The following is a 57671-nucleotide window of genomic DNA, read 5'->3' on the forward strand; positions in this document are numbered from 1 at the left end:
GGATCGAGCATCTTCTTGGTTTCGGCCACCATCTTCCATTCTTCCTTGGTGTAGCCGTCTTCCATGAAGACATCGATATGCGGGATCACGTTGAACGCGATGCGCTTGGTGAACTTCTGAGCGGTGACAGGATCAGCAACAAATACTGCACGCGACTGCTGGAACAATTCGTCCATGCCTTCCTTGCCAGCACCCGAAACGGACTGGTAGGTCGAAACAACAACGCGCTTGATCTTGGCTGCATCGTGCAGAGGCTTCAGAGCCACGACGAGCTGCGCAGTCGAGCAGTTCGGGTTAGCAATGATGTTCTTCTTGCGGAAACCTTCAATCGCATCAGGGTTCACTTCAGGAACAATGAGCGGCACATTGGCGTCATAGCGCCATGCGGACGAGTTATCGATAACAACGCAGCCCTGCGCACCGATCTTTGGCGACCATTCCTTGGAAATGTTGCCGCCAGCGGACATGAGGCAGATGTCGGTATCTGAGAAATCATACTGGTCGAGCGGCTTAACCTTCAGCGTCTTGTCGCCATAGGATACTTCCGTGCCTTGGCTGCGACGCGAAGCAAGCGCTACGACTTCATCAGCCGGAAAGCCACGTTCTTCGAGGATATTGAGCATTTCGCGCCCGACATTACCGGTGGCGCCGACGACTGCAATCTTGAAACCCATTTACCTTCTCCTGTCCTCTCCGCTTCCATAAAAACCCGCGACCAGCGGGCCTTATCCCTGGGCCGGACCCGGGGAGAGAGGGCGAGCAGGCCAAGGGGTCAGACCGTTTTGGTGGTCGTTTTAATGCAAGTGGCCGTGGTAGTTTTGGAAACGGACGCCATAGGGCTGTCAATGGCGATGAGGCCATTCAGTCCACACAGGCTATGTGATGCGCGAGAAGCGTTCACGGGATTGTCTCCTTTTCCGATTGCGCTTTTAAGCCCTTTGAAAAAAGAGTCAATGTGTTTGCAGCGATGAGCGCAACAAAACTGCTCAAATATGCAGGAACGATCCCGCTTATTACGCAGAGACCACGAAATGACAAAGGCCCGCGCAGCGAATGCTGCGCGGGCCTTTCAAAAATGATGCTCTAATTAGTAAAGCAGACGCGTGCGAACCGTACCCGGAATTTCGCGCATTGCCTGAAGCACATCTTCGGCATGTTCTTCCATCGCATCGCCTTCGATAACCACATAGCCGACTTCACCATCGGTCTGCAGAAACTGACTGACGATGTTGATATTGTGCGATGAGAAGATGTTGACGAGGCTGTTGAGGATGCCCGGACGGTTCTCATGCACATGCATGAAGCGCGTGCCGCTTGGACGTGCAGGCAGCTGAACCTGCGGGAAGTTAACCGCACCCAGCGTAGAACCGACATCGGAATACTCAACCAGCTTGCGGCTGACTTCCATACCGATGCGCTCCTGCGCTTCTTCGGTGGAACCGCCGATATGCGGGGTCAGGATAACGTTTTCCAGTCCCTGCAATGGCGAAACAAACGGGTCCTTGTTCGAAGCCGGTTCAACCGGGAAGACGTCAATTGCCGCACCGGCAAGATGACCTTCTTTGAGCACTGTTGCCAATGCTTCCAGATCGACCACTGTTCCGCGCGCGTTATTGATGAGGAAGGCACCCTTCTTCATCTTGCGCAGCTTGGCTTCGGTGATCATCTTGGCCGTCGACTTGTTCGATGGCACATGGAGGCTAATTACGTCCGAAATTTCGAGCAATTCATCGAGCGTGTCCGTCGGGATCACGTTGCCATATTGCAGCTTGTCGGTCATGTCGAAATAGCGGACCGTCATGCCGAGGCTTTCAGCAAGATTACCGACCTGCGAACCGATATTGCCGTAGCCAACGATACCCAGCGTCTTGCCTCGGACTTCGCGGCTGCCGGTCGCGCTCTTGTCCCAGCCGCCGACATGGGCTGCATTGGAACGCGGGAAAATACGACGCATCAGCATGATGATTTCGCCAATCACCAGTTCAGCAACCGAGCGGGTGTTGGAGAAAGGTGCGTTGAATACCGGAATACCACGCTTGCGGGCGGCTTTCAGATCAACCTGATTGGTACCGACCGAGAAACAACCGACTGCGATCAGACGCTGCGCCGCTTCAAACACTTCGTCGGTGAGCTGCGTGCGCGAACGAATGCCAACGATATGCGCGGATGAAATCGCCTCGATCAGCTCAGCCTTGTCGAGTGCCTTGGGCAGATGAACGACGTTGGTGTAGCCGGACGATTTGAAATAATCGACAGCAGACTGGTTAATGCCTTCGAGAAGAAGAACGTTAATACGCTCGCGCGCGAATGAAAGACGTGCAGTCATGTTTGGGGCTTTCAGGCTCTGGGCTCGATGTTCGCTCAGCGACATAAATCAATCTGCAAATGTCGTCACTGCGATATTTTGGGGCATGCGGATGAATTGAACTCTGGGAATTTGTCGGCATTTATCGCGAGAGCGACTTAACACCCAATGCGTGAGAAAAAAACCAAATTCGACGAAAAATGGCTGTTAGAGGTCGTATTTGGATAATCATTCCTATTTCATCGTCACAGCATGCCCGGTCACGCCTAAAATAAAGGCATTCCAACGCCAAACGGACAGGAATAGCGCGCACATTACCATCTGTTCGGGTTGCCTGATCTAGTCTTCGCTGCGAGTCGTGCCATCGCGGTCACGTTCATAGTGTCTTTTGAGTGGAAATGGCGGCAACCAGGATTCACGCCGGATAGTCCAGAGCTCATAGGTTGGCTTGAACTGATCCGGGGCATCGAGAGACCCCAGATTGATTTCAACCTCATCTTCCGATTTTGAAAAGACCGAGGAACCACAACGCGGACAAAAATATCGTCCCGCATAATCCTTTGTTTCACCGTCAATTGTTACCGCGCTTTCTGGAAAAATCGCCGATGCGTGAAACAAAGCGCCGTGATGCTTACGGCAATCAAGACAATGGCAAATTCCTACGCGGTAGGGTGAACCGGAAGCAACAAACCGCACATTGCCGCAAAGGCAGCCCCCTTCAAAACGCTTCATGTCTGATCTCCTCAAGAAAAGAGCTGCCATATTTTCAGTTCTGACAATATTGCGACCACGCTCGTCTTCGGCGCACAGCCTGTCAACTTTCACGGGGCAACAAGCCGGGCGGTTCTCATACTAAAAGATAATAAACGGATTAAACGATTCAGTTCATCATGCTTGCGTGGAAAAAGTGCGTGGAAGTTGGAGGAGAACGTCCGCGCACATCAGCAAAAATGCTGTTGGGAGGAATTAATGTCAGTTCAATCGAGCGCCAAGGCGGGCGCACCTAAAATGACGCGTGAAGAAAAGAAGGTGATCTTCGCTTCTTCGCTCGGCACTGTATTTGAATGGTACGATTTTTATCTCTACGGAACACTTGCTGCCTTTATCGGCGCTGCGTTCTTCAATGAATATCCTGAAACAACCCGTAATATTTTCGTGCTGCTCGCTTTCGCAGCAGGCTTTCTCGTACGCCCGTTTGGCGCACTTGTCTTCGGACGTATCGGCGATCTCGTTGGTCGTAAATATACGTTCCTCGTTACCATCGTCATCATGGGCGCATCGACGTTTCTCGTCGGCATTCTGCCCGGATCGGCAACGCTCGGTATTGTTGCACCTGCGATCCTGATCATTCTGCGCATGTTGCAGGGTCTGGCGCTTGGCGGCGAATATGGTGGCGCTGCAACCTATGTTGCCGAACACGCCCCGAACGGTCGTCGCGGCTTCTACACGTCCTGGATTCAGACAACCGCAACGTTGGGCCTGTTCCTTTCGCTGATGGTTATCCTGAGCATTCAGAACGTGATGACGACTGAGTCCTTTGCTGCCTGGGGCTGGCGTATTCCGTTCCTGGTTTCGATCATTCTTCTGGGTATCTCGGTCTGGATTCGTATGCAGATGAGTGAATCCCCAGCCTTCAAGAAAATGAAGGAAGAAGGAAAAACATCCAAGGCACCGCTTTCTGAAGCATTCGGTCAGTGGAAAAATGCAAAGATCGCCCTCATCGCGCTGTTCGGCCTTACCATGGGTCAGGCTGTCGTCTGGTATTGCGGTCAGTTCTACGCTCTGTTCTTCTTGCAGAACGTGCTGAAGGTTGAAAACCAGACCGCAAACATCATGGTGGCTGCAGCCCTTCTGCTCGGTACCAGCTTCTTCGTTATCTTTGGCTGGCTGTCCGATAAAATTGGCCGTAAGCCAATCATCATGGCAGGCCTGCTGCTTGCGGCAGTAACCTACTTCCCGCTGTTCAAAGCTCTCACGCAGGCTGCAAACCCAGCGCTGGCACAGGCCGAGCAGACAATCCGTGCAACCGTTACGGCAGCTCCTGGCGACTGTAACTTCCAGTTCAACGCAACAGGCACTTCAAAATTCACCAGCTCCTGCGATATCGCAACGAGCTTCCTGTCGCGCAGTGCTGTGCCTTATGATGTTGTAATCGGCCCTGCCGGACAGCCTGCAACGGTCAAGATCGGTGAATCCACTGTAACTTCGTTTGATGCGAATGCAGCTGGTGCAGAAGCAACTGCAAAGCAGGCTGCTTTGACCCATGACATCAACCTCGCCCTGCAAAAGGCTGGTTGGCCGCTCGTACGCAGCCCTGCCAAAGTTGCAGATTCCAAGCTCGATGCCTTCATCGCAGCCAATCCGGAACTGGAACTGAATGCGGAAGCTGTACGTGCCGGTGAAAAGGCAACAATGTCGAGCGCTGATCTGGTCAAGAACAAGATCATCACGCAGGCGGAAGCCGATGCTGCGGCCCAGCCCGAACAGGCTGTCTACACCATCCCGAATGCAGGCGCGTTCAAGATGGTCGCCGATCCTTCGCAGATCAACTGGGTTATGACGATCGCCATTCTCACCATTCTCGTGATTTACGTCACGATGGTTTATGGCCCAATCGCCGCTATCCTGGTTGAAATGTTCCCGACCCGCATTCGTTACACCGGTATGTCGCTGCCATATCACATTGGTAACGGCTGGTTCGGTGGCCTGCTGCCAGCAACTGTCTTCGCGATGAGTGCTGCTAAGGGCGATATTTACTACGGGCTTTGGTATCCGATCGTGCTTGCAACAATCACGCTCGTTATCGGCCTCCTGTTCGTCAAGGAAACCAAGAATGTCGATCTCAATAAGATTGACTAATTGAGCTCAAATAAAATGAAAACGCCGCCTCATCGGGCGGCGTTTTTTATTGGGTCCACTCAACGATATTGTGCCTCGATCTCGATAAGCTTCTGCTTTCGCCAAAGGCCTCCGCCATAGCCGGTCAGTGAGCCATCCGCACCAATCACCCGATGACACGGAATAATGATGGCAATCTGATTGGCACCGTTGGCTCTGGCGACAGCACGAACCGCAAGCGGCTTTTCTACTGCCCTTGCAATCTCGCTATAGCTTCGTGTCTGGCCTGCTCCGATATTCTGCAATTCTCGCCAGACGTCGCGTGTAAATGCGCTCCCATGCAGCACCAGCGGAATATTGAAATTGGCGGATCGACCCGCAAAAAATGCATCAAGCTCCCGTTCCAGCACATCATGCGACGGATATCGTCCGATACCGATTGCACCATGACAGGCCTTGTGCAGCTTTTTCAGCTCTTGCGGCAACGCCTTGCGATCAGCAAATTCCAGCAAATGCAGGGATGACTGATCACACACGGCAATCATTGTACCGAGCGGCGTCTTAATCCAATCTGCGCGGAGCAAGCCATCCTTTTGCAACTGCGCCGGGGGCAGACCTAAAATTCGGGCAAAAGCATTGCGGAACGCATCGGGTGATTCAAAACCTGCATCGACTTGCGCATCGATGACACGCTCTCCTTGCGCAAGCGTCTGGAAACCCTGTCGCAACCGTTCCTGCCGAGCCATTTCAAGGAAGGTAATGCCGAAATGCCGCCTGAAACTACGCCGCACGGTCGATGGATCAAAGCCCATGCCAGCGACATCACCCTCGCTCCAGCGCCGTTGCGGCTGTGCTTCCAACGCCTTCAACAGACGATCGACAGAAACATCCGCTTCCGCTGCGGGCTGCAACGGGTGGCATCTTTTGCAAGCGCGGAAACCGTCGGCAATGCATTCAGGTATTGAAGCAAAAAACCGGCAATTCTCTTTCAACGGCTTTCGTGCAGGACAGGTCAGCCGGCAGAAAATGCCCGTCGAAAGCACGCCAACATAGGCTTTGCCTTCATACGCAGTGTCGCGGGCAAGCAAGGCGTCATACAAGGTGTTCATATCGGGAAGTGTGTTCAACATGACCACTATTCTTAGCGTCCTGGCGATAAATTGCAGCCGGAAATCGGGCGTTTATTTTCCAGCTATCCACTTTCTGCAGAGCGGCGAAACAACTTTACTATAACAAAACAATTCTATTCATTCTTAGTCAAACACACGCTATTTATTCTGAATATCATAGCATTTCCAGCAAAAGTGCGAAGCATTTTTGCGTCGGATATTGCGTAAGAACAAACATTTACAGCGGTTCCAACGATTCATTCTGAACTGGGCCCGCTGTAAGACAGCCGTGTATCCGTAACAAACCGAACAAGCAGGTGAAGAATTGCCTTCAGGAGTCGACACAGCAATCAGTGCTGCTGATGCTTTCTCTCATATGAGAATTATCAATGGCATGGGTATCAGTCTGTGCATATCACGGCTGCTCATCTTTGCTTCGCGCTTCGTCCAACATCCGAACAAGCATAAAATATCTTATATGCATATCGGATGGGTTGTTGTTGTTTTCCTCTGGATCATTCAGTTCTGGTGGGACTATCTTTTTGAAAGCAGCACAAAGACATACAATGTCTATACCTATGTCTCAGACCTTCTTTATGTTTTTGGCCTGTTTTTCATGTGCGTTACTTTAACGCCGGACGACATTAAGGAATATGGCGATTACGAACGCTATTTTATGTCGCGAAAAACATGGCTTCTGTCACTATTGATATTGCTTAATCTGATGGAACTTATGCGCAGTGCTGGCCCCAGCATTTCAATCAATAATGAAGAATCTCCGCTCGGCGATTTCATTTTCTTTGCGATCGAAACTGCCGTGATATTGTTTGCAATGCGGATCAAAAGGAAGGGATTTCAATATTTCTTCATCGCTCTGCTGATAGCTGCGGTGTTCGCAAACTTCACAATACAGCTAGACTGAAAATATTAAAAAAGCCGCTGCGCGATCTCTGCACAGCGGCCAATTCTAAAAGGTATTATCAGCTATTAAGCCGAAAGCGCCTTAAACTTTGCAAGAATTGCATCGCCCATTTCGGTGGTGCCAACCTTGTTGGTGCCTTCCGACCAGATGTCGGCAGTGCGCAGACCATCATCGAGAACACCGGCAATCGCAGCTTCCAGACGATCAGCTTCATCGATCAGGTTGAACGAGTAGCGCAGGCACATGGCAAGCGAAGCGATCATGGCAATCGGATTGGCAACGCCCTGGCCAGCAATGTCTGGTGCCGAACCATGTACTGGCTCGTAAAGCGCCTTGCGCTTGCCGGTAACACCATCAGCAGCACCGAGCGAAGCCGACGGCAACATGCCGAGCGAACCGGTCAGCATAGCAGCAACGTCGGAAAGCATATCGCCAAACAGGTTATCGGTGACGATCACGTCGAACTGCTTCGGCCAGCGAACGAGCTGCATACCGCCAGCATCAGCCAGCATATGCTCAAGTTCAACATCCGAATGCTTTTCCTTGTGACGAGCGGTAACGACCTGATTCCACAGGACGCCCGACTTCATCACATTGCGCTTTTCCATCGACGTAACTTTGTTGCCGCGGGTGCGCGCAAGTTCAAAAGCCACATCGGCAATGCGTTCGATTTCGTAGGTGTCGTAAATCTGCGTATCGATACCGCGCTTCTGGCCATTGCCCAGGTCGATGATTTCCTTAGGCTCGCCGAAGTAAACACCACCGGTAAGCTCGCGCAGGATCAGAATGTCGAGGCCTTCGATCACTTCCGGCTTCAGCGACGATGAATGTGCGAGGGCCGGATAGCAGATTGCCGGACGCAAGTTCGCATAAAGTGCGAGATCCTTGCGCAGACGCAAGAGACCTGCTTCGGGACGTACTTCATAAGGAACGCTATCCCACTTAGGACCGCCAACCGCACCGAAAAGCACGGCATCAGCAGCAAGCGCCTTTTCCATATCCGCATCGGAAATCGCCTGACCGTGCGCATCATATGCCGATCCGCCAACCAGGCCTTCGTCGGTTTCAAAACCGAGGTTCAGACCCGAATTGAGGAAAGCGATAATTTTGCGGACCTCAGCCATTGCTTCGGGACCGATGCCATCGCCGGGCAGGAGAAGGAGTTTTCTGGATGCCATAATGCCAAGCCTCTGTTTTTTCTCACACAATAACGGCAGGGAAATCAATTTCCGATATCGCGCTTTCAAGTTCCGCGAGGGTTATAGAACCCCCTCGCGCGGCAAGCAACAAGCAGCGATGCGAAATTTATGAAAAAGAACAGAGGAGATGCAGAAATTATATAACGGCTTTATCGGGCAGATCCGTTCAAGCTACAAATCTGCCCGAGGCTGGATATACTCTATTCCAGAGGACGCGCTTCCGATGGCAGCATGATCGGAATACCGCCACGAACCGGATAGGCAAGTCTCGCCTTTTGCGAGATCAACTCATTATTTTCCGCATCATATTGAAGCGGTCCCTTGGTTAGCGGACAAACAAGCAGCTCAAGCAGTTTCACGTCGAGGTTGCCTGTATTTTCATCTATTGCCATTATTGTTTCCCCAGCAGTCATTGCAGACGCGAACCATAATCGTCTTTGGCCTTCGCCAGAACCATTTCGGTAATCGCGATGAGGGTCGCGGCCCGTGTTTTTAAATCTGCAGCTTCCAGAAGCGCCTGCTTTTCAGCAGGACCGAAGGGCGACATCATCGAAAGCGCATTGACTAGTGTGTCGTTGGCAGCCCGCGAAATACTATCCCAGTCCGCTTCCAGATTATGCACTTCAAGATAGTCCTTGAAAGCACGCAACAACGCTTCTCGATCAATCTCACCGATATCGCGCGCCGCTTCAAGATCGGTCAGGAACGGTGCAATTTTGCATTGGCGATAAGGCCTGCGGCAGTTCACTTCCTCCAAAACCCGGAACCGGCAGATTCCCTGCAATGTAATAAGCACACGGCCGTCGCCAGTCTCAGAATAGGTGGTGATCCGTCCAAGACATCCAACTTGGCTCAATTGCGGTCGAGCAGTCTCGTCGAACGTCTCGCCCTCGTCGTCGTCATCTGCATCTTCGATGCGAGGCTGGATCATTGCGATAATCCGCTTACCAGCGAGCGCGTCTTCGACCATTTCGAGATAGCGTGGCTCAAAAATGTTCAGTGGCAGCTGGCCACCGGGCAAAAGAAGGGCTCCCTTGAGCGGAAATACCGGAACAAGCTCCGGAATATCCGAAGCTGACCGATATCGGGCATTGCCCACTTGCATGACTTTCTCCTTCTGAGCATTTCCAGTAAAAGTGCGAAGCAGCTTTCCATGTGAAAATGCATAAAAATAAAGAGATAAAGTGGCTTCAATGGTTCCGTATTATGAAGCAGCTTAAGAAAACAGGAGCGATGAAAGCTTGCGGCGCGCGCCCAGTGTCGCCGGATCTGCGTTGCCCCATGCCTCAAAGAACTGAAGAAGCTGCTTGCGCGCACCATCATCGTTCCAGCTGCGATCAGCCTTCATGACGGCCAGCAACTCATCAGCCGCTTCAACACGTCGTCCCTGCGCATTGCGCACCTGCGCAAGATCGTAACGCGCCTGAAAATCGTTCGGATCAGCCTGAACACGACGCTCCAGCTCTACCGGATCACCGATCAGCTTCACCTGATCAGCAAGTGCAAGCCGCGCTTCAAGCGCACGAACCGGCGCTGCATCCTGCTTGTCAGCAGGCAGGCTTGCCAGAATTTCACGCGCCTTCTCAGCATCACCTGATTCAAGCAGGCAAGTCGCCAGACCGACAACAGCATCGACATTATCAGGCGCAACCTGCAGGATTGACGAGAAAATCTGCGCCGACTGCACAAAGTCACCAGCTTCAACCAGTTCCTTGGCCGCGGTCACTGCTTCGGCAATTGCCGCTTCCTGATCGCTTGGACCACCTATTTTCGCGATGAATTCCTTTACCTTGGATTCAGGCAGCGCACCCATAAAGCCATCGGCAGGCTGGCCGTTCACAAAGGCAATAACAGCCGGGATGGACTGGATGCCGAGCTGGCCCGCGATCGACGGATGGTCATCGATATTCATCTTAACGAGCTTGACTGCACCGCCTGCTTCACGAACTGCATTTTCGATAATTGGCGTGAGCTGTTTGCAAGGGCCGCACCATGGCGCCCAGAAATCAACGAGCACGGGCTGATTTCGCGATTCTGCAATAACGTCCGCCTGAAAGGCTGCAGTCGTTGTGTCCTTGATAAGATCATTGCCGCCCAGAGACGCGCCACCGGCAGTTGGAGCCGATGTGCCAAAAGACACATTGCCGGTCATTTGCGCACCTGAGTTCGAATAGGGATTGTTCTGGCTCGTCATCGGATATTCCTTATGTCTTCCAGCTTGCATATAGGGCAGCGGCAGGCCGGTTTCGATATCTCAGTTTGTATCTGCAGCAACCAATTTCAAGCCGCCATCGCACGGCAAGCGTCACTTGCCAGTCTATACCTATGAAGACGCCTTCGCATCCTCTGAAACTGCAAGGATACGCACTTCATGTCCTGTCGCAGCAAGAAAGCGCATCAGGTCGTCCCGTTTGATCGATGTCGTGGCTTCGTTCGTCAGAGGATGCCCATTAATGATGTCGTTTTCCATCAGACTTGCGTCGAGGACGATCTGAACATTTTGCCCTGTATCGTTTACCGCGCCAAAGACCGTAACGCCGCCAGGCACCACGCCGAGGTATTCCATCAGCTTCTCTGGCTTGCCAAAGGAAACGCGGCTGGAAGCACCAATGATCTGATGGATCGACTTGAGATCAACGACCGCGTCTTCATCCACTGTCACCAGAAAGAAATTGTCTTTCTTGTCCTTCAGAAACAGATTCTTGGTGTGACCTCCGGCGATTTCGCCACGCAGGCTTTGTGAATCGGCAACTGTGAACAATGGTGGATGCTCCACCGTCTTCACCTCGATATCGAGGTTTTTCAAATATTCATGCAGCTCGGCCGATGTCATGGGCATAAGATTCTGTTCCCTGAATGCGCGGTCTTTTCAAAAGACCATTATAGAAGCGTTGTTATACACTTAATCACGCGGGCCAAAGACGCAATAGCCGTATTTTGCCATCGCAGAGCGATTGCTTCCGAACAGGCCCGAAGCACCGTGATGAATCGTAAAAGCAAAAATATATGCATTCGAATGCAGCTGATTCACACTGATCTGGCGAGGCTGAGCCTAAGTTGCAAAGGCAAAGCATCTTATTCACAACGGGGCGAGGAATAATTTTTACTATTAATATCAAGAGCTTATGTTATTTCAGCTTTTTCTTTTCAGGAAAGAACATTTTCCCTGTTGCAATATCAAAAGCGTTGGGCCATATAGCGCCTGCCTGACGGAAACGACTGGCGCGAGCGGGTGTAGCTCAGGGGTAGAGCACAACCTTGCCAAGGTTGGGGTCGAGGGTTCGAATCCCTTCGCCCGCTCCAGTTTTCCGTTAAGTATAGGCAACAAAGTCCCGGTTGCGTCCGGGATTTTTGCTTTTTGTACTCCAAAAACCGTTTCACACTTTTCGGAATGCGCTCTAAAGCGTACGACGATTGCTTGCCAGCAGCCACAAGAGATAGACGCCACCGAGCAGACCTGTCGTCAAACCTATTGGCATTTTTACATTGAGCGGAAAATGCTGGCTGATGAGATCAGCCCCTATCAGCAATGTCGCGCCCATAAGCGCGCTTGCAACAAGCGGCACACCGGCTGCACGCGTCAGCCGCCGCACCAGTTGCGGGGCAGCAAGCGCGATAAAGGCTATCGGCCCAGCCGCAGCCGTTGCAATTGATGTCAGGCCAACAGCGGCTAAAACCATGATTAGCCGCGTCAATCCAGTTGCGACACCCAGCTGGCGTGCAGCATCGTCCCCCATTTCGATCAGATCAATCCGCTGGGCATGATAAATCGCAACCGGCAGGATCGCCGCGAAGCCGATGACGGCAGGCAACGCATGAGACCAGGTTCGGGTGTTCAGTGAGCCGGCAAGCCAGAGCTGTGCCGATGCCGCCTGATCAAGATCACCTGCGACAAGCATCACCGTATTTAAACCGGACAGAACCGCCCCCACACCAATGCCAACCAGGATAAGCCGATAACCACCCGTCGTTCGGCCTTTCATTGCGAGCAGAAACACAATCAGCGCTGTGCCGATACCGGATAAAACAGCAGCCAATGCAGTTTCAAATGGCCCGGAATTGAAGAGGATTATCTGGACGATAGCGCCCGTTGCCGCGCCCGTCGTAAACCCTATGATATCGGGCGATCCAAGCGCATTGCGTGAGATGGATTGAAAGATCGATCCCGCCATACCCAGTGAAGCACCAACGAAAAGTGCGGTTATCAAGCGAGGAAGGCGCACGCGAAAAATTATTCGGTCGGTCGTTGGATTAAGACCATGGCCCGTGACGCTTTTGAGAATATCATTGGGGGTAAAACCCATGCTGCCTGTACCCAGATGCATGACGCCCATAGCGCAGGCGAGCACAATCAGCAGAATACAAACAAGCAATGTTCTCATTCGCCATTGAATGGAAAATGAACCGAAACGCAGGACAGATCGACGTTGAGCACTCATAGTTTTGACAGCCGGAATCTGCGAACAACGAAAATGAAGAATGGTCCACCGAGCAGCATCGAAACGATGCCCGCCGCAACCTCTGAAGGTGCTGCGATCACGCGCCCGATAATATCTGCGCCGAGCAATAGAATGGCTGCGAACAGCGCTGAATACGGTAAAATCCAGCGGTAGTTTGGCCCAACCACAATCCGGGCGAGATGTGGAGCCACCAATCCCACAAATCCTATCGGCCCGGCACCCGCTGTTGCAGCGCCAGCAAGAAGCATGACAGACAGGCAGGAAAGGAACCAGGTGCGATAGACATCCACGCCCAGTGCAGCACCCAGTTCTTTGCCAAGCGCAAGCGCGTTCAATCGTCCGGCAATCGAAAATGCTGCAATCAATCCGGCAGCGATCGAAACAGCAAGTACCGCAATGACATCATATCCCCTGCCTTCGACGGAGCCCGCCGACCAGTGACGAAATTGATCCAAAACAGATGTTGGCGCATTGATGATGAGAATGCCCGTAACAGAAGCCAGAACGACGGATATTCCCGCACCTGCCAGCACCAGACGAACGGGATTCGTCCCAGCGCGCCTTTCCTGTCCCAGAAAGAAAACCGCGACCCCGGCAAGGCCCGCACCAGCAAAGGCAAACCAGACATATTGTGAAACACTTGTCAGGTTAAACGCCACGATCCCAAGGATGACCGCAACCGCAGCCCCTGCATTGATGCCCAGCAATCCCGGCTCAGCCAGTGGATTGCGGGTCACAGCCTGCATCACGGCACCTGCGACGCCCAGCGCCAACCCGACCATAATGGCAATAATGGTACGCGGAACCCGCAATTCGCGGATGATCAGATGCTCATTACTTTGAAGATCTGGCATCCAGAGCGCCTGCACGGTATCGGCAAGCGAGATCGAACGCGAACCGAGCACCAGGCTTGCGAAGACGGCAAGCAACAGCACCACAAGCCCCGCAATCAGCCCCCAAAAGCGGCGTTGCCTCTCCGATATGCGAGAGAACCCACAAATTCTCTTTTGTTGAAAAAAGCCGGCAATCATTTACGGAAATGCGGGACGACCATATCGATCATCTGAATGCCCGAATAATAGTCGATGCGAAAGGATGTCGGCCCAAGCGAATAGACCTGGTTGCCTTTCACCGCATCCAGATTGGCAAGCACCGGGTCACTCAGAAATGAGTGTACATCGCCATCCAGGCCGCGCAGGAGAAACACACTCTTGCCGGTTACAGCAGCGGAAAGGTTCTCGTGCGAGATGAAATCAAAATCCGAACTGCGTGTGACTTGCTTTGTGAGAGCATCCGGCAAACCAGCGACCTTAAACCCAAGCGCTTCCAGCAATTGTGCCTGTGCACTTGTTTGTTTGCCGATCGAGTAGCTGTTTCCGATATTATAACCGACAATCGTTACCGGATCGACAGGCGCTGTGATCTCCGCTGCAGCCTTCTCAGCATAATCATCAAAGCGTGCAACGCTTGCGACAACCTCATCCTCAAGACCTGTGGCCTTGCCGAGTTGCTTCGCAATATCTTGCCAGCTCTGATTGGAATAATTGACCACCATGGTCGGGATGCCTTGCGCGACAAGCTCTGCATATTGGGGCAGAACGCTGTCCGCACCTGTCGCTGAAACGACAACCAGATCAGGCTCGGCTGCGATAATTGCCTCAATATCGAATTCCAGATTCGAGTAGAGAACCTCTACGCCACGCTCATCCGCCACCTTGGCCCATTGCGAAAAGAAGCCCTTTTCATCGGTCAACGGGCTTGGCGTGGTTGCCGCACTGGCAACCAGCGGCGCATTGATGGCCAACAGAATACCCGTCAGGCTCGGCGCAGTCGAAACAATCCGCAAAGGTTTGGATTTCAGCATCAGCGTGCCCGAATGATGTTCGATGGTTCGGGGCCATGCTGCATCTTCCGCAAGCGCCGATTTGAAGGGCAAAACCAGCAACGCAAGCATTACCAGAAACTTGAGAACATTCTTACTAAGTGCCATAGCTGATACTTCGTTGCCGCGTTATGCAATGGGATGAGAAGGCGCATCATAAAACATGATCGCGTCACTCCATATTGCAGAACGCATTCTACAATGCAATACGAGGCAATGCAGAGTGACACGCATACCCTGCCGACGACCCATCGAGGAGCCGCAATGACGCACCGCCTTCATGCTGAAGCCGTGACCCTGAAATACGACGAGAGAACGGTTGCAACCGATCTGTCGGTATCTATTCCGGATGCGTCATTCACCGTGATTGTCGGCCCGAATGCCTGTGGAAAATCTACCCTGCTCAGAGCATTGTCGCGATTGCTCAAGCCAAGTCAGGGGAAGATCATTCTCGACGGCGGCGATATTGCGAGTTTGCCTGCAAAAGAGACCGCCCGACGGCTGGGGTTGCTGCCGCAAAGCTCGACTGCACCGGAAGGTATCACTGTTGCAGACCTAGTGGCGCGCGGCCGTTACCCGCATCAGTCATTTTTGAGGCAATGGTCAGAAGCTGATGAACTGGCTGTGGCGCAAGCCATGGAAGCCACCCGCATCACCGAATTGGCGGGAAGGCTTGTCGATGAACTCTCCGGTGGCCAGCGCCAGCGCGTATGGATTGCGCTCGTTCTGGCACAGGAAACACCAATCCTGCTTCTGGATGAGCCAACAACCTATCTCGACATCGCACACCAGATTGAGCTGCTTGATCTGCTTGCGCAGCTTAATAGACAAGGGCGAACAGTCGTCGCCGTACTCCATGAACTGAACCACGCCTGTCGTTATGCGACCCACCTGATTGCCATGCGGGAAGGTGCGATTATAGCGCAGGGCAAGCCTTCTGAAATCGTCACCGAACAACTGGTTAAAGACGCATTCGGGCTGTCTTCGATCATCATTCCGGACCCGGTTTCGGGGACGCCGCTGATCGTTCCGAAAAGCAGCACCGCCCATATAGAGCCAGCGGAATAGCACATACTCCACTCTGAAAACCGGACCCGGTTTTCGGGATGCGCTCTAGCTGTTCGGCATTTCCAGTTTGGTATCGACGATAAGGCCACCTGTCGATTCATTGACGATGCAAGCTTCATGGAAAAGCGCACGGCGCTCCTCATCCGTGCGCAACTGGCCGAGATCAGCAACCGTAGTCATCACACAGACAATCTCTCCCTGGGCATCGAGCACAGGCGAAGCCTGACCCGTTACATTCGACAAAAGATGGCTGGTCATCTCGGACCAGCGGTCTTCACGCACCTTTTCAAGCAAGGCTTTGGACGGCGGAGTTCCGCGAAAATGCGCGGGCTGCACCTTGCGCACTGCATCGACCGTGGCCTTTGGAAGATAGGACTGAAAAATATGGCCGCAGGCTGTATTGTCGATCGGCAAGGTATCTCCAAGCGCCAGCGGGTTCACGGAAAAATAGGCGCTGCGATACCAGCGAACCAGCGTTGGCCCTCGGTCAGTCCAGATCGCCACCCCCCCACTCATCGCATGACTTTGCGATAGAGCTTTCATGTGTTGTGCAGCAATTTCCACCGCATCGACCCGCCGAAGCGCGCCGATGCCAATGCTCAGTGCCGTTGGACCAAGATCATAAAAGCCACTGACCGGATCCTGCTTGGCAAGCCCCTCTTTTACAAGGCTTTGCAAATAGCGATGCGCTGTCGAGCCGCCGGTTCCAGCTCGTTTTGCGACCTCCCCCAAAGGCAGCTCATTCTCGGCGTTGGCAAGAATTTTCAGAAATCGGGCAGCAATTGAAACAGACTGAATCGTCCCGGAACGTTTGTCGCTAACGACTTCCGTCTCCTCACTCACGGATTGATCCTGATCTTCCAATTGTCATGCCTCCCATAGATTCACCCCTTTCTTTAGCCCGATGGGTAAGTAAAGTCATGCCTTTCCAGATAGCTAAGCCGACAAAGTCCTCGTCGCACGATACCGCGCAGGCCATCCCACCCCAGAACATGTTGCGATTTGGCAACATACTCAACAAGCTTGCATTCATACTGTATTGCGGTATGCATTCCTTATTGCGGAATCTCTTTAGTCAGCATAACAGAACATGACTTACACACTCATGTTTTGAGGCGACTTATGATTACCCGCTCCTCCCGCAGCTTTTTCTACGGCGTCAGCGCATTGACGCTGGCAGCGATTTCAAGCTCATCGGCCTTCGCGCAAGATGCGGACGCATCAGGAAGCTCCAAAGGACTGGTGCTCGACACACTCGTCATCACCGGCGAAAAAGTTGCGCGTGATATCAAGAACACCGCCTCATCCGTGACCGTGATTACGGCAAAGGAAATCGACAAGGAAAAAACTGGCGACACTTCCGTATCGGAAGCGGTTCGCGGAACACCCAATGTTGTTTATACCGACACTGTTGGCGCACCGGTCATTCGTGGTCAGGACACGCAGGGACCAAACAATGGTGCGACGGCCTTCTTCTCGGGCACCGTCCCCCGCGCAACGATCAATCTTGATGGTCATTACTTGAACTATAACGAGTTCATCTTTGGCTCCACCTCGATCTGGGATCTCGACAGCATCGAGGTTTTCCGCGGGCCGCAGACCACATCGCAGGGCGCGAATGCGATTGCCGGTGCAATCGTGGTCAATACCAAAGACCCGACTTTTGAGCAGGAAGGCGCATATCAGGTCGAGATCGGCAGCTATAAATCCAAGCGCACTTCTATCATGCTGAATAGCCCGCTCTACAAGGATGAGCTCGCTGGCCGTCTGGCAATTGATTATTCGGGTCGTGACACCTTCATCGATTATGTCAATCCGGGTTTTTACTCTTCCGGCACCGATCAGGATTTCCAGTCGCTGAACATTCGTTCGAAGCTGCTCTGGCAGCCTGCGGAAATCCCCGGCCTTGAGGCAAAGCTCACCTACTCTTTCAACAAGAGCAATCGCCCAACCTATGAAGCGGCCACGCCGTTTTACTATGATCTCGATTACAGTGGCGCCACCTTGCCGTCGTGGGATCAGCGTACCAATACCGGCATCCTGGATGTCAGCTACGAATTTGATAACGGCTTCAAACTCCACAACCAGACACAATTCTCAGATTCATCGGTCGAGCGCAGAGTAGGTATCGCGCATAATGGTGATGCCAATATTGACCAAACCAATATTTCGAATGAAACACGCCTCACTTTTGGAGATCAGGAGGATGTCCTAAGCGGTGTCGCCGGTGTTTATTTCGCCCATACGAAGACCGACGAGCTACTCGATATGGTGAACGCGGTCAATAAGGTCGCCGTCAACAACTATATCTCGACGTTTGACGATAAGAAAACGAATGTTGGCCTGTTTGGTGAGCTAAGCTGGCGTATGAATGAACAATGGACCTTGACTGGAGGCGCACGCTTCCAGCACGACAAAATTCAACGCGATGGCGTCTCGGTCTATGCGCTCGACGCGATTAATTTCGATGAATCCTTCTCGGCTTTCTTGCCTAAAGTATCGCTGGCCTATGCTATCACCCCTGACCTTACAGTCGGTGGTCTTATCAGTCGCGGTTATAATCCCGGCGGTGTTTCGCTTTATATGAACACAGCCAACCCTGCGACGAGCAAATGGAACAAGTTCGATGAGGAAACTCTGTGGAACTATGAATTGTTCACCCGCGCGGAGTTCCTGGACAACAAGCTCGTTATAAACGGCAACGTATTCTACATGGACTTCAAGAATGCCCAGTATAATATTCCGGTTGTCATTTCTCCCGGCATCACACAGTCATATACGATCAACGCGGAAAAGGCACATGCCTATGGGCTTGAACTCGGCGCCGATTATCAGATCCTCGATAATCTGACCCTCAAGGCAGGGGCTGGCATCATGCGCACGAAAATCGATGAGATTTCGAGCAACCCTGATTATGCAGATAACGAGTTCGCCAAATCGCCGGGCTATATGCTGAACTTCGGCGCAAGTTGGAATGTAACCGAAAAACTCAATGTTTCCGGTGATGTGCGCTACATAGACAGCTACTATTCCGATGTCGCGAACACCCCGTCCTATTGGATTGATGCTTACACAATCGCCAACGCACGCGTGAGTTACGACTTTAACGAAAAATTCCAGCTCTACGGATTTGTGAAGAATATCTTCAACGAACGTGTACCAACATCCAAGCAAGCAACGCGCGGTCTAAGCGGAGCAACGACACAGGCCAGCATGACAATGCCACGCACTTTCGGCATCGGCATCAAGGGCAGCTTCTGACCACTTGCATCAATCAATCAATCAAACCGCGAGCTTTCGGCTCGCGGTTTTCTGCTGAAAAACTGACCGGATTTTGTCATGACACCTCGCAAAACGCTCCACATCGGCATGTCGCTCGCTCCCACCTGGCTTAGCAATGATGGCTGGCGCCACGACAATAGCGATATTGAAGGTGTCTTCGGCTCAGACTTTTATGTCGACATCGCGCGGCGCGCGGAGGCTGCAAAACTCGACTTCGTGTTTCGTCCCGACAATCTGTTTCTCAACAGCCAGATCATGGAAACCTCGCCCGGGTTTGCCAGTCTGGATGCCACTTTACTGATGGCAACGCTTGCGCGCGAAACGTCAAAAATCGGTCTGCTTACCACGATTTCAACCACTTTCATGCCGCCCTATGCGGTCGCACGGCAGGTTCTGTCATTGCATCACTTAAGCAACGGGCGTGCGGGATGGAACATCGTTACCGCCCTTGATGGCAATGTGAATTTTGGTCTCGATGAAATGCCGACATCTGACGAACGCTATGCACGGGCAGCAGAGTTTACCGATGTCGTGCAAGCGCTCTGGCAAAGCTTCCCCGGCTCTGCTCTCAAGCGTGACCGGGCCAGCGGTAACTATGCCGACCCAGCACGTATCCAACCAATCAATCATGAGGGCGCTTCGTTTAAAGTCAAAGGCCCGCTCAATATTCCTTCACTGGAGAATGTTCCGATCCCGCTCGTTCAGGCGGGTGCTTCACCAGCCGGGCGCAATTTTGCAGCGTCAGTCGCCGATGCGATTTTCTCGGCAACGCCCGACATCGATGCGGCGATTAATCTGCGCAATGATCTGCGTTCTCTGGCACAATCTCACGGTCGGAATGCCGACGATGTGCGTCTGCTTCCGGGCCTCAGCCTCTATCTCGCACCAACGCGCAAAGAGGCGGAAGAGCTTTTTTCCTATACTCACGCGCGCGGCGACCGCACGCGCAAGATTGCCTATATTCGGGATATGACCGGCCTTGATCTTACCGACTGGCCCGAAGATCGCCTGATCCGCCCCTCGGACCTGCCTCCGCCACCAGAAAAAGTACGCAGTAAAACCCATGCAGGATTGCTGCAGCGCCTTTTGCAGAAAGAGACGCTCAGCCTTGAAGACCTGCTACGCAGGCCGGAAGTGATCAGTGCTGCCCATTGGCAGATCATCGGCACGGTCGACGACGCTGCCAACGCAATCCAACAATGGTCTGATGCCAGTGCTATCGATGGTTTCATCACCGCACCCGGCGGTTCAACGTCATCCATGCATCTCGCACTTGACGAGCTGATGCCAAGGTTGAGTGAAGTGGGCCTTCTGCGCATCGACTATTCCGGCGACACATTTGCCCATCACTTAAGCGAATAGGCCTTGCCGCTCACGCGAAGCTGAAATCAAGACCAATATCAAGGTTGGGCGCGCTATGCGTCGTCCAGCCTATTGAGATCAGATCGACACCGCTTGCTGCAACGGCTGCAACGGTTTCAGGCGTAATCCCACCTGAAGCCTCGGCAATCGCCCGGCCATCGATAATGCCAACTGCCTCGCGCAATTGCGCGGGTGACATATTGTCGAGCAATACCGCATCAACACCGATCGCCATCGCTTCAAGCAACTGCTCCAGTGTGTCGACTTCCACTTCAATCTTGACCATATGGCCTGCATTGGCCTTGGCGCGGGAGATTGCTTCGCTCACACCACCCGCAACTGCAATATGATTATCCTTGATGAGCACGGCATCATAAAGCGCAAAGCGGTGGTTCATGCCACCGCCTGCCCGCACGGCATACTTTTGGAAAGCACGCAGCCCCGGCATGGTCTTGCGCGTGCAGACGATTGCAGCTTTCGTCCCCGCAACAGCCTTGATCAGATTGGCTGTTGCTGTGGATACGCCTGAAAGGTGCCCCAGAAAATTGAGCGCCGTGCGTTCGGCCGCAAGGATACTGCGTGACGAACCCGATACGCGAGCGATTTCCGTACCGGGCTGATGCGAAATACCATCGCTGCTCAACCGATCAAAGACAATCGCGGGATCAACCAGCCGGAATGCAGTTTCCGCTACGTCCAAGCCAGAGATCACGCCCGGCTGCCGCAGGCTGAAAACCATTGTAGAGCGATGATCAGCAGGTACAACTGCATTGCTAGTGATATCGCCTGCCAATCCCAGATCTTCTAGAAGGGTCGCACGTACTAGCGGTTCGACAAGCAAGGGGGAAAGGCGCGGGAGGTCCATCATGCGATCCTCGACAAAGGTTGATCTATGGCAATTTCGCGTGCGAGTGCAAAAGCCTGTTCAAAGGTGTAGAAGCTGCGCTGAGCCTGCTCATTTTTGCTGCGATAATCCGTGCGTGCGTGGCTACCGCGAGACTCCTGCCGCTCGAATGCAGCAACACTCATGACAAGTGCCGCAGCTGCCGCATCATTGGTTTTCACAAGCGGAAGCAGCGCAGCAATTGCAGCCCGCAGTTCGTGTTCATTGCGCAGCAGACCAAGTGAGCGTGAGACAATTGGGCGAATGGCGGAGGCATCGCTTGATAGCGGTGCATTGGTGGCTGCAAGCAATGGTACTGACACCTTCGGCTCGTGTGCGATGGCACGGCCTGCCCGCAAACCCATGACAGCCGCTTCAAGAAGCGAATTGCTTGCCAGACGGTTTGCCCCATGAAGTCCGGTACAGGCGGCTTCACCCACAGCCCACAATCCCTGCAGGCTGGTGCGACCATCACAATCAGTCGCCACCCCGCCCATATGATAATGGGTGGTAGGCATCACCGGGATCAGATCGCTGGATGGATCGATACCATACCGCTTCAGAAGTGCTTCAATAGCCGGAAACCGCGTTGCAAAACGCTTGCCGAGACAAACCCGTGCATCAAGGAAAACGTTCCGACCATGTGCAACCTGCTCTCCAATCGCACGCGCAACAACATCGCGTGGAGCAAGCTCCTGTCCATGGACATGCTGCATGAAACGCTCACCGCGATCATCGACAAGGATTGCCCCCTCGCCGCGTACAGCCTCGCTGATCAGCGGCAATCGCTGCGCTGAAACGGCCAGAGCGGTCGGGTGAAACTGCACAAATTCCATATCTGCTAGAACGGCACCCGCACGACCGGCCAGCGCCACTCCCTGACCAAGATTTCCAGGCGGCGTGGTCGTCGCCACATACAAGCCGCCCGTTCCACCTGTGGCCAGGACGATAGCACAGCCTGCGACTGGCCCGACGCCTTCGAGCTCCACCCCGCAAACCCGTTTTTCATGCGTGATAAGACGCAGCGCTTTTGTATTCTCTCGCACCGTGATCGATGGCGTGGCGAGAACTCTGGCGATAAGTGCGCGCATGATACCTGCACCTGTCGCATCCCCGTCAACATGGGCTATGCGATGCCGGGCATGGGCGGCCTCAAGCCCCAGAGAATAGGTGCCATCCGGTTTGCGATCAAAGCGCACCCCATATTCTTCAAGCGTTGCAATCGCTTGAGGAGCGGCCTCGATAATATGCGCTGTTACCGTCGGATCGCAAAGACCGTCACCTGCCGCCAGCGTATCCGCAATATGCAAAGCTGCGCTATCATCGATACCAAGAGCTGCGGCAATACCACCTTGTGCCAACGGGCTGGAGCCCGCCAGGCCAAGGGTTCCGGCAGTCACCAGCAAGACGGGATGGGAGGCAACTGAAAGTGCACTCATCAAGCCTGCAAGGCCGCTGCCTATAACGATGACAGGGGCCGTCGTCATACCGCAAGCATCCGCTCGACAGCACGGCGTGCAGGTTCAGCAATCGCCGGGTCAACGGTGACTTCATGCCTGTTGTTTTCCAACGCATCACGAATATTGCCAAGCGTGATCCGCTTCATATGAGGACAGAGATTGCAGGGCCGGATGAATTCAACATCGGGATGATCGACAGCCACATTGTCACTCATTGAGCATTCGGTCAGAAGCACCACGCGTTGCGGCTTCTTTTCACCGACGAAGTCCGACATCACAGCCGTCGAACCGGCAAAATCGGCCGCCTCCACCACTTCAGGCGGACATTCTGGGTGTGCCAACACCATGACGCCGGGATGGCTTTCGCGCAGTTCGCGAATGTCGTCCGGCGTGAAGCGTTCATGCACTTCACAATGACCATGCCAGGCTAAAATTTCGACATCGGTTTCCCGCGCAATGTTCTGTGCAAGATATTCATCAGGGATCATCAGCACGCGCGGCACGCCAAGCGACTCGACGACCTTTTTCGCATTCCCCGACGTGCAGCAAATATCGGACGCAGCCTTCACAGCAGCCGATGTGTTGACATAGGTGATGATCGGCACGCCCGGATGCGCCTCACGCAAAAGCGCTACATCCTGCGGCGTAATCGAATCCGCAAGTGAGCAGCCAGCGCTCATATCAGGGATCAGGACAGTCTTTTTGGGATTGAGCAGCTTGGCGGTCTCCGCCATGAAATGCACGCCCGCCAGCACAATCACATCGGCTTCGACATCAATCGCCTTACGCGCAAGTGCGAGACTGTCGCCGACAATATCCGCCACGCAATGGAAGATTTCGGGTGTCTGATAATTATGCGCGAGAATAACTGCATTGCGTTGGCGCTTGAGTTCAAGAATGGCCGCAACATCGTCTTCAAAGCGCATCCACTCAACCCGAGGCAGGACAGACGCCACGCGATCATAAAGCTTTGAAACAGAAACAAACTCATTCATGGCAGCCTCCCGAGCAGCGCATACAGCGGTTCCATTTAAGAATGAATCGTTGGAACCTCTGTAACTGTTTGTTTTTACGCATTATCCGATGCAAAACCGCTTCGCACTTTTGCTGGAAATGCTACCAATTCCGCTGTAGCGGACAAATCCTTTATACTCATTATGAGTATTTCTTAGGTGTGAAGTTATACTCGATTCGAGTATATTGTCAATCGCGAGAGAGAGGGAGCTTTATTCCTGCAACATGGCGCTCGGAAAGTGCGCGTTCTTCGACAATCGAATAGCGGAAACGGAAGAGCTTGGCCGGGCGACCACCGGTTTCGCTATCGCTTTCGCCAGTCTCTTCAACAAGGTCCTGCTGTTCGATCAGGCGGCGGAAATTCTGCTTATGCAGCCGCAATCCGGCCAGAGCTTCGACGGTGCGTTGAAGCTGCAAAAGTGTGAAACTGTCGGGCATCAGTTCGAATACGACAGGGCGATATTTGATCTTCGCACGCAACCGCGCGATGGCGGTTGCAAGAATCCGCCTGTGATCGGCAAACATATGCCTGCCGTTCTCCTCATCGCCTTTTCCGGCTTCACTGACGAGGCCCGCCTCATAGAGAAGCTCATAGCGCTGAAGCACCAGATCTTCGTTCCAGCGCTCACCATTCAGCCCGAAAGAAAAACCTATGCGCCGCAGGCGCTGTGCTGTCAGTTCCGCAGAAACGGCCTGATGCGCCCAGACACGAAGACCATTGCTCAGGTGCCCGACAATCTCAGGCACACCCTGCCTATGATCTTCCCATGGCAGATAGTCATACCAGCCACGCCAACTGGCCTGACCGGACGCCGCATCGCCTTCACGCACCAACCCGAGATAGCTGATTGAAATTGTCCGCTCGCCGAGCTTGTGACGGTCACGATCGGCAAAAGTATAGAGCTGCTCAAGATAGCCAACAGGATGAGCGGTTTCGGCCTGCACCCAGGCGCGCAGGCCCGATTGCAGCGAACGATGCTCGGTCTCAAATGGCCCGGATGGCAAAGCCTGCCCTTGGCGCACTGTCATAACGCGTGGCTGCTCACCCGTAACGGCAGTTAAAACGGCAATCAGCTCAGTATGGGCAATGTCGTCTGTCAACGCGGCAGCTTCTTTCTTCACTCAACACCCGAAGGCATGCAGAACCGTATGAAATGGTTGTGCGTTGGATAATACATAAAATCAATTCAAAAGCTTGCCGCACACAAAGGCTATCCGCCATAAAAAACGCCGCCCGGTGGGGCGGCGTTTCAATCGGACTAATCGTCCCGATTATGGGGTTACGTCGAAGCCGAACCACTTTTCAGAAAGCTTCTTGATCGTACCGTCAGCCTTGGCTGCTTCAATGGCTTCATTGAACATCTTCTGCAGTTCAGGCTCATTCTTGCGGATACCAACTGCAACGCCGCGACCTAGAATGCCACCCTTGAAGTAAGGACCGGTCATGACGATGTCTTCATTGCCCGGCTTCTTGGCTGCATCGGAGAGGTAAGCCAGCGAGGCAACAACCAAATCGACGCGGCCCGACTTGAGGTCGAGGTCATGCTGATCAGTGGTCTTGTATTCACGGATATCGGTTGAATCCTTGAAGTACTTGTCGAGCAGCGAGAGGCCAAGCGAAGCGGTCTGAACGCCGACGGTGCGACCCTTGATTTCAGCAGCGATCTCGTCAATTGCCTTCTGGTTCGCTTCTTCATCCTTGGCGAGATAAAGCGTTTCGCCAGTGTGTGGCAGCTTGGCAAACGGGCTGTCCTTCAGCGTTGCGAAGGTCTGCGGTGTCAGGCCGTAGGAAACGGTGAAGTCGATGGTTTCTTCGCGCTTTGGCGTAGCGGTCAGGCCAGCCATGATGGCGTCGAACTTGCCAGCATTGAGTGCTGGAATGATGCCATCAAAAGGCTGCGCAACCATCGTGCATTCAACCTTCATGCGTGCGCAGAGATCCTTGTAGAGATCAACTTCGTAACCATCCAGCGTGCCATCTGGCTTGGTGAAGTTATACGGACGGAAAGCGCCTTCCGTAGCGATCGTGATCTTGTCCCACTTTTTCCCTTCTGCATGTGCAGAAGCGGTTGTGAGAACCAGTGCCGAAACGAACAGGGCTTTGAACAATCCTGTGGTCTTCATTTGACTTAACCTTACGCAGTTATTTGCTGACGTGCCTTTTGGCATAAATCAGCGTTGTTTGAAATAATCAGGCTGCATTTTCGTGGCTGATAAACTTGCGGAAACGCTCAGATTTGGAATTTCCGAACACCTCTTCAGGCGCACCATCTTCTTCGACCAGGCCCTGGTGAACGAAGACCACGCGATTGGATACATCGCGGGCAAAACCCATTTCGTGCGTGACAACCAGCATGGTGCGGCCTTCTTCAGCCAGACCGCGCATAACGCGCAGCACTTCGCCAACCAGTTCTGGATCGAGCGCTGATGTCGGCTCGTCGAACAGCATGACCTTTGGCTTCATGGCGAGCGCACGCGCAATAGCTGCACGCTGCTGCTGGCCACCAGACAAATGTGCCGGATAGAAGTCGCGCTTGTCGGCGATGCCGACCTTGGCGAGCAGTGCTTCTGCCTCTTCCACACATTCAGCGCGAGAACGGCCCTGAACATAGATCGGCGCTTCAATGATGTTCTCGAGAATGGTCTTGTGAGACCAGAGATTGAAGCTCTGGAAAACCATGCCAAGCTCGGAGCGGATGCGCGAGACCTGCTTCTTGTCCGCCGGATAGGCTTCGCCCTTCGAGTTCTTCGCCATGCGAATGGTCTCACCGGAAACAGTCACCGTACCCGAGGTGGGGATTTCCAGCAGATTGATGCAGCGCAGGAAGGTTGACTTGCCGGAACCGGAAGAGCCGAGGATCGAAATCACTTCGCCTTCGCGCGCTTCCATCGAGATGCCCTTGAGCACTTCATTGGCGCCAAAGCTCTTGCGCAGGTTTTCAACTTTCAACGCCACCGGGGCCGTTTGTGACACAACTTTACTCACGATGTTTTTCCTTCGGTGGTGATCTTGACGACGGGCTGGCGCAGATAAGGCGTAAGCTTGTATTCAGCAAACATGAGCACGCGTGTCAGAACGAAGTTGATGGCAAGATAGATAGCGCCCGCAATGACGAACACTTCAATTGCGCGATAGGATTCAGCGATCAGCTTGGCGGCGATGCCTGTCACTTCCATCAAAGTGATGATGGAGGCCAGCGACGTCGCCTTGACCATAGAGATCATTTCATTGCCATAGCCGGGCAGTGCCTGGCGGATTGCCAGCGGCATGACAACACGGCGGAAGCAGGTGAAGCGTGACATGCCGCAAGCCTTTGCAGCTTCAATCTGCCCACTTGGCACCGACAGAAGGCCGCCACGGATGATTTCACTGGCATAGGCTGCGTTGTTCAAAGTCAGAGCAATGATCGCGCACCAGTACGGTTCACGCAGGATTGGCCACAGAAACGAGTAGCGGATGACCGGAAACTGGCTCAGGCCGTAATAGATAATGAAGATTTGCACCAGAAGCGGCGTGCCGCGAAATACGAAAACGTAAAGCCGGGCAATCCAATCAAGAACAGCGACACCTGACAGGCGCATCATGGCAAAAAGCAGGGCCAGAATCGCGCCAAAGACAATCGAGCTTGCAGCAAGCTGAAGGGTCAGCGGCACGCCGCTCATCATCTGAAAGAAGGCTTCAGAGTAGAATTGAAGGTTCATTTTGCCCTCCGGACGCCACGCGAGAAGTGGCGTTCAGCTGCTTGCAGTATGGTGCCGGAAACCGACGAGATCAGCAGGTACAGCGCACCGGCAATGAGGAAGAAGTTGAACGGCAGGCCAGTCGAGCCAGCGCCGATCTGTGCCTGACGCAGAATGTCGACAACGCCCACAACAGAGATCAGAGCGGATTCTTTAAGTGCTACCTGCCAGACATTGCCAAGGCCCGGCAACGCATGGCGCAGTGCCAGCGGCGCAATGATGCGACGGAACTTGAGCGTCTGTCCCATGCCGCAGGCGGAGGCTGCTTCGAGCTCACCCTTGGATACCGCACGGAATGCACCGCGGAGAACTTCCGTGTGATGCGCTCCGCAGGAAATGCCTATTGCGAGCACGCCAGCGAGGAATGCCGGAAAGCCGATAAAGCCCTCTGCACCAAAGAAGCGACCGATCGCCGTTACCGCAGCGCTGCCGCCGAAATAGAACAGATAGATCACCAGAAGGTCGGGAATGCCGCGAATGATGGTCGTGTAACCATCGGCAATTCCGCGCAGCGCAAGACCGCCGGAAATTTTTGCCCAGGCAGCAAACACGCCAATGATTGCGCCAAGAAGAAAGCCGAGCACAGCGAGCGAAACGCTCACCAATGCAGCCATTACCAGCACATAGCCCCAGCCGTCAGGCCCGAAGCTCAGAATATCGAGAAACGCCTTCATGATGCATCAGGCCATGTGGGGGATTGCGAAATCAACGTCATATTGCTTTCCGGGTATTTCTTTAGAGCGCCATACGCCCAACTGGACGTACAAAGGTCGATCTAGACTATTGAATCTAAGCATCGTGCTTCAGGCTTACCGCTTCACTTATCAGACGCAGGCAAAGCTGGTTGAACACTATCCGGGATCGGATTCACAAAAACCGCCCCATTGAGCTTCTTCTCATGATCTTCTTTGGCTTTAACAATCTGCTCCGGGTTGCGGAACAGCTCTATAGCCGTACTTCCCATAATCTTCGCCGCATGGGCCATGCCTTTATGCGCTGCAGGCAACTTACCCTGCGCAACCATCTGCCATGAATGAAGCGGCGTGCCGATTGCGCAAGTTGCACCGCGCATCTGCACAGTTGGAACAACCCAGCTTACGCTGCCAACATCCGTGGAGCCAACAAGCGAGTTATCGCCCTTATAAGGCTCATAGATGCCTTCGCAAAGCGCAATTTCAGCGTTTGGTTGAACACCGAAGCGGCGGAACGCATCGGAGATATCTTCTTTGGTCAGTGTTGCCTGAAAACGCTTTGCGGTTTCGCGATCCTGTTCATCAAAAACCGGCGGGCCAAGGCGATCAAGCTCACGCTGCATCAGCTGTTCCAGCGCCGGATTGCCAATAAGATTGGCATCACCGCTGACGATGTCGCTCTTCACCGTTGTTTCGGTCATCAAAGCCGCACCATCGGCGATCTTTTTGACGCGTTCCAGCAGAACCTGCATTTGCGGCAAATCGAGCGCTCGTATCAGGTAGCGCACGCTTGCTTTTGCCTGCACAACATTAGGGGCAAAACCACCTGTATCAGTGACTGCATAGTGAATACGTGCTGATGACTGCATATGCTCGCGCATATAATTCACGCCGACATTCATCAGCTCAACGGCATCAAGCGCGCTGCGTCCGAGATGCGGAGCGGATGCTGCATGGGCTGCACGGCCGGTGAAGTTGAAATTGATTTCGTTGCAAGCCAGTGAAACCGGATCGTTTACGCCCGCAAAAGGCGCCGGGTGCCAGCAGAACGCAATATCGACATCGTCGAACAAGCCTTCACGCACCATAAAGCCCTTGGCTGATCCGCCCTCTTCGGCAGGGCAGCCATAATAGCGTACACGTCCTTTGATGCCGTTTGCCTCGAGATATTCCTTCACTGCGGCTGCAGCCAGAAGTGAACCGGAACCAAGCAGGTTATGGCCACAGCCATGTCCGTTGCCGCCCGCTTCAATCGGCTGCTCTTCCGCTATACCGGCGAGCTGGCTCAAGCCTGGAAGTGCATCGAACTCGCCCAGAATGGCGATGACCGGACCTTCTTCACCCGCCTCGCCCATCACAGCGGTTGGCAGGCCTGCAATACCACGCTGCACGCGGAAGCCTTCGGCCTCCAGCTGAGCCGCATGAGCGTCACTCGACTTGTATTCTTCGTAATTAGTTTCCGGGTTATCCCAAACCGTATCGCTCAGTTCGAAATAGGCGGCGCTCTTTGCGTCGACAATATCCCAGATGTCGTGATGGTTCTTCAACTTGAGGTCCACGCTCTCGGCTCAATTTTCAACATTTCAGTCGGAAGAAGCAGGTCTAGGACAATCGAGAAGACCAAAATTTCGGCTTCTGTTTTATCGGCTTTTATGGCTGAAACAGTTCGATCTGACTGCTGCCACAGAAGAGAACGCTCCTCCCGAGCGGTACCTAGAGGTACTCTAAACTTGTGGCAACAGATATAAGTGAAATTGCTCAAAAGACATATCAGAAGTGACATTATGGCCAGCAAGAGTTTCCGGTTTGATAAGCCATTATGCGGATAGGTGGCGACACGCTCCGGAAGACGAAGGCTACTCACGCGGCAGCGGAGGCTGCATCGGTTAAGGCCGATGCAGCCTCGGACTGCGTTATAAGCTTTTAAGCTCATCTTCATCCATGTCTCTTGCACGGAGCGTCAAACATTGAATTGAAAGCCATCGACTGTGAAAGCCTGCCCCGTAATAAAGCAGGGCTCCGATGTCGCAAGGAAAGTTACCAAGCGCGCCACATCGTCGGCACAACCTAGCCGTCCCAATGCAATTCCCTTGATAACTTCATCTGCGCGTTCGGTGACATTTGTGTCGATCTCCGTACGAATGACGCCAGGACAGATGGCGTTGACCGCAATGTTTGGCCCCAGTTCCTTGGCAAGCGAACGAGTCATGCCAAGGATACCGGCTTTTGCTGCCGCATAAGCGAACTTGCTAACCGCTGCCGTCACACCGCCCGAATAGGCGTTGAGCGACGACATTGAAACAATCCGGCCGCCGCCCTGCTTCGGCATATGTGGTGCAGTATGCTGAATATAATTGAAGCAGCTTTTCAGATTGATCGCGATTGCACGGTCGAACTCGTCTTCTGTAATATCAAGAATGCCGACAGGAGCGGAACGCCCGGCATTGTTGAGCAGGAAGTCGACGCGCCCGAAGGTTTCAATTGTCTGGGCGACAATCTCACCTGCCCGCTTATGGCTAGAGACATCAGCAACACATTGAAGGGCACGCACGCCCAGAGCTTCGATCTCGGCTGCCGTATCAGCGAGCTCCGCCTCGAGCAGATCGACCAGCGTCACATGATAACCAGCTCGCGCCAGATCAAGAGCACATGCCTTGCCGATGCCTCGCGCGCCGCCCGTGACGATGGCAACTTTGTTTTCAGTCTTCATTTCAAAACGTGCTCCTTTTGTGTTGCCTTGTGATCGTATGTCTGCCACATTATTCCACAACAGGAATTTGGTTCACATATATGAACATTGAAAACAACGGCGAAGTTAAATCGGCAGTCAGGGTTCTTGAAATTCTCGAATTCCTTGCTCGCGCTCACAAACCGGTAACATTGAAGGCGATTGTTGCCGAACTGGGCTATCCAAAGAGCAGCACCTTCAATCTGCTCGCGACCTTAGTTGCGCGTGCCTACGTGGTCCGCGACGACACCGAGTCCTATAAAATTCATGATGCTTTCCGGAACGGCCCCGGCTGGTGCAGTGGTAGCGACGCCTATCTGATAGCAACAGCACAGCCGATCATGGATGCCATGCGCGACAACGAAGGCGAGACCGTATTTCTCGGCGCGCGACGCAAGGATGGCCGCGTCAAGCTTCTGGCCAAGAGTGCGAGCCATCAGGTGGTGCGCTTCGATTCTGATCTCACAGGCTCGGACCCCGCTTACTGCACTGCTATGGGCCGCATCCTTCTTGCGCATTGGCAGCCTGAAAAGACAGCAAGCTATCTCGCCAAAGAACGCATCATACCGCTCACCGACAAGACAGTAATAGACCGCGTACAGATCCGCCGCATTATCGATGCCGCCCGAGAAAACGGCTACGCAATTTGTGACGAAGAAGCTGTCATCGGCGGCTCAGGCGTTGCTGCACCGGTTTTTGATGCCAGCGGAGAGGTGATTGCCACGCTGAATATGGCAACGATTTCATCGCGCTTCACTGCTTGCCGGCAACGTATGATCGACGCCGTGATCAAACACGCCGCCGAGCTGAGCGCTCGCCTCGGACATAAACCATCCACAACAGACAAGCAGTAAAATGGATATACATTTCAAAGAGAAAAGAGTCCTGGTCACTGGGGCCGCGAGGGGAATTGGTCGTGCTATATGTGAGGCGTTCGCCGCAGATGGCGCATCGGTTACTGCAACGGATGTTCTTGATGATGAACTGACGAAACTCGTTAATGAAGCTTGTCCGGCACGCGGCGGGTCAATCCGTGCTGCCCATCTTGACGTAACCGATGAAGCCGCGATTGCAGAATTGATTGCGGACGCTGACAAAGACGGTGGCTTTGATATTTTCGTGCATGTGGCAGGTGGGGTTCTTGGGCAGAAAAAGCGTCCCCTTGAAGAAGTCCCGGCTGCCGACTGGGATCGTATCTACGACATTAATGTGCGTGGCGCATTTCTTGTCGGCAAAGCCGTCGTTCCCGCTATGAAAAACCGTGGCGCGGGCAAGATGGTATTCATTTCAAGCGGTGCGGGGCTTGGCGTTAGCCTGACCGGTATCCAAGCCTATGCCAGCGCAAAAGCCGCCCTTATCAGTCTCGCACGCCAGCTTGGCCATGAACTCGGCCCATTCGGGATCAACGTCAATGCCGTAGCTCCCGGCTTCCTGCGAACAAGCCCCGACTATGAGCGTCAGTGGGCGTCTTATGGCGACGATGGTCAGGCTGCGATGATCAATGAAATTCCGCTGCGTCGTATCGGACTACCGGAAGATATTTCCAATGCAGTGCTCTTTCTCGCTTCGCCCTATGCAAGCTGGATCACAGGCCAGACCTTATCGGTTAGTGGAGGACCAACAACATGACGACTGATACACCCGTTCCAACATGGACGTGGCCAGAAGAGCGGCTGCAAACCATCATGAACCGTGCGCGCGCTGGCCGCAGCTTCAAGCCATCGGCTTGGGCAAATGGTGCAAAATGTGCAGTTGGACTGTCGTTCGACTCCGACCACGACACATTCGAATTGCGTGATGGCGGCAAATCGATTTCTGCTCTTTCACAAGGACAATTCGGTCCGAGGCAAGGCATTCCGCGCATTCGTGAATTGCTGCGGAACAACAGCATCCCGGCAACATTCTTTGTGCCTGCAGTTTCGGCGATTCATTATCCTGACGAGCAGCGCGCTTTAATTGATGAGGGGCATGAAATCGCCCTTCATGGCTGGATTCATGAGCGCAATACTTTGCTTGATGGCGATACCGAGCGCGATCTTCAACATCGTTCTGCTGATGCGCTGGAGACGGTCACCGGTATTAGACCCGTGGGCATCCGGACGCCATCGTGGGATTTCAGTGACAATACTCTTCAAATTACCGCAGAAATGGGCCTGCTTTACGATTCTTCGCTGATGGCAGACGTCGATTGTTATGAGCTTTTGCTTAATGGCGAGCCGACCGGTGTGACCGAACTGCCAGTCGAATGGATTCGTGATGATGCGGCCTATCTCGTCATGGATCGTTGGGGCGGTTTGCGCCCGCAGATTGCGCCGCACGATATTCTCCAGATTTTCATTCGCGAGTTTGATGCCGCTTATGAAGAAGGGGGGATTTTCCAGCTGACGATGCATCCGGATATCATCGGCCATCGGTCTCGCATTTGGATCTTGAAGGAACTGATCGGCCACATTCGGCAACATAAGGATATCTGGTTCGCAACACATGCGGACATCGCGCGTTATTCCAAGCTAAACGGCTGATAATATTATAATTTTATCGCTAATACTTAAAGCCCGACCTGAGTTTCAGGTCGGGGTTTTCTGCTTGTTGATCAGCGTATGATGATTTTCATTATTCAGAACTAAATTCATATACATGAACCATATTCCGCTTTTCATCACTCGTCAGTGGGTACACACTTGATGTTGAAGAAAGGCGTGGAAATTCACACCAGACAAAACTCCACCCCGAAACAATCATAAGAACGAGGGAACTATGTTCAAGAAAATCGCCGCTATCAGTCTATGCACTCTCTCCGTCCTTTACAGTGGAAGCGTGCTCGCGAAAGAATGGAAGACCGTTACTGTTGGCGTAGAAGGTGCCTTTCCGCCATTCAACCTGACCACCCCTGGCGGAGAGCTTCAGGGGCTTGATCTGGATGTTATCAAAGAAGTCTGCAAGCGGGCTGAACTTGATTGCAAGATCGTAGCGCAGGATTGGGACAGCCAGATTCCGTCGCTTCTCGCTGGCAAGTTTGATGTGGTCCTGACCATGGGACCAAACCCGGAGCGCCGCAAAGCCATCGATTTCTCTGACCCATATGTAATCACGCCGAATACTTTCCTGGTTCCGGCTGACGGATCATTAGCCAACCTGCCTCACACAGGTGAAAGCCTCTCCACGGATACGGAAGAAGGTAAAAAAGCACTCGCTGATCTTAAAGAAGCGCTGAAAGGCAAGACAATCGGCGCTTCACTTTCGACCAGTCAGCTGCAGTTTGTAGAAGAAAATTTCGGCGATGCCGTTCAAGTCCGCACCTATAAGGGATCTGAACAGGTCAAGCTTGATCTGCAATCAGGCCGCGTCGATGGTCAGTATGACAATGTCGTTTTCGCTCGCGACCGTGCGGAAAAAAGCAATGGTGCGCTTAAGATCACCGGGCCACTTCTGGTCGGCGGCATTCAGGCAACAAATGTCTGCATCGGATTGCGTCAAGACGAGCCTGAGTTAAAAGCCAAGCTCGATAAAGCCATCGGCGAAATGCGGGCAGATGGAACACTATCGAAAATGTCTGAGAAGTGGTTCTCGATGGATTTGAGCCCGAAGAGCTAAACGAGTCCCAATAGCAAAACAAAAGCGCGCTGTTCTCACAGCGCGCTTTTTTTAATCAAAAATCCCAGTCATCGTCTTCTGTCGCAACAGCCTTGCCGATCACATAGGAAGAACCCGAGCCGGAGAAGAAGTCGTGGTTTTCGTCGGCATTCGGCGAAAGCGCCGAGAGGATCGCCGGGTTGACCTTGCAGGCTTCTGCCGGAAACAGGGCTTCGTAACCAAGGTTCATCAGCGCCTTGTTTGCATTATAATGCAGGAACTTTTTGACATCTTCGGTCAGACCAACGCCATCATATAGCGCTTCGGTATAACGCACTTCATTGTCGTAAAGCTCCAGCAACAAATCGAAGGCAAAATCCTTGATTTCCTGCTTTTTGGCGTCATCGAGTTTCTCAAGCGCGCGCTGATACTTATAGCCGATATAATAGCCATGAACGGCTTCATCGCGGATGATCAGGCGGATGAGGTCAGCGGTGTTGGTGAGCTTGGCACGGCTCGACCAGTACATCGGCAGATAGAAGCCCGAATAGAACAGGAAGCTTTCCAGAAACACGCTGGCAATCTTCTTCTTAAGCGGATCTTCAGCGTTGTAATTCTCAAGGATCAGCTGCGACTTCCTTTGCAGGAATTCGTTTTCTTCCGACCAGCGATAGGCATCGTCTACGTCAGGCGTCAGGCACAGCGTCGAGAAGATCGATGAATAAGACCGTGCATGAACCGCCTCCATAAAGGAAATGTTCGACAGAACAGCTTCCTCATGCGGCGTGGAAGCATCATCCATCAGTGCCACAGCACCGACAGCATTCTGGATCGTATCCAGAAGCGTCAGGCCTGTGAACACGCGGATGGTGAGCTGCTTTTCCTCCGCTTTCAGCGTTTCCCATGATTGAATATCATTGGAAAGCGGCACCTTTTCCGGCAGCCAGAAATTGCCGGTCAGACGGTTCCAGACTTCAAGGTCTTTGTCGTCTTCGATGCGGTTCCAGTTGATGGCCCGCACAACCGCCGGCTTTTTCGCATTATTGTTTTTGAACTGCATGTTCATTTGTCTCTACCTTGGTTGGGATCGGCGTGAGATTCTGGCTGTGGCGTGCCGAAAATGGTGGGGTTCGAGAACCGGAGCGCAGTGTACATAAAGTACATGAGCACCGGCTCGCAGAACGACGCCATTTGCAGGCCGCCGAAGCCTGAATATCCGCGATCCTAGAGGGCGCAGGAAACGCAGCCTTCAACCTGCGTACCTTCGAGCGCCATCTGGCGCAGGCGGATGTAATAAATCGTCTTGATGCCCTTCTTCCACGCGTAAATCTGCGCCTTGTTGATATCGCGCGTGGTGGCGGTATCACGGAAGAAAAGCGTCAGCGACAGACCCTGATCGACATGCTGCGTTGCCGCTGCATAGGTGTCGATGATCTTTTCCGGGCCAATCTCATAGGCATCCTGATAATATTCGAGATTATCATTCGTCATGAAAGCAGCCGGGTAATAAACGCGGCCAATCTTGCCCTCTTTACGGATTTCGATCTTGGAAACAATCGGATGGATCGAAGAGGTCGAATGGTTGATGTAGGAGATCGAGCCTGTTGGCGGCACGGCTTGCAGGTTCTGATTATAAAGTCCGCCTTCCATGACAGCCTTTTTCAGTTCCTGCCAATCTTCCTGCGTCGGGATCACAATACCGGCATTCTCGAAAATCTCGCGAACCTTCTCAGTTGCAGGCTCCCAGACGTGATCGGTATATTTTTCGAAATATTCGCCTGTCGCATACTTCGATTTCTCAAAGCCCTTGAACGAGCTTTTCTGTTCAACAGCGATCAGATTGGAAGCGCGAACTGCGTGATAGGCCACCGTGTAGAAGTAGATATTGGTGAAATCGACGCCTTCTTCAGAACCATAGAAAATGCGTTCGCGAGCGAGATAGCCGTGCAGGTTCATCTGGCCGAGGCCGATAGCATGGCTTTCATCATTACCGCGGGCAACCGAAGGGACAGAGCCGATATGGCTCATGTCTGCAACGGCCGTCAGGGCACGGATGGAGGTTTCGATGGTCTTACCGAAATCCGGGCTATCCATGGCTGCTGCAATATTGAGCGAGCCGAGATTGCAGGAAATGTCCTTGCCGAGATGCTCATAAGAAAGATCATCATTGAAGATGCTGGCTTCGCTGACCTGAAGAATTTCCGAGCAGAGATTGCTCATGGTGATGCGTCCATCAATCGGATTGGCGCGGTTCACCGTGTCTTCGAACATGATGTAAGGATAACCGGATTCAAACTGGATTTCCGCTAGCACCTGGAAGAAATCACGCGCGTTGATCTTCTTCTTGCGGATACGGCCGTCATCAACCATTTCGCGGTATTTTTCGGTGATCGAAATCTCGGTCATCGGCACGCCGTAGACGCGCTCGACGTCATAAGGCGAGAAGAGGTACATATCTTCGTCGTTCTTCGCGAGTTCGAACGTAATGTCCGGGATCACAACGCCAAGCGACAGCGTCTTGATGCGGATTTTTTCGTCTGCATTTTCGCGCTTGGTATCGAGGAAGCGCATGATGTCGGGGTGATGGGCGTGCAGATAAACAGCACCCGCACCCTGACGCGCACCGAGCTGGTTGGCGTAGGAGAATGAATCCTCAAGCAGCTTCATCACCGGAATGATGCCCGAAGACTGGTTCTGGATCTGTTTGATCGGTGCGCCGGATTCACGAATATTGGTCAGGCTCAGTGCCACACCGCCGCCGCGCTTTGAAAGCTGCAGTGCGGAATTGATGGAGCGGCCAATCGATTCCATGTTGTCTTCAACACGCAACAGGAAGCACGAGACGAGTTCGCCGCGCTGCTTTTTGCCTGCATTGAGGAAGGTCGGTGTTGCCGGCTGATAACGGCCCGCAATGATTTCATCGACCATTTCGCGTGCGTGCTGTTCATTGCCACGCGCAAGCGCAAGCGCCACCATACAGACGCGATCTTCGTAGCGCTCGAGATAGCGCTTACCGTCGAAGGTTTTCAGCGTATAGCTGGTGTAATATTTGAACGCGCCGAGGAAGGTCGGGAAGCGGAACTTCTTGTCATAGGCATGATCGAAAAGATCGCGCACGAAATTGAAGGAATACTGATCCAGCACTTCCCTCTCGTAATAGCCTTCATCGACCAGATATCCGAGCTTTTCACGCAGATTGTGAAAGAACACCGTGTTCTGATTGACGTGCTGAAGGAAGTATTGCTGCGCAGCCTGCCGGTCACGATACAGCTGAATTTTGCCGTCATCGTCATACAGGTTCAGCATGGCGTTTAGCGCATGATAATCCAGCGATGTCTCCGTGGGCTTCTGCGGCTTGCCGCCCGATGCAGCCCCCGATGCTGGGGATGACTCTTGCTTTTCCGAAGCGGCGACCGTCTCGCGCTCACGGGTCAGGGTTGTGTCTGCCGTGTCCAAAATCGTTCCATCCCGTCTTTAACATTGCCAATGTCTTCATCCGTTCCCAAAAGCTCAAAGCGATAGAGGTAGGGAACCTGACATTTTTCCGAAATTATTTTACCTGCAAGGCCAAAGCCTTCGCCGAAATTACTGTTCCCGGCGGCAATGACGCCGCGAATGAGGGATCGGTTGTCCACATCGTTAAGAAAGCGAATGACCGGTTTGGGAACAGCACCTTTCGCACCGCCGCCGCCATAGGTTGGCGTTACGAGCACAAAAGGCTCGTTCACCCGCAACAGACCAGCATCGTCTTCACAGCTTTCCAGCGGAATGCGCTTTGAGCGCATCCCCAGACGCATCACAAAGCGATGCGTGTTTTCCGAACGGCTGGAAAAATAGACGATCTGGCCCATAACAAACCCCGGCAGCAGACCGGCGTTACGCCAGCGAGCTGATCATATCAGGACGGAAACCGGCCCAATGGGATTCACCAGCAACAACAACCGGCACCTGACGGTATCCGAGGCCCTGAACGAGATCGTACGCATCGGCATCGGCGGAAATGTCGATGACAGCATATTCAATGCCCTGACGGTCGAGCGCGCGGGTGGTTGCGGTGCACTGGACGCAGGCGGGCTTGCTATAGACGGTAACGTTCATTTTTTCCTCACTGGGGATGGAGCATTTCCAGCACTGTCGCAGAAGCATTTGGCGTTGGAGAATGCGTATAGACAGATGTTTTGATCCACTACGCCTCACACGAATGAAGGCGCAAAAGGGCGTTCGCGCATGATGAAATGCGCGTGAAAAGCAACGAAAACTGAGAGGTACAACGCGCTTTAACAGCGCGAATCCTTCAAACTAGCCCGTAAATGGCGGACCGGAACTGTTTGGTCTTGAATTACTCGACATGCTTGTCACCCCGAAGCTTATGAGAGGGATATACGGGGCACCAAAAGACATGGCAGTACAATGCCATAACTTATCGCGCGCCAACCGGACACCCCGCCCGTGGACGTTCTCGTTCAAGGCAGGTCTCCTGGCTCACGGCTCATCGCTCGCATCCGTCTTCCCGGCCTGTGCCAGTGACATCTGGATTTGAGCTCGCCGCTTACAGTTGCGGGGGCAGCTACGGCTTAACAACATCCATCATGGATACCGCGCACCGTATTCCCATCTTCGCTTTTGATCCTCACGAATCGTAAGAACCTTGAACACAAGATATAGTATCTGAAGTTAAAAAGTCGTCAATGGATAGACGGTTCAAAAAAACTAAATCTAGCCTTTGTTTCGTCCAGCCTGTGAATAGCAGGGATATGTAGCCGACTATTCCACAGGCTTGATCGGTTTGGGCCGAAACTCGGGCTTTATGGCCTTCAAAGCCATGCGATCCACTATATGTGGTGCCAGAAGTTTCAGCCAGCGCCCCAAACGCATTTGACGTGTCATCAACACTTCGCGTTTGCGGTTGGTGATTCCATCCAGCATCAGCTCGACGGCCCGCTGAACAGACATCATATCGTCTTCGCGCACACCGCTCATACCAAGAGCACCACCGCTGGCACCATAACCCGTCTTACGAATGTCAGTTTTGACAACACCCGGATAAACGATCGTCACCGAAATACCAGTGGGCTCAAGCTCCGATCGCAGCGCCTCGCAAAACCCCGAGAGCGCAAATTTGGTGCCACTATAGGCGGTGCGTCCCGGCACACCTATCAGCCCGGCAACAGACGACACCGCAACAATGCGTCCTTTGGTTTTGGCCAGATACGGGAGTGCTGCATGGATCGGCCAGACGCTGCCCCAATAGTTAAGCTCCATCAGATCATGCATCCATTGTAAGTCTTCCGGTTTGATCTCGGAAAAATTGGCATGGGCCGACATGCCCGCATTCACAATCAGCGTATCGATCCGCCCAAATGCAGCGGCCGTCTTTTCGATAAGCGCAATACAGGCATTGTGATCCGTGACATCGGTTGGAACGACCAATACCTGACTGCCCGATTGTTCAAGCTCGGCAGCAAGTGCCTGCAACTTCTCGGCATTGCGCGAAGCAAGAACCAGTGCCGCCCTCGCACCATCCCGCGTACTGAGCTGTCGCGCGGTTTCAGCGCCAATGCCATCGGATGCACCTGTTATGATCGTTACTTCCATGAAGCCCTCCCTTGCTCGCATGAATAAGCGCGTTCCGAGCTTACATTCCCGCTTGTCAGGCCGTCCAGTACAAGGATTTCGGGTATAGCCACATCTTAGTGGTCTGATTCCAACATTTGCTTCTACCGGTTCATGGGCTGAGCAAATATTGGAAATGCCCTATCCGTTTGCTTTTAAGAGTATCTTGTTCCGAAAACCGCTTCGCACTTTTCGGGATGCGCTCCAGGCTCACAAAGCCGTGTGGCCTGCGCGACAAAGAGTTTAACGAAATCAATGACCTGCTGAACCTGCTCGTCGAGGCAACTATTGAATCGATTAAAATCCTTCGTCTTGGTCGAAGGGATAATTTGACAGCCGGGCTTTATATCCTGTATCGATCTATTAAATCCTGAACATTGTTCAATATATTGAACAATTAAGAAGAGGTCCTCCCAAGCATCTCTTCAGACGACCGATGCACCGGCTGCATCGGAAAACTGTCGGTCTGGCTTTCCTATACGTGAAAGCCGGACCGCTTGAAACCCAGCGCCTTTGTGCCGGCGAGGAATGAGAGACCTCGGCGCTGGGGAAATATGAATAAGGGTGGAAATTATGACTGTAGGTATCAAGCCATTTTCGTTCGACACGGTCGGCTCAATGCTTGTCGAGTGGGGGGCTGCAAAGCGTCTCGGCGAAATTCTGGGCGAGCGTTTCTCAGAACGCAAAATCCTCATCGTAACCGACAAGGGCCTGCACAAGGCTGGCGTTCTCAACGAAGCGCTTGCTTCGCTTGAAAAAGCTGGCTTCGGCATCAGCATTTTTGATGCCGTCGTTGCCGATCCGCCGGAATCGGTTCTGTTTGAATGTGTCGATCAGGCCAAGACAGCCGGTTGCGATATCGTGCTGGGCCTCGGCGGCGGCTCTTCGATGGATATTGCAAAGCTTGCTGCGGTGCTTATCGTCTCCGAGCAGGAACTGTCTGAGCTGTATGGCATTGGCAAAGTTCAGGGCACGCGCCTGCCGCTGATCCAGATCCCAACCACTGCTGGCACCGGATCGGAAGTGACAAACATCACGATCCTGACCACCGGCGAAACCACCAAGATGGGTGTCGTTTCCCGCCAGCTATATGCAGATTTCGTCATTCTGGATGCAGAATTGACCTGCGGTCTGCCAGCGCTTCACACTGCAGCCACCGGCATCGACGCCATGGTGCACGCGATTGAAGCTTATACCAGCCGCATCAAGAAAAATCCGCTTTCCGACGCTTTCGCGCGTGAAGCGTTGAAGCTCCTGTCGGCCAATCTGGTTGCAGCCTGCGAAAACGGCAAAGATCGCCATGCCCGCGAAGCCATGCTGCTTGGCGCAAACTATGCCGGTCAGGCCTTCTCGAACTCGCCGGTCGGCGCCGTTCACGCGTTGGCTTACCCACTCGGCGGTCACTATCATGTACCCCATGGCCTCTCCAACGCCCTGATGCTCGGACCGGTTCTGCGCTTCAACATGGCGGGCGCCGCTGAACTTTATGCAGAGCTTGCAGACCTGCTGCTCGGCAAATCGGAAGGCACGACAGAACAACGTTCAGCAGCTTTCGTTGATTATATGGAAGACCTGATGAACCGCTCTGGCGCACCACGCCGCCTGCGTGACGTCGACGTCACCGAAGAAAGCCTCGAAACGCTTGCCCGTGATGCAATGCTTCAAACACGTCTTCTGGGTAACAACCCTGTTGATGTGACGGAAGCTGACGCGCTGGCGCTTTATCGCGAAGCATTCTGATCCAAACATATAATTTAACGAGCATCCCGGAAGAGCGCGCCTGATAGCTGTTCTTCCGGAGCTTTGTTTCGTCCTTTCGGAGTAAAATCTTGAGCACTGAACGCATCGATGGTCAGGAGCAGCCATATTGGCCTGCCGGACCGTTCAAAATCCGTCTGCCTTTCGTTCATTATAAATTCGAGTGGCCTGATTATTGTCAGGGCCTTCTGATGTGTGCGGTCGACCTCTCGGCCATTCCACTGATGGCGGAACTTCTGGGAATGCCATTTGAAGTGGCGCTGGCCGTCGTTGTTCTCAACGGCCTGTTCTACCTCACACATCACCTGCTCGGCGACCCAGTCGTTCCGGGCTGGATCACCCCTGCCGTGCCACTCATCATGGCATATTGCGCCACCTTCCCCGAAGGTCCGGAACGCATTCATGCCCTTGTCTCCTTCCAGATGACGTTGGGGCTACTGTCGATATTCATCGGCGCGACAGGCATCGCAAACCGCGTCATTGCCGCTATTCCGCAGGCGATTAAATCCGGCATCATCATCGGTGCTGGCTTTGCAGCTGTCATTTCCGTGTTCAAGGTTGGCGGCAACTTCGACATTTTCCCGTTCACCATCGCGATCTCGATCGGCCTGTGCTTCTATTTGATGTTCTCACCGCAGTTCGCACGTCTTTCCCGCAATGGCGGCTTTTTCGGCCTGATCGGAAAGCTCGGCGTTCTGCCGTGCATCCTGCTTGCCGTTATTGTTGCTCCATTGTTTGGCGAAGCAAAATGGCCTGAATTCCAGTGGACGATCTCGTCGCCGGATTTCACGACGCTCTGGCGCGAATACACGATCTTTGGTCTCGGCATGCCACCGCTCTCGATGTTCCTAACGGCTCTGCCGACGGTTCTCGCAACCTATATCGTTCTCTTCGGTGACGTACTGAAAACCAAGTCGATCCTCGGCGAAGCACAGCTTCAGCGACCGGATGAAAAGATCGATTACAGCGCCGACCGCGCCCACCTCGTTTTCGGTATCCGAAACACCGGCATGTCGGTGCTCGGCCCCGATGTGACCATGTGCGGACCTGTATGGGCTGCGATGCAGGTCGTCATCTGCGAACGCTTCTCCAAAGGCAAGAAGTCCATGCACTCGATCTTCGGCGGTGCAGGCTCATTCCGCTGGGGCACCAATACCGGCCTGTTCCTGATGCCAATCGTGACACTGGTGCAGCCGATCCTGGGTGTAGCACTAACCCTGACGCTGCTCATTCAGGGTTATGTTTCGGTGCGTATCGGCGTAATGGAAGCCCGCTCGCAGCGTGATCTCGGCATCGCCGGTGTCACGGGTGCCGTTCTAGCAACACGCGGCGCTGGCTGGGCTTTTGCCACCGGCGTTGTGCTCTGCCTGATTATCTATGGCCGTGACTTCTTCAAGGGCGAGACCGATCGCACCTTCGTCAAGGACCAGCAATCGCAGTAATCTGACCAAAAAGTCTCCCGGAGGAACACCGGGAGACTTTCACTTCGAATAAGTTACCCAAAGGCAGATTTGCCTCTTCAAGAAGATTCCTATAGATTTCAGCCGCAGTCCGGCAATCGCATTTCTCCTCCCAACGTCTATTGCCGCGCGCTGCGTGTCAATTCGGAGTAAAAATTGCGTAGTGAACAATCTATTCTTCAAATATCCATAGCAGTTACTATTTTTGTTGCAGGCTTTGGTGTCGTTTTCGGCCTTTTGTCTGGCTCATTTTCTATTGTCTTTGATGGTGTTTACATGTTTGCCGACGCTGCAATGAGCGGGCTTGCACTTGTTGTTGCCCGGCTAATTGCACTCTCTGCGCTACCAGAGCCTCCAAGCGGGAAATTGCGTGATCGCTTCACCATGGGTTTCTGGCATCTTGAGCCGATGGTTCTGGGCCTCAATGGCATCATGCTGACCGGCGTTGCCATCTACGCACTCATCAACGCCATCGGCAGTCTGATGCATGGTGGCCGCGATCTCGAATTCAGTTACGCGATCTTCTACGCAGTTGTTGCTCTGATTGCCTGCCTCGGCATGGCATGGCTCGAAACCCGTGCGAACCGCAAATTGAAATCCGACTTCATTGCGCTTGATGCCAAGGCGTGGATCATGTCGGGCGGCATTACCGCTGCACTCCTGATCGCCTTTCTGGTCGGTTATTTTATTCAGGGAACCCGGCTCGACTGGGTGACGCCTTATATCGATCCAGCCGTTCTGGCCCTTGTCTGTATCGCCATCATTCCTATGCCGATTGGAACCATCAAACAGGCGCTTGCAGACATGCTGCTTGTGACTCCTCTCGATCTCAAACAGCATGTGGATCAGGTTGCAAAAGAAGTCGTTGAGCGCAATGGCTTCAAGTCTTATCGCGCCTATGTCGCCAAGGTTGGGCGCGGCAAGCAGATCGAACTCTACTTCATCGTGCCGCCCGATCAGCCCGCCAGAAAGCTCGAAGAATGGGATGCATTGCGCGATGAAATCGGCGATGCGCTTGGCGGTGAAGGCCCGGACCGCTGGCTGACGATTGCCTTCACCACGGATGTTGAATGGGCCGTATAGCGGCCCATTTTCACCAGCCATTATTCAGTACGCTGTCGCCGTTTCGTCATCAGCATGGGTGCATATTCGAGAACATACAGCCCAAAGGCCAGCATCCAGAGAAGCGCCGATGCCGCAAGGAATGTATGAAAGAAATTTGGCATCATTTCCGCGAATGGGCGGATCAGCGCTGACAATATCAGGCACAGATAGGCAATTTGGGTTGTGGGCGAAGCGACAAGTTCACGTCCCGTATGCCCCCGGGTGGCACGGGTCATCACTGCCAACATCATACAGCCAATGACACCCACGGTCATAACGTGAAGAGCCGAAAATGGATTAAGCTGTTCGAGTGCTGCCAGCGCTATGGCAACAAAACCGGCAGGCACAAAGAAATATGCAACGTGCAGGACAAGAACGAGCTTGTCTTTTACCACGCTCCATCCGCGCCAGCGATAAAGCCGCACAAGATGCAGACCAGCGGCGATGATTGCGATGACAGCTGTCAACGAATGCTCTGGAACCACAATCCAGCTCACACAGGCGATGGCACCGACAAGAATAGCAAGACCATCATAGCGATTGAACGGCACCGGAAAGCGCTTGGCACCCATGCGATTAAGCCAATTGCGCGTGAAGCTTGGGATGATCCGTCCACCGATTAACATAACCAGAAGCACATAAGCACTAACTCCGGCACGATTGGCAGTGGCTATGTCGCCATTCGTTATCGCCAGATAATGGAAGCAGAAATTGGCAAGCATAACGATTGCCACGCCGATCAGAACCTTAAGGTTTTTCCACTGATGGCCGGCAATGATTTCGCGCGACGCGATAAATAGAAGCAACGGCAGAAAGAGGCTTTCAATGCCGATTGCGATATAGAGATTAACAAGATCGGGAACCAGAAAAACCAATCGCCCTAGGAGCCAGACACTGAACAACAGGGCAAGCGATGTTCCCGAAACGGGCAATCGGCCTGTCCAGTTCGGAACAGCCGTCAAAAGAAATCCAGCAAGAATGGCAGACGAAAAGCCCAACACCATCTCATGGGCGTGCCAGTTGAGCGCGCCATAGGCGCCGCCAACCGTCAGACCGAATGTGAGGGAGAGTATCCAGAGCAGCATGGCCAGAACGGCCCATATTGCACCACCCAGAAAAAACGGGCGAAACCCATAGCTGAAGATCGCCGGGCCTGTCTTTTTATAGCCGCGCGCAATCGCACCACGACGTTCGGAGGGCATTCCTATGGGGGCTGTTTGGGCAGTTGAGGCTGCGGGGGTGGCCAGCAGGCCTTCCTTTATTGTCATGACGTCCTCATCATGTAACCGCAGCCAGAGCGCATCGTATCTGTCTCGAATTTACCTGCGCTCTAGCATTATAGAGTTATGCAGCACGGCTACATATTTGAAACCCATTATTTCGCGCTGGCAATTGCCTTTTCGAGACGCGCTTGAACGGGTTTGGGCTTCTTGGCAGCAACGATTTCGTCAAGATTGGCTGGATTGTCACCGACAACGATCAGAGCAACCATGCCCATCGCATAGTGCGGCGTGCACTTGACAAAATATGCGCCGGGTTCGGAGACGGACAGAACGTAATTCTCGTTAATCTTGCTTTTGAATTTTTCCGCAGCCGCTGGGATCATATCCTTGATCGACTCGACATTGTGTCCCTTGTCGACCGGAATAAATGTAATCGTGTCGCCGGGATTTGCCTTGATGTAGGAAGGCTCAAAAACCATTGCACCTTCAGCACCCTTATTGAGCATGTGAACCTCAATATTTTCGGCCAAAGCGGGAGCAGCCATCGCAAAGCAAAGTCCGAATGCTGCGAATGGGATTGCAAACTTACGCATCTAATTTCATCTCCATGGGCCGGCCTCTGCAGCATCACGATGGTGCCCGAAGAACCGCGCTGTTGGAGATTTAGACTGACTCCGTTTCAATCTCTTTGATTGGGATCAAACACATTCAATATTGTTGATTATGACAGTCAAATATCCCGAATGGTCTGACACGGCGACCCTAGATCGATCACGAAACAAAGGTGATTTGCATCAATTCTCGAAGCTCTGCTTCAGCAAACAATCGAGATTGCATGCCAAAACGAGCGTGACTTGCACGCCACACTCCGCGCTAAACACAGATTTCACGTAAATTGAAAGTTGTCATTAACACAATGATTTCAGCTCCTTGCAATGTGTTTCAAAACGCACCCGCAAATGTGATCGCTGTTTGTGTTGACTATTAACACTTCGTTAACCACAGTTTGTTGCAATCTGTTACATAGCGTTACAATCGCATTCGCAGGCCATATCGATACGAGGTGCATATTGGAAAAAATACGGCAGATAGAACAGCAGTCCTTTCAGGTAAGGAATAGCTCTGCCGTGTCCCAGATGACATCGTTTTGGGGCCTTATGCGCGCCTATTGGGTATCCGACCGCTGGAAAGAAGCCTGGGCCCTTACAATCGCGATCTTTATTTTCACCGCCTTCATCAGCAAAACCACTGTCTGGGTCGCCGAGGCTTCGGGGCTTCTGATGAACTCTATCGTTAATGTCAAAAGCGCCCCAGTTCAGAACCCGCTTATGGCAATTGCCATGAATGCTGGCGTGCTGATCCTGTTGATGTTGGCCAAGGACGTGCTTCTGGTCGGCTTCCGGCATCTTCTGTCTACGACATTGCACCGCAAATGGCGCAAATGGCTGAACGACAGCTTCTCTGATGCGATGCTGGATCGTAATCATACCCATTTCCATCTGCAGCAGGGCAAGGGTTCAAACCTTCCCGACAATGTTGACCAGCGCCTGCAGGAATCCATCAAGGGTATGACGGGCGGCGCAATCGGTCTTGTGATGGGTGTTGTTGGCGTCGTGCTTTCGGCCTTCTTCGTTGGCCAGAAGCTATTGGAGATTTCGACCGAAGTAACCGGTCTTGAGTTCCTCGGCTCTTACGGTGGTGCAATTCTGGCTTTCACAGCGATCATTATCTATGTGCCAATCGGCACACTGATTGCAATCAAGATTGGTCGCCAGCTGGAGCGTCTTAATCTCGGTATGCAGAAAGCTGAAGGTTCCTATCGTGGAGAGTGGACCACGCTTCTGCGCCGCAGTTTCCAGATATCAGCCTCTGAAGGCGAATCCGTCCAGCGGTCCGTGAACAAGCGTCTTTACAAAGACGTTGATGGCACCTGGAACAAGCTCAATCGCTTCGATGCTGCCTATCTCGCCTTCTCGCAAGCCTATGGGTTCATGTCGAACCGCATCATTGCTTATATTCCGGGCCTTGTTCCCTATATGAGTGGCGCAGTCAGCTTCCGTAATTATGTGACTGGCGCGGAACTTGTTGCAGCCATGATCAATGATTGCTCTTGGTTTATTCAGGTCATGCCAGCCATTGCCAATCTTCGGGCGAATGCCGGTCGTGTGACGGGTCTTGCTCAGGCAATCGATAGTGTTCAGGAGCCGGCCGCATTCTATGCAACGTCGGGCGTCAACCGCTTCAAATTCTCCACCCAGCATGCACGCTTTGGTCTTTCCGTCCGTGATCTCACGCTTATGCAGGGACCAGACAGCGAAGCACCTTTCCTACGTTCCGGCGTGATAAACATCCGCAGTGGAGACTGGGTTTACATGCGTGGAGAGTCCGGCTCAGGGAAAACCTCGTTCATCAAGGCACTGAACGGCCTTTGGCCCTATGGCACCGGCGACATCATCTATCCGCAAAATGCGAAGTCAATTTATGCAACACAGGAAGCAAAATTTCCTTCGGTCTCACTGAAGCAACTCGTCTGCCTTCCTGATGATGAAGCAGAATTCAACGATCTCTCTATTGCTGTTGTGCTGCATGAAGCTGGTCTTGGCGAATTTATCGAACGTATGAACGATGCGGATGCCGACGGCTCACCATGGGATATGGTGCTTTCCGGTGGACAAAAGCAGAAGCTGGTGCTGGCACGCATTCTGCTGCATAAGCCTGCTGTCATCTTCCTTGACGAAGCTACAGGCGCACTCGATCCTGCATCGAAGCTTCGGTTCCACACAGCACTCAAGACGCGCTGCCCTGACGCTATTGTCATCAGCATCATGCATGAAGAAAAACTTCCAACGCTGGAAAACGGCGAAAGCGTCTATTCGCATGTTCTTGAAATTCGCAACGGATATGTCTCGCTGCGCCCAACCCACTACACAATCGATACGGGTGTAGCCATGGTGGCAGCGGAATAGAGAAAAGAAAGCTAAGAACGATCCGCCTTTGAGAAGGGGATTTCTTGTTCAGCTATATAAGCCAAGTCATCATGGTCGAATGGATTACACAAGCTATGTCTATATCGCGATAGCCTTGCTGCCCTTCGTTGCCTGGGGATCAATCATCATCGCCCTGTCCAAAAAAGGCGAAACTAAACAGCAAAGCCTATCCAGAGCGAACAGAGCCGCAGAGCACGAGCCCGCGGTTGAAGTATCCATCATTCCTTACGGATTGATTTTCCCACTTCATTACAGCTATCCATCAGACCGCCGTAATCTGGGCTGAAAGCCGATCCGGCCAAATGCTGACATTTGACCGGACGCTTATTTTCAGGCCGCAGCCAGATCTGAAAAATCACCCTGGCGCGTAAACGCAATGCCCTTGCTGTCGAACAAATGGCAGGACTGCGGATCGATACCAATCCTGATTGCGGCATCACCGCTGATTGGTGCTGTGCCCGGCGTGATGATACAGAAGGTTTCGCTCATGCCTTCCGGCACGCTGTAAACAATAGTCTGCTGTCCAAGGCGCTCAACCACGGAAGAGCGCACGGTGATCGTGGTTGGGCCTTCGCCAATCGTCACATGCTCGGGACGAATGCCCAATGTGAGCGTCTGGCCGACTTCCGGACGAGCCGCTTCTTCACAAAGAACCGGCAGAACCAGTTCATTGTCTGCAAGCTTCACACGGGCATAACCATTGCTCTCAAAACCAGCAAACGTCACCGGCAGCATATTCATGCGCGGGTTGCCGATGAAGCCGGCAACGAAGCTGTTGCGTGGGCGATGATACAGTTCAAGCGGCGTACCAACCTGCGAGATGTTGCCACCTTCAAGCACAACGATACGATCAGCCATGGTCATGGCTTCAACCTGATCATGCGTCACATAGATCATGGTTGCGCCAAGCTGCTTGTGCAGCTTTGTCAATTCGATACGCATGTCGGCACGAAGCGCTGCATCAAGGTTTGAAAGCGGCTCATCGAACAGGAAAATCTTCGGTTCACGCACAATCGCACGGCCAATGGCCACGCGCTGGCGCTGACCGCCGGACAACATGCCAGGCTTCTGCTCAAGACGCTGATCCAGATGCAGGATCGAGGCCGCATGTTCCACCTTGCGCTTGATGGTGGCGTTGTCGGCACCTTCGACACGCAGTGGGAATGCGATATTTTCGTAAACGCTCATATGCGGATAGAGCGCATAGCTCTGGAACACCATCGCGATGCCGCGCTTGACCGGAGGCAGGTCGTTGACGCGCTTTTCATCGATGACGATATCGCCCGATGTCGTATCCTCAAGGCCCGCGATCATACGCAGAAGTGTGGACTTGCCGCAGCCCGATGGTCCGACAAAGACCATGAACTCGCCTTCGTTCACTTCAAGGGATACGTTCTTGACGACGTCAAACTGGCCGAAGCTCTTGACAATATTCTTGAGGGATAATTTTCCCACGCTGCTCTCCTGCGGCCGCAAATTCGTGTCCGATACACCGCCCTGACGCTAATCGCGGCAGGGCGGATCATTTATCGATTTAGTTCAGCTTCTTCAGCTCTTCATCTGCCTTCTTCAGTGCATCTTCAGGCTTTGCATCGCCTGTAATGACGGACTGAACCATGGCAATCATGACGTTCTGGAAACCGCGCCAGTCGGTGAAGAGTGGCTCTGCACCACCGTACTGAATGCCTTCGATCAGAGGGCGCCAGTAAGGAATGTCTACCATCACTTTATCAACTGCAGGCGACGGACGCATTGGCGTCAGGCCTTCATCGGTTGCCAGTTCATACTCTTCCTGAACGGCAGGCGAAGTGATGTACTTGGCGAACTCGGCAGCCTTTTCCTCAACGCCCGAATCCTTGAAGATTGCGAGAGAGTCGGTCACGACCAGCGTACCCGGACCCTTGGCATCTGGACCAAGCGGAAGCGTTGCGATACCCCAGTTGAACTTCACGTCCTGAAGGCGAACAGCAGCACCCGATCCGCCCTGGATCATGCCAACCTTGCCGTCGAGGAAAATGGCGCGAACTTCGTTCTGTTCGTAAGCCGTCGGGCCTTCCTGCGCATATGCCTTGATGTCGTTATAGGCATTGAGTGCAGCAAGAACCTGCGGGTTGTTGATGACGACTTCACCCTTGTCGTTCACGATCTTGCCGTCATTGGTGTAAACCCAATGCAGGAACTGGTGAACGGTGTTGTCAAAGGTCTTAGCCGACAGACCGTAGCCCGGAATGCCGGTCTTTTCCTTGATGATCTTGGCGAATTCGATTTCTTCAGCCCAGGTCCGTGGTGGCTTTTCAGGATCGAGACCAGCCTGCTTGAACAGGTCCTTGTTCCAGTAGAGAACCTTGGTCGAAAGCGCGATCGGAACGCCCCACTGGGTGCCGTCATAGGTAACGGTTTCAACGACGTGTGGGAAATAGGTTGCCTTTTCCTCATCCGTCATCGGAACAGACACGATCATGTCGTTGTCAGCAAATTCCTTGAGCGTGCGCGAACCGACATAGGCGATTGCTGGCGGCGTGCCTGCAGCAGCAAGTGTGGTTGCCTTGTCCTGGCACTGTGCCCAGCCGACTACTTCAACAGCGATCTTCCAATCCGGGTTCTTTTCTTCCCAGGCCTTGATGTATTTGTCATGCGTCTTGTCGAGCTTGTCGCCGCAATAGATCCAAGAGATCTCCTGCACTGCTGCTGATGCACCAAGCGTGCCCAGCATCGTGCTGCCTGCGAGAACAAGCGCCGCAGCCCCCATTTTGAATATCGTCGTCACCTCTGGAAACTCCCTTATGTTGTTAGATTGTGTAGACGGATTGTTATTGCTTCACAGCACCCGCAGTCAGACCCCCGACCAGATAACGCTGTAAAACGAAGATAATGATCATCGCCGGTGCGATACCCACAAAGGACGCCGCCATCAGCTCATTCCACACGACTTCCTGCTTGCCGAAGAAGGCAAAGAGGCCAACCGGCAGCGGCATGTATTCCGCCTTGGAATTGAACGTCAGCGCGAAGATGAACTGCTGCGCATAGGCACCGATGAAGGTGGTGATCGCCACAACGATGATACCCGGCATGGCGATCGGCAGAATGACACGGCGCAGCGTATAGAACTGGCTCGCGCCATCCATATAGGCAGCTTCATTCAGCTCACGCGGAATACGCATCATGTACGTGCGCAGCAGCCAGATCGCCGCCGGAATGAGGAATGCCACACCCGGCACGATCATCGCTGCATAGGTGTTGAGCAGCTGGAAGCTGCGCATCAGGCGGAACAGCGGGATCAGCAGAACCGCGCCCGAGAACATGTTGATCGCCAGAAAGCCACCGAGGATCAGACCTGCGCCGCGAAACTCAAAACGCGAGAAAGCGTAGGCCGCAGGAACCACCAGAATAAGAACGATGATCGTGACCACCGAGGAAATAAAGAACGAGTTGAAGATATAACGTCCGAACTCGGGCACGCTCTTCCACATCGAGAAATAGGCATTGAAACTGCCATTCTCGGGCCAAAAGGTATAGGGCGACGAGAACAACTGATTGAGCGGCTTCAGCGAAACCAGAAAGCCCTCGATGAACGGCGCCAGCAGGAAAAACAGGAAGACTGCAATTCCCACATAGGCAGCGATCTTTTCATACCATGTATAGCGGTCGATAAGCGGCGTATTTTGCGGTTGGCTCATTATGTTTCCCCTTACGCAAGTTTTTCGGGGCTGATGCGCCGCGTGACACGGAAATAGGCCAGGCAGAACAGCGAGAGGAATATGCAGATGGTGACGGCACGCGCCGCACCTTCACCGTAACGCTTCGAGCCAATAGCCGTCTGATAGGTGTCGATAATCATCGTGGTGGTCGAGCCGTTCGGGCCGCCCTGCGTCAGAATCCAGATGATGTCGAATGAGTTGAATGTCGCAATGGTCGAAAGCATCGACATGGTGATGATGGCAGGCAGCATCAGTGGTAACGTTACCCGGCGGAAACGATACATGCGGCCTGCGCCATCAGTCCAGGCAGCTTCATAGAGATCCTTCGGGATCGCCTGAAGGGCCGCAAGGAAATAGAGCGTCACCATTGGCACGCCGATCCAGACGTCAGTGACAATCGTTGCCCAGAAAGCCGTGCTGCCATAAGCAAGGAACGCAACCGGTCCATCGACAAGTCCCGCGCGCTGGAGCATACCGGAAATCATGCCGAACTGTCCGTTATACATCCAGCTCCACATGAAAATGCCGATAGCCATCGGCACGATCCACGGCGGCATAATCATCAGGCGGAACAGGGCGCGTCCCGGCAAAGCCATGTTGAGAAGCACCGCTCCAAACATGCCGATCGTGATCTTCATCATCACCGAAAAGAACGTCCAGATGAATGTCCGGCCAATGACGGCCAGAAACTGCGCATTGGCGATCTTTTCATAATTGGCCCAGCCAACCCAATTGGTTGTGCGACGCAACGATGCATCTGTGAAGGACAAGATGAAGGTGTCGATCAGCGGGTAGGCCACGATGGCCAGCACATAGATGAGTGCCGGCGCAAGCATGACCCACGCAAAGATGACTTTGGAGCGTTGCATTCCCATTTATCAGATCAAACTTTCTGAAGAGCTGCGTCAAAGCGGTCCCAGACGGGACGCAGATCGATGACCGTGCGCTTTTCGCGCGCTTCATCCATTGCCATGGCAAGAATGCCTGCTTCCATCGCATCAAGCGGTGACACAGGAAGCGGTCCGGCATTCATGACATGCGCGATCACTTCTTCCGCCATCTTTTCGTCAGCGCCGTAATGCTGCGAAAGCTCGGTGCGTGTCGCATATTCCTTGTGAATGGTGCGCTTTTCGTTCAGCACTTCATGCACATCGAAATAGCCGCGAATGAAATCGCCCTCAGCCTGACCACGCGTTCCAAAAATCGCAAAGCGGCGGAACTGGTCCGGCGCATTCAGATTTGTGTGGAAGTTCATGCCGACGCCATTGGCATATTCAATGATTGCGACCTGATAATCGATGATGTCGCCATCGGAATCGAAAACCTTGTCCGAACCTTCCCAGCCCGTCGGCTTGCGATGGAACAGCGACATGTCGTTGATGCCTTCACGACGCGGATCATTTTCCGGAATGAAGGTCTTGCGGCCACCAAAGCTTGCAACCCGCTCAGGGCGCGAGCCGATCACGCTGTTGTAGAGATCGAGATCGTGACAGCATTTTTCGAGAAGGAAGCTGCCCGACCACTTCGAATAGCGGCGCCAGTCGCGCATGAAGAATGCGCCATGATATGGATAAATGTGCTCTGCGGCTTCAACCGAAACGATATTGCCGAGCAGACCGTCATTCTTGGCCTGCATCAGATCGCGATACATCGGCGCGTAGCGCAGCACGAGACCAACCAGCAAACGCTCCTGACCGTGCTTGGCAAGAAGCTCAGCCAGCGCATAGGTCTGCTCAATAGACGACACAATCGGCTTTTCGGTGAAAACGGTAAGACCCGCTTCAAGACCCACACGAATATGATCGAGATGCATGTGGTTTGGCGAGCCTATCATCAGAAGATCGAACGTCTCATTGGCGATCAACTCTTCCGGCGTTGCATATTGCTTGCCAGCCGAAATGCCATGCTCATCCAGTTCTGCCATGCCCGCAGGGGCAGGATCGACATAGCCGACAATCTGAAAATCGGGATCGAGCGCATTGAAGACAAAACCCAAATAACCCAGACGATAGCCTAGTCCTACAATGCCGACTTTCACGATAAACTCCCATGCGGTTTTTAGTAAGATGAAAATCTACACCACAAAATGTCAAGAAAAAACACACAGAATTTAGCAAAACAAAAACTTTTCACACAGACTTGAAGCGGTTCAGAAACAGCATTCCTGCACACCTGCCTTAAAAGAAATCATATTGCTCGAAATCGGATCAATATGTTCAAACTGCAATCATCGCGTGCATAAATTGCAATTTTCATTAATTAAAACAACTGATTAAATCAGGTAATCCCTCGTTGTTCGCCTGTCAGAACGCGCTGAACCACTATGTTTATGCCATAAATTCTCACTGCATGAGCCGCATGAAGTCATGCTAAATCCGCAACAAAAGAATTTAATAACCATTAAATTATAAGCGCATGAATTTTAGGATGGACAAAATTCATTGAAGGCGCTGATATAGTTACTAACAAAACCAAACCCTCAATACCGCATGATTTGAAGCCTACGCGACCGAGACTCAGCGGGATTGCACATATCTGGAACGCGCATTTGTCGAAAGCGGCTTTAGCCTTTCGCAATGCGTTTAAATTTGCTGGTGGAGAATTGCATGCCTAGCCTATTCCGACTTGAAAATTCGTGGATCGCAAATCCCGCACCAGCCGGAACTATGACAATCGAAGTGTTTAACCTGTCGGATGAAACCCTGACCGATTTCTCGCTTTGCTACACCAGCATCACCCGCATTGTTGGAGAGCCGCAGATCACGAATGGACACTTTGTCCTGCATGATGGCAGCTTCAACGAAATAGCTGCGCCCAAAGGCTTCACATTGAAGCCGGGTGGAACATGGATGGTGAGCGTCGCACCACTTAATCGCTCACCGTTCCATGTTAATGACGGGGCGAAGACGGCTTATCTCAAATGTGCCGATGGCCGTTTGATCCACATTGAGACCGGCGAACTCGCACTTTCGGGACAGAACCTCCCTCTGCCCGGCCCGCGTCTGCCGGAAGGCCGTCTTACGCTTCCGTTTGCCCTGCTGCCATGGCCCGTGAAATTCGAAGCTGAAGCAGGCAGCACACCAATTGCTCTGCATCCCGCAGAGGGCACAGATCTTGCAGGTCTGCGTGCGCTTTCGCTGGTGGAATCACTCCGTGCGCGGTTGTTCCCACAGGCACGTCAGGTCTTTTCGCTCAAGCCCGTCGAAGGCGGCCGCGCCGTTTCTATCAAAACCGATACGGGTATCAAAAAGAGCGGCTTTACCATCGATTTCACCGCTGATCTGATCACGGTTACGAGCGCCGATGCCGACGGCACGCGCCATGGTCTTGTCGCTCTTGCGCACATTCTTGATGGCGCAAAGCAGGATGCAGAACGCTTCAAATTCCCGGCTTCGGGTCGCATTGAAGATGCTCCACGCCATGACTGGCGCGGCTGCCTTCTGGATGTTTCGCGTCATTTCTGGACGCATGATGAAGTCACGCGCTTCCTCGACATCATGGCCTGGTATCGCCTCAACACCTTCCATTGGCATCTGACCGACGATGAAGCATGGCGCATTGAAATTCCGGAACTGCCGGAACTGACAGGGATTGGCGCAACCCGCGCTCCGAACAGTGCAATGCTGCCGCAGCTTGGCGATACGACTGAACCCTCGCACGGTTTCTATACGCAGGCACAAATTCGCTCGGTTGTCGAACACGCGCAATCACTCGGCATTGAAGTGGTGCCGGAAGTCGACATGCCCGGCCATTGCAAGGCGGTACTGACCGCTCTGCCGTATCTCCAGGATCGCAATGAAGCCAATGAGTCCTACAAAACTGTTCAGGGCTTCACGAACAATGCGCTCAATCCCGCCATGCCCGCGACATGGGAATTTGTGAAGACGATCCTTGACAATATCGTCGCTCTCTTCCCGGGTCGTTATATCCATATCGGCGGCGACGAAGTGGCAGATAATTCATGGATTGGCTCGCCGCTTGCACGCGAATTGATGGAACGCGAAGGGCTTGAAGGCACATTTGAACTGCAATCATGGTTCATGCGCAAGCTCAAGATCATGCTGGAACAGCGCGGCCGTGTTCTCGCTGGCTGGAACGAAGTCGCGCATGGCGGCGGCGTGCAGCCGGAAGGCACTTTGCTGATGGCATGGCAGGCACCTGAAATCGGCATTGAGCTTGCAAAGCAGGGTTATGACGTCGTCATGACGCCGGGTCAGGCCTATTATCTCGACATGGCGCAGTCGCATAACTGGTGGGAGCCAGGCGCTGGCTGGGCGGGCGCTTCCACGCCGGAAGAAAGCTATGCTTACGAAGCTGCTGGCGATTTCCCGCCGGAACTGGCGCAGCATCTCAAGGGTGTTCAGGCATGTATCTGGTGTGAACATTTCACCACGCACGCCTATTTCAACGACCTCACCTTCCCGCGCCTGCTGGCGGTGGCCGAAGCGGCATGGACACCAGCATCGGAAAAGGATTGGCTGCGCTTTGCTGTGCAGGCACGCCGTCATCCGCTATTCTGATCCTCATGTCCTGTGCGGTTTCAGCCGTGCAGGACAAAGCCTATTGTGAAAATAGTGGCGCACTGAATGTCGACCTCGAGCCTCGATCTTGTCCGGCAATATCCGATCGTGCGTGCCAGCACGATCGCGATCCTGTTTTTTGGTTTCGCGGGGGCGGCCACAACGCCATATCAGCCGATTGTCGGCATCCGCGTCATCGGCTTAAGCGACTTCACCTATTCTGTCGTGGCCTTCTGTGCCGTCGTCGCCAATCTCGCGGCCAGCATTGCCATCGGGCTGGTTTCTGACCGCATCGGGCGTTATCGCGCGCCGATGGTTATCGTTACAGCACTTGGCATTGCAGGTTTCGGCCTGATCTGGCTTTTTCCGTCGCCGTGGGTCTTTGCACTGGCAACCATTGGCCCAATCGCGCTTTTTAACGTCGTCAGCACGCTTTTGTTTGCCAATATCCGCAACCATTCCGCTGGAATGACACCGATTGAACTTGGCGATTCGATCACCATCGTTCGCATGGCAATTTCGATTGCATGGATTCTTGTGCCCGGACTTGTCGGTGCAGCGCTCGCCGGAACCGGCTCACCTCTGACCGCCTATTCCTTTGCAACGCTGCTTTCGCTCGGTTGTTTTCTGTCGATCATAACGCTTATGCCCCATGATCATAAGCCAGACAAAAACGCGCAAAGCACAAAGCCATCAAGCCTTGCAGATCTTCAGCGCCTGATTTCACCCGGCGTTTTCATCCGGTTGATCGGAACCGCGCTCATAACCTCGGTGTTGCATGTGAATGCTA

The 57671-nt window shown here is 53.2% G+C and carries 50 protein-coding genes, 1 tRNA gene and 1 riboswitch (1 of these 52 running past the window's edge); of the genes, 16 read left to right on the plus strand and 35 right to left on the minus strand.

Annotated elements, in window-relative coordinates; all coding sequences use genetic code 11:
* The 3 genes from RT142_RS21630 to RT142_RS21640 all read right to left on the minus strand — a co-directional run.
* Positions 1-674, minus strand: a 674-nt coding sequence (locus RT142_RS21630) for an aspartate-semialdehyde dehydrogenase (RefSeq protein WP_313031410.1), incomplete at its 3' end; no start/stop codon positions are given.
* A gap of 413 nt (positions 675-1087) precedes the next feature.
* On the minus strand, positions 1088-2326 hold the full coding sequence (serA, locus tag RT142_RS21635) for a phosphoglycerate dehydrogenase (RefSeq protein WP_007877765.1): 1239 nt from the start codon (positions 2324-2326) through the stop codon (positions 1088-1090).
* 318 nt (positions 2327-2644) lie between these two features.
* Complete coding sequence (locus RT142_RS21640; RefSeq protein ID WP_313031413.1) at positions 2645-3037, minus strand: GFA family protein; 393 nt, start codon at positions 3035-3037, stop codon at positions 2645-2647.
* A gap of 237 nt (positions 3038-3274) precedes the next feature.
* On the opposite strand from RT142_RS21640, the gene RT142_RS21645 reads away from it, so the two are divergent.
* Entirely contained in the window at positions 3275-5164 is a 1890-nt protein-coding gene (locus RT142_RS21645) for an MFS transporter (protein WP_007877756.1), read from the plus strand.
* 59 nt (positions 5165-5223) lie between these two features.
* On the opposite strand, the gene RT142_RS21650 is transcribed toward RT142_RS21645, so the two are convergent.
* Positions 5224-6273: a bifunctional transcriptional activator/DNA repair enzyme AdaA gene (locus RT142_RS21650; protein WP_105520016.1), complete on the minus strand. Its 1050-nt coding sequence runs from the start codon at positions 6271-6273 to the stop codon at positions 5224-5226.
* A 457-nt stretch (positions 6274-6730) separates the two neighbouring features.
* Here RT142_RS21650 and RT142_RS21655 point away from each other — a divergent pair, with 457 nt between their 5' ends.
* Positions 6731-7174, plus strand: coding sequence for a hypothetical protein (locus RT142_RS21655; RefSeq protein ID WP_162733839.1), 444 nt, complete (start codon positions 6731-6733; stop codon positions 7172-7174).
* A gap of 65 nt (positions 7175-7239) precedes the next feature.
* Here RT142_RS21655 and leuB read toward each other — a convergent pair whose 3' ends face one another.
* The 5 genes from leuB to RT142_RS21680 form a co-directional block, all read right to left on the minus strand.
* On the minus strand, positions 7240-8352 hold the full coding sequence (gene leuB, locus RT142_RS21660; protein WP_007877752.1) for a 3-isopropylmalate dehydrogenase: 1113 nt from the start codon (positions 8350-8352) through the stop codon (positions 7240-7242).
* A gap of 221 nt (positions 8353-8573) precedes the next feature.
* Positions 8574-8765 (minus strand): Trm112 family protein, encoded by a 192-nt coding sequence (locus tag RT142_RS21665; RefSeq protein WP_007877751.1) that lies wholly within the window; start codon positions 8763-8765, stop codon positions 8574-8576.
* A 17-nt stretch (positions 8766-8782) separates the two neighbouring features.
* Complete coding sequence (locus RT142_RS21670) at positions 8783-9478, minus strand: LON peptidase substrate-binding domain-containing protein (protein ID WP_313031425.1); 696 nt, start codon at positions 9476-9478, stop codon at positions 8783-8785.
* Between the two features lie 111 nt (positions 9479-9589).
* Positions 9590-10567 (minus strand): thioredoxin, encoded by a 978-nt coding sequence (gene trxA / locus RT142_RS21675; RefSeq protein WP_079213412.1) that lies wholly within the window; start codon positions 10565-10567, stop codon positions 9590-9592.
* Between the two features lie 129 nt (positions 10568-10696).
* A complete protein-coding gene (locus RT142_RS21680; RefSeq protein ID WP_113159755.1) occupies positions 10697-11212 on the minus strand; it encodes a prolyl-tRNA synthetase associated domain-containing protein in 516 nt (171 codons plus the stop codon).
* Positions 11213-11601: 389 nt separating this feature from the next.
* Between RT142_RS21680 and RT142_RS21685 the strand changes: the two genes are divergently transcribed.
* Positions 11602-11676: transfer RNA gene (locus RT142_RS21685), tRNA-Gly, on the plus strand.
* Between the two features lie 95 nt (positions 11677-11771).
* On the opposite strand, the gene RT142_RS21690 is transcribed toward RT142_RS21685, so the two are convergent.
* The 3 genes from RT142_RS21690 to fepB form a co-directional block, all read right to left on the minus strand.
* A complete protein-coding gene (locus tag RT142_RS21690) occupies positions 11772-12812 on the minus strand; it encodes an iron chelate uptake ABC transporter family permease subunit (RefSeq protein ID WP_313031429.1) in 1041 nt (346 codons plus the stop codon).
* Positions 12809-13771 carry a FecCD family ABC transporter permease gene (locus RT142_RS21695; protein WP_105520022.1) on the minus strand — a complete coding sequence of 321 codons (963 nt, stop codon included), beginning with the start codon at positions 13769-13771 and terminating at the stop codon, positions 12809-12811. Before RT142_RS21695 ends, RT142_RS21690 begins: the two co-directional genes overlap by 4 nt.
* An 89-nt stretch (positions 13772-13860) precedes the next feature.
* Positions 13861-14823: a Fe2+-enterobactin ABC transporter substrate-binding protein gene (fepB, locus tag RT142_RS21700; protein WP_194780014.1), complete on the minus strand. Its 963-nt coding sequence runs from the start codon at positions 14821-14823 to the stop codon at positions 13861-13863.
* Between the two features lie 156 nt (positions 14824-14979).
* Between fepB and RT142_RS21705 the strand changes: the two genes are divergently transcribed.
* A complete protein-coding gene (locus tag RT142_RS21705; protein ID WP_194780013.1) occupies positions 14980-15783 on the plus strand; it encodes an ABC transporter ATP-binding protein in 804 nt (267 codons plus the stop codon).
* Positions 15784-15828: 45 nt separating this feature from the next.
* On the opposite strand, the gene RT142_RS21710 is transcribed toward RT142_RS21705, so the two are convergent.
* The gene (locus RT142_RS21710) at positions 15829-16647 is read right to left on the minus strand and encodes an IclR family transcriptional regulator (RefSeq protein WP_409558597.1); all 819 of its coding nucleotides are present in this window, start codon (positions 16645-16647) and stop codon (positions 15829-15831) included.
* A gap of 258 nt (positions 16648-16905) precedes the next feature.
* Between RT142_RS21710 and RT142_RS21715 the strand changes: the two genes are divergently transcribed.
* Both RT142_RS21715 and RT142_RS21720 read left to right on the plus strand, forming a co-directional pair.
* On the plus strand, positions 16906-19044 hold the full coding sequence (locus RT142_RS21715) for a TonB-dependent receptor (protein WP_313031438.1): 2139 nt from the start codon (positions 16906-16908) through the stop codon (positions 19042-19044).
* A 78-nt stretch (positions 19045-19122) separates the two neighbouring features.
* On the plus strand, positions 19123-20427 hold the full coding sequence (locus RT142_RS21720) for an NtaA/DmoA family FMN-dependent monooxygenase (RefSeq protein WP_313031440.1): 1305 nt from the start codon (positions 19123-19125) through the stop codon (positions 20425-20427).
* Positions 20428-20437: 10 nt separating this feature from the next.
* On the opposite strand, the gene nadC is transcribed toward RT142_RS21720, so the two are convergent.
* From nadC to RT142_RS21770, 10 genes are all read right to left on the minus strand, one after another.
* Positions 20438-21292 (minus strand): carboxylating nicotinate-nucleotide diphosphorylase, encoded by an 855-nt coding sequence (nadC, locus tag RT142_RS21725; RefSeq protein ID WP_113159810.1) that lies wholly within the window; start codon positions 21290-21292, stop codon positions 20438-20440.
* Entirely contained in the window at positions 21292-22797 is a 1506-nt protein-coding gene (locus RT142_RS21730; RefSeq protein WP_313031442.1) for an L-aspartate oxidase, read from the minus strand. The genes nadC and RT142_RS21730 overlap by 1 nt, the downstream gene beginning before the upstream one ends.
* A complete protein-coding gene (gene nadA, locus RT142_RS21735) occupies positions 22794-23765 on the minus strand; it encodes a quinolinate synthase NadA (protein ID WP_313031445.1) in 972 nt (323 codons plus the stop codon). Before nadA ends, RT142_RS21730 begins: the two co-directional genes overlap by 4 nt.
* 208 nt (positions 23766-23973) lie before the next feature.
* Positions 23974-24885 carry an NrtR DNA-binding winged helix domain-containing protein gene (locus RT142_RS21740; protein WP_313031500.1) on the minus strand — a complete coding sequence of 304 codons (912 nt, stop codon included), beginning with the start codon at positions 24883-24885 and terminating at the stop codon, positions 23974-23976.
* A gap of 171 nt (positions 24886-25056) precedes the next feature.
* Positions 25057-25908 carry a transporter substrate-binding domain-containing protein gene (locus RT142_RS21745; protein ID WP_007877714.1) on the minus strand — a complete coding sequence of 284 codons (852 nt, stop codon included), beginning with the start codon at positions 25906-25908 and terminating at the stop codon, positions 25057-25059.
* 67 nt (positions 25909-25975) lie between these two features.
* Positions 25976-26770, minus strand: coding sequence for an ABC transporter ATP-binding protein (locus RT142_RS21750; RefSeq protein ID WP_084479825.1), 795 nt, complete (start codon positions 26768-26770; stop codon positions 25976-25978).
* Positions 26767-27486 (minus strand): ABC transporter permease, encoded by a 720-nt coding sequence (locus tag RT142_RS21755; RefSeq protein ID WP_007877709.1) that lies wholly within the window; start codon positions 27484-27486, stop codon positions 26767-26769. Before RT142_RS21755 ends, RT142_RS21750 begins: the two co-directional genes overlap by 4 nt.
* Positions 27483-28199 (minus strand): ABC transporter permease, encoded by a 717-nt coding sequence (locus RT142_RS21760; RefSeq protein WP_064321254.1) that lies wholly within the window; start codon positions 28197-28199, stop codon positions 27483-27485. The genes RT142_RS21755 and RT142_RS21760 overlap by 4 nt, the downstream gene beginning before the upstream one ends.
* Positions 28200-28342: 143 nt before the next feature.
* A complete protein-coding gene (locus RT142_RS21765; protein ID WP_313031449.1) occupies positions 28343-29776 on the minus strand; it encodes a M20 family metallopeptidase in 1434 nt (477 codons plus the stop codon).
* A 401-nt stretch (positions 29777-30177) separates the two neighbouring features.
* Positions 30178-30927 carry an SDR family NAD(P)-dependent oxidoreductase gene (locus RT142_RS21770; RefSeq protein ID WP_313031452.1) on the minus strand — a complete coding sequence of 250 codons (750 nt, stop codon included), beginning with the start codon at positions 30925-30927 and terminating at the stop codon, positions 30178-30180.
* Positions 30928-31007: 80 nt separating this feature from the next.
* Between RT142_RS21770 and RT142_RS21775 the strand changes: the two genes are divergently transcribed.
* The 4 genes from RT142_RS21775 (at position 31008) to RT142_RS21790 (ending at position 34539) form a co-directional block, all read left to right on the plus strand.
* Positions 31008-31799 carry an IclR family transcriptional regulator gene (locus tag RT142_RS21775; RefSeq protein WP_007877701.1) on the plus strand — a complete coding sequence of 264 codons (792 nt, stop codon included), beginning with the start codon at positions 31008-31010 and terminating at the stop codon, positions 31797-31799.
* Position 31800: 1 nt separating this feature from the next.
* Positions 31801-32574, plus strand: a complete 774-nt coding sequence (locus RT142_RS21780; RefSeq protein WP_313031454.1) for an SDR family NAD(P)-dependent oxidoreductase — start codon at positions 31801-31803, stop codon at positions 32572-32574.
* Positions 32571-33467, plus strand: coding sequence for a polysaccharide deacetylase (locus RT142_RS21785; RefSeq protein WP_313031456.1), 897 nt, complete (start codon positions 32571-32573; stop codon positions 33465-33467). Before RT142_RS21780 ends, RT142_RS21785 begins: the two co-directional genes overlap by 4 nt.
* Positions 33468-33702: 235 nt before the next feature.
* The gene (locus RT142_RS21790) at positions 33703-34539 is read left to right on the plus strand and encodes a transporter substrate-binding domain-containing protein (RefSeq protein WP_313031457.1); all 837 of its coding nucleotides are present in this window, start codon (positions 33703-33705) and stop codon (positions 34537-34539) included.
* A gap of 55 nt (positions 34540-34594) precedes the next feature.
* Here RT142_RS21790 and nrdF read toward each other — a convergent pair whose 3' ends face one another.
* The 5 genes from nrdF to RT142_RS21815 all read right to left on the minus strand — a co-directional run bounded on the left by nrdF (position 34595) and on the right by RT142_RS21815 (position 40113).
* Complete coding sequence (gene nrdF, locus RT142_RS21795; protein WP_313031460.1) at positions 34595-35584, minus strand: class 1b ribonucleoside-diphosphate reductase subunit beta; 990 nt, start codon at positions 35582-35584, stop codon at positions 34595-34597.
* Between the two features lie 158 nt (positions 35585-35742).
* Positions 35743-37974: a class 1b ribonucleoside-diphosphate reductase subunit alpha gene (gene nrdE / locus RT142_RS21800; protein WP_313031463.1), complete on the minus strand. Its 2232-nt coding sequence runs from the start codon at positions 37972-37974 to the stop codon at positions 35743-35745.
* Complete coding sequence (gene nrdI / locus RT142_RS21805) at positions 37950-38369, minus strand: class Ib ribonucleoside-diphosphate reductase assembly flavoprotein NrdI (protein ID WP_313031465.1); 420 nt, start codon at positions 38367-38369, stop codon at positions 37950-37952. The genes nrdE and nrdI overlap by 25 nt, the downstream gene beginning before the upstream one ends.
* A 25-nt stretch (positions 38370-38394) precedes the next feature.
* Positions 38395-38616: a glutaredoxin-like protein NrdH gene (gene nrdH / locus RT142_RS21810; RefSeq protein ID WP_007877694.1), complete on the minus strand. Its 222-nt coding sequence runs from the start codon at positions 38614-38616 to the stop codon at positions 38395-38397.
* Between the two features lie 351 nt (positions 38617-38967).
* Positions 38968-39184: riboswitch (cobalamin riboswitch) on the minus strand.
* A gap of 98 nt (positions 39185-39282) precedes the next feature.
* Positions 39283-40113, minus strand: a complete 831-nt coding sequence (locus RT142_RS21815; RefSeq protein ID WP_313031468.1) for an SDR family oxidoreductase — start codon at positions 40111-40113, stop codon at positions 39283-39285.
* Between the two features lie 591 nt (positions 40114-40704).
* On the opposite strand from RT142_RS21815, the gene RT142_RS21820 reads away from it, so the two are divergent.
* The 3 genes from RT142_RS21820 to RT142_RS21830 all read left to right on the plus strand — a co-directional run bounded on the left by RT142_RS21820 (position 40705) and on the right by RT142_RS21830 (position 44432).
* Positions 40705-41871, plus strand: coding sequence for an iron-containing alcohol dehydrogenase (locus tag RT142_RS21820; protein ID WP_208856179.1), 1167 nt, complete (start codon positions 40705-40707; stop codon positions 41869-41871).
* An 89-nt stretch (positions 41872-41960) separates the two neighbouring features.
* Entirely contained in the window at positions 41961-43331 is a 1371-nt protein-coding gene (locus tag RT142_RS21825) for a hypothetical protein (protein ID WP_112814331.1), read from the plus strand.
* A gap of 174 nt (positions 43332-43505) precedes the next feature.
* Complete coding sequence (locus RT142_RS21830) at positions 43506-44432, plus strand: cation diffusion facilitator family transporter (RefSeq protein ID WP_079213380.1); 927 nt, start codon at positions 43506-43508, stop codon at positions 44430-44432.
* A 20-nt stretch (positions 44433-44452) separates the two neighbouring features.
* Here RT142_RS21830 and RT142_RS21835 read toward each other — a convergent pair whose 3' ends face one another.
* Both RT142_RS21835 and RT142_RS21840 read right to left on the minus strand, forming a co-directional pair.
* Positions 44453-45721: an NnrS family protein gene (locus tag RT142_RS21835; protein ID WP_313031475.1), complete on the minus strand. Its 1269-nt coding sequence runs from the start codon at positions 45719-45721 to the stop codon at positions 44453-44455.
* Positions 45722-45828: 107 nt separating this feature from the next.
* A complete protein-coding gene (locus RT142_RS21840; protein ID WP_007877676.1) occupies positions 45829-46269 on the minus strand; it encodes a pseudoazurin in 441 nt (146 codons plus the stop codon).
* Between the two features lie 534 nt (positions 46270-46803).
* Between RT142_RS21840 and RT142_RS21845 the strand changes: the two genes are divergently transcribed.
* The gene (locus RT142_RS21845) at positions 46804-48642 is read left to right on the plus strand and encodes an ABC transporter ATP-binding protein/permease (protein ID WP_079213377.1); all 1839 of its coding nucleotides are present in this window, start codon (positions 46804-46806) and stop codon (positions 48640-48642) included.
* 351 nt (positions 48643-48993) lie between these two features.
* Here the strand turns inward: RT142_RS21845 and RT142_RS21850 are convergent, their stop codons facing one another.
* The 5 genes from RT142_RS21850 to RT142_RS21870 form a co-directional block, all read right to left on the minus strand.
* Complete coding sequence (locus RT142_RS21850) at positions 48994-50118, minus strand: ABC transporter ATP-binding protein (RefSeq protein WP_064321264.1); 1125 nt, start codon at positions 50116-50118, stop codon at positions 48994-48996.
* A gap of 79 nt (positions 50119-50197) precedes the next feature.
* Positions 50198-51412, minus strand: a complete 1215-nt coding sequence (locus RT142_RS21855) for an ABC transporter substrate-binding protein (RefSeq protein ID WP_313031503.1) — start codon at positions 51410-51412, stop codon at positions 50198-50200.
* A 61-nt stretch (positions 51413-51473) separates the two neighbouring features.
* Complete coding sequence (locus RT142_RS21860; protein ID WP_007877662.1) at positions 51474-52340, minus strand: carbohydrate ABC transporter permease; 867 nt, start codon at positions 52338-52340, stop codon at positions 51474-51476.
* A gap of 11 nt (positions 52341-52351) precedes the next feature.
* Positions 52352-53236 carry a carbohydrate ABC transporter permease gene (locus RT142_RS21865; protein WP_007877661.1) on the minus strand — a complete coding sequence of 295 codons (885 nt, stop codon included), beginning with the start codon at positions 53234-53236 and terminating at the stop codon, positions 52352-52354.
* 8 nt (positions 53237-53244) lie between these two features.
* Positions 53245-54399: a Gfo/Idh/MocA family protein gene (locus RT142_RS21870; RefSeq protein WP_105520042.1), complete on the minus strand. Its 1155-nt coding sequence runs from the start codon at positions 54397-54399 to the stop codon at positions 53245-53247.
* A gap of 568 nt (positions 54400-54967) precedes the next feature.
* Here RT142_RS21870 and RT142_RS21875 point away from each other — a divergent pair.
* Both RT142_RS21875 and RT142_RS21880 read left to right on the plus strand, forming a co-directional pair.
* Positions 54968-56881, plus strand: a complete 1914-nt coding sequence (locus tag RT142_RS21875; RefSeq protein WP_113486970.1) for a beta-N-acetylhexosaminidase — start codon at positions 54968-54970, stop codon at positions 56879-56881.
* Positions 56882-56947: 66 nt separating this feature from the next.
* Positions 56948-57671 carry the 5' portion of an MFS transporter gene (locus RT142_RS21880; RefSeq protein WP_313031484.1) on the plus strand. 479 nt of this gene lie beyond the right edge of the window, so only the first 724 of its 1203 coding nucleotides appear in the window; it begins with the start codon at positions 56948-56950; its stop codon lies beyond the right edge, outside the window.

Origin of the sequence: Brucella sp. (genome assembly GCF_032066345.1) — a bacterium.
Taxonomy (GTDB): Bacteria; Pseudomonadota; Alphaproteobacteria; order Rhizobiales; family Rhizobiaceae; genus Brucella; species Brucella pseudogrignonensis.

Bases quoted from the DNA above. Each gene is read 5' to 3' on its own strand.
- nrdF (WP_313031460.1), bottom strand. From the start codon at position 35,584: ATGAACATGCAGTTCAAAAACAATAATGCGAAAAAGCCGGCGGTTGTG.
- RT142_RS21680 (WP_113159755.1), bottom strand. From the start codon at position 11,212: ATGCCCATGACATCGGCCGAGCTGCATGAATATTTGAAAAACCTCGAT.
- RT142_RS21820 (WP_208856179.1), top strand. From the start codon at position 40,705: ATGACTGTAGGTATCAAGCCATTTTCGTTCGACACGGTCGGCTCAATG.
- trxA (WP_079213412.1), bottom strand. From the start codon at position 10,567: ATGACGAGCCAGAACAATCCCTATTCGAACTCAGGTGCGCAAATGACC.
- RT142_RS21655 (WP_162733839.1), top strand. From the start codon at position 6,731: ATGCATATCGGATGGGTTGTTGTTGTTTTCCTCTGGATCATTCAGTTC.
- RT142_RS21670 (WP_313031425.1), bottom strand. From the start codon at position 9,478: ATGCAAGTGGGCAATGCCCGATATCGGTCAGCTTCGGATATTCCGGAG.
- RT142_RS21720 (WP_313031440.1), top strand. From the start codon at position 19,123: ATGACACCTCGCAAAACGCTCCACATCGGCATGTCGCTCGCTCCCACC.
- RT142_RS21665 (WP_007877751.1), bottom strand. From the start codon at position 8,765: ATGGCAATAGATGAAAATACAGGCAACCTCGACGTGAAACTGCTTGAG.
- leuB (WP_007877752.1), bottom strand. From the start codon at position 8,352: ATGGCATCCAGAAAACTCCTTCTCCTGCCCGGCGATGGCATCGGTCCC.
- RT142_RS21780 (WP_313031454.1), top strand. From the start codon at position 31,801: ATGGATATACATTTCAAAGAGAAAAGAGTCCTGGTCACTGGGGCCGCG.
- fepB (WP_194780014.1), bottom strand. From the start codon at position 14,823: ATGGCACTTAGTAAGAATGTTCTCAAGTTTCTGGTAATGCTTGCGTTG.
- serA (WP_007877765.1), bottom strand. From the start codon at position 2,326: ATGACTGCACGTCTTTCATTCGCGCGCGAGCGTATTAACGTTCTTCTT.
- RT142_RS21815 (WP_313031468.1), bottom strand. From the start codon at position 40,113: ATGGAAGTAACGATCATAACAGGTGCATCCGATGGCATTGGCGCTGAA.
- RT142_RS21860 (WP_007877662.1), bottom strand. From the start codon at position 52,340: ATGAGCCAACCGCAAAATACGCCGCTTATCGACCGCTATACATGGTAT.
- nadA (WP_313031445.1), bottom strand. From the start codon at position 23,765: ATGAATGAGTTTGTTTCTGTTTCAAAGCTTTATGATCGCGTGGCGTCT.
- nadC (WP_113159810.1), bottom strand. From the start codon at position 21,292: ATGGACCTCCCGCGCCTTTCCCCCTTGCTTGTCGAACCGCTAGTACGT.
- RT142_RS21705 (WP_194780013.1), top strand. From the start codon at position 14,980: ATGACGCACCGCCTTCATGCTGAAGCCGTGACCCTGAAATACGACGAG.
- RT142_RS21835 (WP_313031475.1), bottom strand. From the start codon at position 45,721: ATGACAATAAAGGAAGGCCTGCTGGCCACCCCCGCAGCCTCAACTGCC.
- RT142_RS21640 (WP_313031413.1), bottom strand. From the start codon at position 3,037: ATGAAGCGTTTTGAAGGGGGCTGCCTTTGCGGCAATGTGCGGTTTGTT.
- nrdH (WP_007877694.1), bottom strand. From the start codon at position 38,616: ATGAACGTTACCGTCTATAGCAAGCCCGCCTGCGTCCAGTGCACCGCA.
- nrdI (WP_313031465.1), bottom strand. From the start codon at position 38,369: ATGGGCCAGATCGTCTATTTTTCCAGCCGTTCGGAAAACACGCATCGC.
- RT142_RS21875 (WP_113486970.1), top strand. From the start codon at position 54,968: ATGCCTAGCCTATTCCGACTTGAAAATTCGTGGATCGCAAATCCCGCA.
- RT142_RS21770 (WP_313031452.1), bottom strand. From the start codon at position 30,927: ATGAAGACTGAAAACAAAGTTGCCATCGTCACGGGCGGCGCGCGAGGC.
- RT142_RS21865 (WP_007877661.1), bottom strand. From the start codon at position 53,236: ATGGGAATGCAACGCTCCAAAGTCATCTTTGCGTGGGTCATGCTTGCG.
- RT142_RS21855 (WP_313031503.1), bottom strand. From the start codon at position 51,412: ATGGGGGCTGCGGCGCTTGTTCTCGCAGGCAGCACGATGCTGGGCACG.
- RT142_RS21645 (WP_007877756.1), top strand. From the start codon at position 3,275: ATGTCAGTTCAATCGAGCGCCAAGGCGGGCGCACCTAAAATGACGCGT.
- RT142_RS21785 (WP_313031456.1), top strand. From the start codon at position 32,571: ATGACGACTGATACACCCGTTCCAACATGGACGTGGCCAGAAGAGCGG.
- RT142_RS21760 (WP_064321254.1), bottom strand. From the start codon at position 28,199: ATGAAGGCGTTTCTCGATATTCTGAGCTTCGGGCCTGACGGCTGGGGC.
- RT142_RS21730 (WP_313031442.1), bottom strand. From the start codon at position 22,797: ATGACGACGGCCCCTGTCATCGTTATAGGCAGCGGCCTTGCAGGCTTG.
- RT142_RS21840 (WP_007877676.1), bottom strand. From the start codon at position 46,269: ATGCGTAAGTTTGCAATCCCATTCGCAGCATTCGGACTTTGCTTTGCG.
- RT142_RS21745 (WP_007877714.1), bottom strand. From the start codon at position 25,908: ATGAAGACCACAGGATTGTTCAAAGCCCTGTTCGTTTCGGCACTGGTT.
- RT142_RS21690 (WP_313031429.1), bottom strand. From the start codon at position 12,812: ATGAGTGCTCAACGTCGATCTGTCCTGCGTTTCGGTTCATTTTCCATT.
- RT142_RS21715 (WP_313031438.1), top strand. From the start codon at position 16,906: ATGATTACCCGCTCCTCCCGCAGCTTTTTCTACGGCGTCAGCGCATTG.
- RT142_RS21790 (WP_313031457.1), top strand. From the start codon at position 33,703: ATGTTCAAGAAAATCGCCGCTATCAGTCTATGCACTCTCTCCGTCCTT.
- RT142_RS21775 (WP_007877701.1), top strand. From the start codon at position 31,008: ATGAACATTGAAAACAACGGCGAAGTTAAATCGGCAGTCAGGGTTCTT.
- RT142_RS21755 (WP_007877709.1), bottom strand. From the start codon at position 27,486: ATGAACCTTCAATTCTACTCTGAAGCCTTCTTTCAGATGATGAGCGGC.
- RT142_RS21650 (WP_105520016.1), bottom strand. From the start codon at position 6,273: ATGTTGAACACACTTCCCGATATGAACACCTTGTATGACGCCTTGCTT.